Origin of the sequence: Neisseria sp. HMSC061H08 (genome assembly GCF_001836795.1) — a bacterium.
In the GTDB taxonomy this organism is placed as follows: Bacteria; Pseudomonadota; Gammaproteobacteria; order Burkholderiales; family Neisseriaceae; genus Neisseria; species Neisseria subflava_A.
Genome location: NZ_KV830575.1, coordinates 237,035 through 286,058 on the forward strand (window position 1 = coordinate 237,035; position 49,024 = coordinate 286,058).

40 protein-coding genes, 2 tRNA genes and 2 pseudogenes (1 of these 44 only partly in view) are annotated in these 49,024 nt (G+C 49.0%); 27 read left to right on the top strand and 17 right to left on the bottom strand.

The genetic code is table 11. The features are described from left to right. Positions 1-370 carry the beginning of a ferrochelatase gene (gene hemH / locus HMPREF2675_RS06220; protein WP_070814420.1) on the bottom strand. The gene continues 641 nt to the left of window position 1, outside the view, so only the first 370 of its 1,011 coding nucleotides appear in the window; its start codon is at positions 368-370; the stop codon falls past the left edge of the window. Positions 371-455: 85 nt separating this feature from the next. Next, positions 456-1,571, bottom strand: coding sequence for a tRNA guanosine(34) transglycosylase Tgt (gene tgt / locus HMPREF2675_RS06225; RefSeq protein WP_070814421.1), 1,116 nt, complete (start codon positions 1,569-1,571; stop codon positions 456-458). 238 nt (positions 1,572-1,809) lie between these two features. On the opposite strand from tgt, the gene HMPREF2675_RS06230 reads away from it, so the two are divergent. The 11 genes from HMPREF2675_RS06230 to accD all read left to right on the top strand — a co-directional run bounded on the left by HMPREF2675_RS06230 (position 1,810) and on the right by accD (position 11,610). Then, positions 1,810-1,886 (top strand) — tRNA-Val (locus tag HMPREF2675_RS06230). A 52-nt stretch (positions 1,887-1,938) separates the two neighbouring features. Continuing rightward, positions 1,939-3,852 carry a threonine--tRNA ligase gene (gene thrS / locus HMPREF2675_RS06235; protein WP_070814491.1) on the top strand — a complete coding sequence of 638 codons (1,914 nt, stop codon included), beginning with the start codon at positions 1,939-1,941 and terminating at the stop codon, positions 3,850-3,852. Positions 3,853-3,869: 17 nt separating this feature from the next. After that, positions 3,870-4,391, top strand: a complete 522-nt coding sequence (gene infC / locus HMPREF2675_RS06240) for a translation initiation factor IF-3 (RefSeq protein WP_079453755.1) — start codon at positions 3,870-3,872, stop codon at positions 4,389-4,391. Positions 4,392-4,534: 143 nt separating this feature from the next. Continuing rightward, positions 4,535-4,732, top strand: coding sequence for a 50S ribosomal protein L35 (rpmI, locus tag HMPREF2675_RS06245; RefSeq protein WP_003675505.1), 198 nt, complete (start codon positions 4,535-4,537; stop codon positions 4,730-4,732). A gap of 12 nt (positions 4,733-4,744) precedes the next feature. After that, complete coding sequence (gene rplT / locus HMPREF2675_RS06250) at positions 4,745-5,104, top strand: 50S ribosomal protein L20 (protein ID WP_070814422.1); 360 nt, start codon at positions 4,745-4,747, stop codon at positions 5,102-5,104. Between the two features lie 248 nt (positions 5,105-5,352). Beyond that, positions 5,353-6,342, top strand: coding sequence for a phenylalanine--tRNA ligase subunit alpha (pheS, locus tag HMPREF2675_RS06255; RefSeq protein ID WP_070814423.1), 990 nt, complete (start codon positions 5,353-5,355; stop codon positions 6,340-6,342). A gap of 103 nt (positions 6,343-6,445) precedes the next feature. Further along, positions 6,446-8,809 (top strand): phenylalanine--tRNA ligase subunit beta, encoded by a 2,364-nt coding sequence (gene pheT, locus HMPREF2675_RS06260; RefSeq protein ID WP_070814424.1) that lies wholly within the window; start codon positions 6,446-6,448, stop codon positions 8,807-8,809. Positions 8,810-8,924: 115 nt separating this feature from the next. After that, entirely contained in the window at positions 8,925-9,227 is a 303-nt protein-coding gene (locus HMPREF2675_RS06265) for an integration host factor subunit alpha (protein ID WP_003680933.1), read from the top strand. After that, entirely contained in the window at positions 9,211-9,558 is a 348-nt protein-coding gene (locus HMPREF2675_RS06270) for a hypothetical protein (protein WP_070814425.1), read from the top strand. Before HMPREF2675_RS06265 ends, HMPREF2675_RS06270 begins: the two co-directional genes overlap by 17 nt. Positions 9,559-9,883: 325 nt before the next feature. Next, complete coding sequence (gene trpA, locus HMPREF2675_RS06275; RefSeq protein ID WP_070814426.1) at positions 9,884-10,669, top strand: tryptophan synthase subunit alpha; 786 nt, start codon at positions 9,884-9,886, stop codon at positions 10,667-10,669. A 74-nt stretch (positions 10,670-10,743) separates the two neighbouring features. Continuing rightward, the gene (gene accD, locus HMPREF2675_RS06280) at positions 10,744-11,610 is read left to right on the top strand and encodes an acetyl-CoA carboxylase, carboxyltransferase subunit beta (protein ID WP_003745975.1); all 867 of its coding nucleotides are present in this window, start codon (positions 10,744-10,746) and stop codon (positions 11,608-11,610) included. A 135-nt stretch (positions 11,611-11,745) separates the two neighbouring features. On the opposite strand, the gene HMPREF2675_RS06285 is transcribed toward accD, so the two are convergent. Then, positions 11,746-12,132: a helix-turn-helix domain-containing protein gene (locus HMPREF2675_RS06285; RefSeq protein WP_003760765.1), complete on the bottom strand. Its 387-nt coding sequence runs from the start codon at positions 12,130-12,132 to the stop codon at positions 11,746-11,748. A gap of 149 nt (positions 12,133-12,281) precedes the next feature. Here HMPREF2675_RS06285 and HMPREF2675_RS06290 point away from each other — a divergent pair, with 149 nt between their 5' ends. Both HMPREF2675_RS06290 and HMPREF2675_RS06295 read left to right on the top strand, forming a co-directional pair. Beyond that, a complete protein-coding gene (locus HMPREF2675_RS06290) occupies positions 12,282-12,587 on the top strand; it encodes a hypothetical protein (protein ID WP_070814427.1) in 306 nt (101 codons plus the stop codon). Continuing rightward, positions 12,584-12,949 carry a hypothetical protein gene (locus HMPREF2675_RS06295; protein WP_070814428.1) on the top strand — a complete coding sequence of 122 codons (366 nt, stop codon included), beginning with the start codon at positions 12,584-12,586 and terminating at the stop codon, positions 12,947-12,949. Before HMPREF2675_RS06290 ends, HMPREF2675_RS06295 begins: the two co-directional genes overlap by 4 nt. Before the next feature lie 87 nt (positions 12,950-13,036). Here the strand turns inward: HMPREF2675_RS06295 and HMPREF2675_RS06300 are convergent, their stop codons facing one another. From HMPREF2675_RS06300 to HMPREF2675_RS06325, 6 genes are all read right to left on the bottom strand, one after another. Further along, positions 13,037-13,483 (bottom strand): GatB/YqeY domain-containing protein, encoded by a 447-nt coding sequence (locus HMPREF2675_RS06300; RefSeq protein WP_070814429.1) that lies wholly within the window; start codon positions 13,481-13,483, stop codon positions 13,037-13,039. Positions 13,484-13,585: 102 nt separating this feature from the next. After that, complete coding sequence (rpsU, locus tag HMPREF2675_RS06305; protein ID WP_003680926.1) at positions 13,586-13,798, bottom strand: 30S ribosomal protein S21; 213 nt, start codon at positions 13,796-13,798, stop codon at positions 13,586-13,588. 277 nt (positions 13,799-14,075) lie between these two features. Continuing rightward, positions 14,076-15,923, bottom strand: coding sequence for a lytic transglycosylase domain-containing protein (locus tag HMPREF2675_RS06310; RefSeq protein WP_070814430.1), 1,848 nt, complete (start codon positions 15,921-15,923; stop codon positions 14,076-14,078). A 178-nt stretch (positions 15,924-16,101) separates the two neighbouring features. Continuing rightward, positions 16,102-16,569: an FxsA family protein gene (locus tag HMPREF2675_RS06315; RefSeq protein WP_070814431.1), complete on the bottom strand. Its 468-nt coding sequence runs from the start codon at positions 16,567-16,569 to the stop codon at positions 16,102-16,104. Between the two features lie 167 nt (positions 16,570-16,736). After that, positions 16,737-18,251, bottom strand: a complete 1,515-nt coding sequence (locus tag HMPREF2675_RS06320) for a polyamine aminopropyltransferase (protein WP_070814432.1) — start codon at positions 18,249-18,251, stop codon at positions 16,737-16,739. 127 nt (positions 18,252-18,378) lie between these two features. Next, positions 18,379-19,449 (bottom strand): porin, encoded by a 1,071-nt coding sequence (locus tag HMPREF2675_RS06325; protein WP_070814433.1) that lies wholly within the window; start codon positions 19,447-19,449, stop codon positions 18,379-18,381. Positions 19,450-19,774: 325 nt separating this feature from the next. Between HMPREF2675_RS06325 and HMPREF2675_RS06330 the strand changes: the two genes are divergently transcribed. The 5 genes from HMPREF2675_RS06330 (at position 19,775) to HMPREF2675_RS06350 (ending at position 27,029) form a co-directional block, all read left to right on the top strand. Continuing rightward, positions 19,775-21,394: an ABC transporter substrate-binding protein gene (locus HMPREF2675_RS06330; RefSeq protein ID WP_070814434.1), complete on the top strand. Its 1,620-nt coding sequence runs from the start codon at positions 19,775-19,777 to the stop codon at positions 21,392-21,394. Positions 21,395-21,469: 75 nt separating this feature from the next. After that, complete coding sequence (locus HMPREF2675_RS06335; protein ID WP_070814435.1) at positions 21,470-23,266, top strand: aminopeptidase P family protein; 1,797 nt, start codon at positions 21,470-21,472, stop codon at positions 23,264-23,266. A gap of 232 nt (positions 23,267-23,498) precedes the next feature. Beyond that, complete coding sequence (gene oppB / locus HMPREF2675_RS06340) at positions 23,499-24,419, top strand: oligopeptide ABC transporter permease OppB (protein ID WP_036490316.1); 921 nt, start codon at positions 23,499-23,501, stop codon at positions 24,417-24,419. A 72-nt stretch (positions 24,420-24,491) separates the two neighbouring features. After that, positions 24,492-25,400, top strand: a complete 909-nt coding sequence (gene oppC, locus HMPREF2675_RS06345; protein WP_049335539.1) for an oligopeptide ABC transporter permease OppC — start codon at positions 24,492-24,494, stop codon at positions 25,398-25,400. Positions 25,401-25,424: 24 nt separating this feature from the next. Then, entirely contained in the window at positions 25,425-27,029 is a 1,605-nt protein-coding gene (locus HMPREF2675_RS06350) for an ABC transporter ATP-binding protein (protein ID WP_070814436.1), read from the top strand. An 84-nt stretch (positions 27,030-27,113) separates the two neighbouring features. On the opposite strand, the gene HMPREF2675_RS06355 is transcribed toward HMPREF2675_RS06350, so the two are convergent. Further along, positions 27,114-28,391, bottom strand: coding sequence for an O-acetylhomoserine aminocarboxypropyltransferase/cysteine synthase family protein (locus HMPREF2675_RS06355; protein WP_070814437.1), 1,278 nt, complete (start codon positions 28,389-28,391; stop codon positions 27,114-27,116). 196 nt (positions 28,392-28,587) lie between these two features. Here HMPREF2675_RS06355 and HMPREF2675_RS11575 point away from each other — a divergent pair. Further along, positions 28,588-28,798: pseudogene (locus tag HMPREF2675_RS11575) on the top strand (IS30 family transposase); the annotation flags it as partial. Between the two features lie 247 nt (positions 28,799-29,045). Here HMPREF2675_RS11575 and HMPREF2675_RS06365 read toward each other — a convergent pair. Together HMPREF2675_RS06365 and yaaA are read right to left on the bottom strand one after the other, a co-directional pair. Continuing rightward, positions 29,046-29,136, bottom strand: a tRNA-Ser gene (locus HMPREF2675_RS06365). Positions 29,137-29,215: 79 nt separating this feature from the next. Further along, a complete protein-coding gene (gene yaaA, locus HMPREF2675_RS06370; protein ID WP_070814492.1) occupies positions 29,216-29,995 on the bottom strand; it encodes a peroxide stress protein YaaA in 780 nt (259 codons plus the stop codon). Between the two features lie 170 nt (positions 29,996-30,165). On the opposite strand from yaaA, the gene HMPREF2675_RS06375 reads away from it, so the two are divergent. Together HMPREF2675_RS06375 and HMPREF2675_RS06380 are read left to right on the top strand one after the other, a co-directional pair. Then, complete coding sequence (locus HMPREF2675_RS06375) at positions 30,166-30,555, top strand: RidA family protein (RefSeq protein WP_003746001.1); 390 nt, start codon at positions 30,166-30,168, stop codon at positions 30,553-30,555. A gap of 69 nt (positions 30,556-30,624) precedes the next feature. Next, positions 30,625-31,455 carry a symmetrical bis(5'-nucleosyl)-tetraphosphatase gene (locus HMPREF2675_RS06380; RefSeq protein ID WP_070814439.1) on the top strand — a complete coding sequence of 277 codons (831 nt, stop codon included), beginning with the start codon at positions 30,625-30,627 and terminating at the stop codon, positions 31,453-31,455. A gap of 54 nt (positions 31,456-31,509) precedes the next feature. On the opposite strand, the gene HMPREF2675_RS06385 is transcribed toward HMPREF2675_RS06380, so the two are convergent. Further along, a complete protein-coding gene (locus HMPREF2675_RS06385; RefSeq protein WP_070814440.1) occupies positions 31,510-32,883 on the bottom strand; it encodes an FAD-binding oxidoreductase in 1,374 nt (457 codons plus the stop codon). A gap of 95 nt (positions 32,884-32,978) precedes the next feature. Beyond that, positions 32,979-33,233, bottom strand: coding sequence for a hypothetical protein (locus tag HMPREF2675_RS06390; protein ID WP_070814441.1), 255 nt, complete (start codon positions 33,231-33,233; stop codon positions 32,979-32,981). 508 nt (positions 33,234-33,741) lie between these two features. Between HMPREF2675_RS06390 and HMPREF2675_RS06395 the strand changes: the two genes are divergently transcribed. The 4 genes from HMPREF2675_RS06395 to HMPREF2675_RS06410 all read left to right on the top strand — a co-directional run bounded on the left by HMPREF2675_RS06395 (position 33,742) and on the right by HMPREF2675_RS06410 (position 43,653). Then, positions 33,742-34,224, top strand: coding sequence for an FKBP-type peptidyl-prolyl cis-trans isomerase (locus HMPREF2675_RS06395; protein WP_003683125.1), 483 nt, complete (start codon positions 33,742-33,744; stop codon positions 34,222-34,224). 217 nt (positions 34,225-34,441) lie between these two features. Beyond that, a complete protein-coding gene (gene glgB / locus HMPREF2675_RS06400) occupies positions 34,442-38,728 on the top strand; it encodes a 1,4-alpha-glucan branching protein GlgB (RefSeq protein WP_070814442.1) in 4,287 nt (1,428 codons plus the stop codon). Positions 38,729-38,873: 145 nt separating this feature from the next. Continuing rightward, entirely contained in the window at positions 38,874-40,859 is a 1,986-nt protein-coding gene (gene glgX, locus HMPREF2675_RS06405; protein WP_070814443.1) for a glycogen debranching protein GlgX, read from the top strand. Between the two features lie 313 nt (positions 40,860-41,172). Next, on the top strand, positions 41,173-43,653 hold the full coding sequence (locus HMPREF2675_RS06410) for a glycogen/starch/alpha-glucan phosphorylase (RefSeq protein ID WP_070814444.1): 2,481 nt from the start codon (positions 41,173-41,175) through the stop codon (positions 43,651-43,653). 153 nt (positions 43,654-43,806) lie between these two features. Here the strand turns inward: HMPREF2675_RS06410 and ribBA are convergent, their stop codons facing one another. Then, positions 43,807-45,150 carry a bifunctional 3,4-dihydroxy-2-butanone-4-phosphate synthase/GTP cyclohydrolase II gene (ribBA, locus tag HMPREF2675_RS06415; protein WP_210399851.1) on the bottom strand — a complete coding sequence of 448 codons (1,344 nt, stop codon included), beginning with the start codon at positions 45,148-45,150 and terminating at the stop codon, positions 43,807-43,809. 195 nt (positions 45,151-45,345) lie between these two features. Between ribBA and HMPREF2675_RS06420 the strand changes: the two genes are divergently transcribed. Then, complete coding sequence (locus tag HMPREF2675_RS06420) at positions 45,346-45,948, top strand: DUF4230 domain-containing protein (RefSeq protein ID WP_070585800.1); 603 nt, start codon at positions 45,346-45,348, stop codon at positions 45,946-45,948. Between the two features lie 65 nt (positions 45,949-46,013). On the opposite strand, the pseudogene HMPREF2675_RS06425 reads toward HMPREF2675_RS06420, so the two are convergent. Both HMPREF2675_RS06425 and tsaE read right to left on the bottom strand, forming a co-directional pair. Continuing rightward, positions 46,014-47,262: pseudogene (locus HMPREF2675_RS06425) on the bottom strand (N-acetylmuramoyl-L-alanine amidase). Continuing rightward, entirely contained in the window at positions 47,250-47,720 is a 471-nt protein-coding gene (gene tsaE / locus HMPREF2675_RS06430; protein WP_070814446.1) for a tRNA (adenosine(37)-N6)-threonylcarbamoyltransferase complex ATPase subunit type 1 TsaE, read from the bottom strand. Before tsaE ends, HMPREF2675_RS06425 begins: the two are co-directional and overlap by 13 nt. Positions 47,721-47,891: 171 nt before the next feature. Between tsaE and pheA the strand changes: the two genes are divergently transcribed. Further along, positions 47,892-48,980, top strand: coding sequence for a prephenate dehydratase (gene pheA, locus HMPREF2675_RS06435; RefSeq protein WP_070814447.1), 1,089 nt, complete (start codon positions 47,892-47,894; stop codon positions 48,978-48,980). The last annotated feature ends 44 nt before the right edge of the window (positions 48,981-49,024 follow it).

The window sequence follows — 49,024 nt, forward strand, 5'->3', positions numbered from 1 at the left end:
CCAAAACGTCGGCAACGCTTGGATTGCCGTAAGTCATGGCATGACGGACGATGACATCGGGCAAATGTTTGGCCAGGGCTTCTGCTTGGCGGCGTGTATAAACCTCAAGCGGCGAACCTTCTTTAAACCAAACTTTTTCATAGGCATGTGCGCTTTTTTTTGGACGAAAAGTCAATACCAAGCCGCGCAATATCGGTTGCCATAAGAGTTTGGGCAGTTCGACAACGCGTTGATCAGATAGAAATTCTTTTAAGTAAGGCTTGACTGCGGCAGCAGTGGGTGCGTCAGGTGTGCCGAGGTTGAGCAGCAGGACGGTGGTACGGTTTTGTGCGGTGTAGGCTAAGGGCGGTTCGGTATGGAAATGGGACATGATTGTGCTTTATTAATTAAGAATATTGAGGCCGTCTGAAAAGCAGTTTGAATCCAAACCTGATTTCAGACGGCCTTTAAAAGGATTAATCCACACCGCGGGCACGGTTTTCATGGAATTGCGCCTGCCAATCGGCAAATTTACCTTGTTCGATGGCTTCGCGCATTTCGGCCATGATGACCTGGTAGAAGTGCAGGTTGTGGATGGTGTTGAGCTGTGCGCCCAGGATTTCGCCGACACGGTGCAGATGGTGCAGGTAGGAGCGGCTGAAATTCTGACAGGCGTAGCAGGTGCAGCTTTCATCAATTGGACGCTTGTCGAGCTTGTGTTTGGCGTTTTTGATTTTCAAATCGCCAAAACGGGTAAACAGCCAGCCGTTACGCGCATTGCGGGTGGGCATAACGCAGTCGAACATGTCCACGCCGTGTGCCACGCCGTACACCAAATCTTCAGGCGTGCCGACGCCCATCAAATAATGTGGTTTGTGTTCAGGCAGGATAGGGCCGACGGCGCGCAACATACGGTACATTTCGGGCTTAGGTTCGCCAACGGACAAGCCGCCGATGGCCAAGCCGGGGAAGTCGAGTTCTTCCAAACCTTTCAGCGATTCTTCGCGCAAATCTTCATACATCGCGCCTTGTACAATGCCAAACAGCGCATTCGGGTTTTTCAGGTCTTCAAAAGCCTTTTTGCTGCGTTCCGCCCAGCGGAGGCTCATTTGCAGCGATTTTTGCGCTTGGCTGTGTGTCGCTTCTCCCGGGGTGCATTCGTCCAGCTGCATCACGATGTCGGAATTCAACACAGTTTGGATTTTCATCGACACTTCGGGCGAGAGGAATAGTTTGTCGCCGTTGATCGGGCTTTGGAATGTACAGCCTTCTTCGGTCAGCTTGCGCATGTTGGACAACGAAAATACTTGAAAACCGCCCGAGTCGGTCAAAATCGGCTTATCCCAACCGATAAATTCGTGCAGGCCGCCGAATTGTTCAATGACTTCCAAACCGGGGCGCAGCCACAGATGGTAAGTGTTGCCTAAGATGATTTGCGCTTTGATGTCATGCAGGTTTTGCGGGTTCATCGCTTTGACCGAACCATAAGTGCCGACCGGCATAAATACCGGCGTTTCGATTTTGCCGTGGTTCAGTTCCAAAGTGCCGCGTCGGGCATGACCGTCTTTTTTGTGTAAGGTAAATTTGAGCATAGTAATAATAGATTGGACGTTCGCGTGTGTGCGAATTGAAAGGGCAGATTATAAAGGATTTTTCGTTGGTTGACGGCTGGATTTTATCTTTGTCAAAACAATGCTTCAGACGGCCTGAATGACGGAGGAGATAGAATAATGAGGTATAAATCAAACAAAAATATTCAGTCCGTCTGAAAAGTATTTACAGATGCTTGCAAAAGGGAACACGCTTCGTTACAATAAGCGACTTAGATGAAGGCACATAGCTCAGTTGGTTAGAGCACCACCTTGACATGGTGGGGGTCGTTGGTTCGAGTCCAATTGTGCCTACCAAATTTCCATAACGGCTTTATGCCGTTATTTTTTAATGTTTTGGAGCTTTCTGATGTTGAACATTACCTTGCCGGACGGTTCGGTCCGCCAATATGAATCACCCGTTACCGTGGCGCAAATAGCAGCGTCTATCGGTGCAGGTTTGGCAAAGGCAACGGTAGCGGGCAAGGTTAACGGTAAATTGGTGGATGCTTGCGATCCGATTACCGAAGATGCCCATGTTCAAATCATTACGCCTAAAGACAAAGAAGGCGTGGAAATTATCCGCCACTCCTGCGCGCACTTGGTCGGTCATGCGGTCAAGCAGCTCTACCCTGATGCCAAAATGGTTATCGGCCCGGTGATTGAAGACGGGTTCTATTACGATATTGCGACTGAAAAACCATTTACGCCTGATGATGTGGCCGCTATCGAAGCGCGCATGAAAGAGTTGATTGCACAAGACTATGACGTTATTAAAGTGATGACGCCTCGTGCAGAAACCGTCAAAATTTTCCAAGATCGCGGCGAAGAGTACAAATTGCGTCTGATTGAAGACATGCCTGAAGTGGAAGCAATGGGTATGTATCATCATCAAGAATACGTCGATATGTGCCGCGGTCCTCACGTTCCCAATACCCGTTTCTTGAAAAACTTTAAGCTGACCAAGCTGGCAGGCGCATACTGGCGCGGCGACAGCAACAATGAAATGTTGCAACGTATTTACGGTACGGCTTGGGCAAGTAAAGACGAATTGAAAGCCTATATCCAACGCATCGAGGAAGCAGAAAAACGCGACCACCGTAAGCTGGGTAAACAATTGGATTTGTTCCACCTGCAAGATGAAGCGCCGGGTATGGTGTTCTGGCATCCTAAAGGCTGGGCTTTGTGGCAGGTGATTGAGCAGCATATGCGCAAAGAGTTGAATGCTGCCGGTTATAAAGAGGTGAAAACGCCTCAAATTATGGATAAAACCTTCTGGGAAAAATCTGGCCACTGGGAAAACTATAAAGACAATATGTTCGTGACCAGTTCAGAAAAACGCGAATACGCGGTTAAACCGATGAACTGTCCGGGTCATGTACAAATTTTTAATAACGGCTTGCGCTCATATCGCGATTTGCCAATGCGTTTGGCCGAGTTCGGTTCTTGCCACCGCAATGAACCAAGCGGTGCATTGCATGGTCTGATGCGTGTTCGCGGTTTTGTGCAAGATGATGCGCATATCTTCTGTACTGAAGATCAAATCGTTGATGAAGCACGCGCATTTAATGAATTGCTGGTTCGCATTTACAAACAATTCGGCTTCCATGATGTTGCCGTGAAGCTGTCACTCCGCCCTGAACAACGTGCAGGTTCTGACGAAGTTTGGGATAAAGCCGAACAAGGTCTGCGTGATGCATTGACCGCTTGCGGCGTAGAGTGGGAAGAGCTGCCTGGCGAAGGCGCATTCTACGGTCCTAAGATTGAGTATCATGTTAAAGATGCTTTGGGTCGTTCTTGGCAGTGTGGTACCCTGCAGTTGGACTTCGTATTGCCGGAGCGTTTGAATGCCGAATATGTAACTGAAAACAACGACCGTGCGCGTCCTGTAATGTTGCACCGTGCTATTTTGGGTTCATTGGAGCGCTTCATCGGTATTCTGATTGAAAACCATGCAGGCTCATTCCCATTGTGGCTTGCGCCGGTTCAAATGGTGATTATGAATATCACCGAGAACCAAACAGATTATTGTCGCGAAGTGGCTGCCAAATTGCAGGCTGCAGGCTTTCGTGTCGAATTGGATTTGCGTAACGAAAAAATCGGTTACAAAATCCGCGACAACAGCCAATACCGTTTCCCTTACCAAATCGTTGTCGGCGATAAAGAGAAACAAGAAAACAAAGTTGCGGTACGCCGCAAAGCAGAAGACTTGGGTTCTTTGAATGTAGATGATTTTATTGCACAATTGCAGCAAGAAATCACTGATGCCCTCGTCAATCATTAATTTTTATAGGAGTATTCATCATCGCTCAAGAACGCGAAGCACGAATCAATGGTGAAATTACCGCCAAAGAAGTGCGATTAATCAGTGAGTCAGGCGATCAGCTTGGTGTCGTTTCAGTTCGTGAAGCTCTGGCTATGGCCGAAGAGCAAGATGTCGATTTGGTAGAAATTTCCCCAACTGCCAAACCGCCCGTATGCAAACTGATGGATTACGGTAAATACAAATACCAACAAGCCAAGAAGCGCGACGAAGCCAAGAAAAACCAAAAGCAGGTACAAATTAAGGAAATTAAATTCCGTCCGGGTACAGATGAAGGCGACTATCAAATCAAGATGCGCAACATCAACCGCTTCCTTGCCGATGGTGACAAAGTCAAAGTAACATTGCGTTTCCGCGGTCGTGAAATGGCCCACCAACAATTGGGTGCCCAACTGCTTGAGCGCGTAAAAGAAGATTTGGCAGAAGTAGCGCAAATCGAGTCCTTCCCTAAAATGGAAGGCCGCCAAATGGTGATGATGATTGCGCCTAAGAAAAAATAAAGATATAATCCAAGGCTTATTTCGATTGCCGCTCGAAATAAGGTTTAATTAGCGGCAAAAACCGTGGTATTTTGGGTTTCAAGTGTTTGAAATTTATTTCAAAACCCCCTTATACCTTATCTAATAACGAATGGAGTTTTCCAATGCCTAAAATGAAAACCAAGTCTAGCGCGAAAAAACGCTTTAAAGTACTGGGTAACGGTGGTGTAAAACGCGGTCATGCGTTCAAAAGTCACATCCTGACCAAAAAAACCACTAAAACTAAACGTCAATTGCGCGGCACCGCTATGGTGGATTCACGCGATTTGGCTTCTGTTGCTAAAATGTTGCCCTACGCTTAAGGAGTTTAGAATATGCCACGCGTAAAACGCGGTGTTACCGCTCGTGCTCGTCACCAAAAAGTCTTCGCGTTAGCCAAAGGCTACCGCGGTCGTCGTAAAAACGTTTACCGTGTTGCCAAACAAGCGGTAATGAAAGCTGGTCAATACGCATACCGTGACCGTCGCCAACGCAAACGTCAATTCCGTCAACTGTGGATCGTTCGTATCAACGCAGGTGCCCGTGAAAATGGTCTGTCTTACAGCAAATTCATGAACGGCCTGAAACGCGCTGCTATCGAAATCGACCGCAAAGTATTGGCTGATTTGGCTGTATTCGACAAAGCTGCATTTGCACAATTGGTTGAAAAAGCTAAAGCTGCTTTGGCTGTTTAATTCGATAAGATTATTTAAAAAGGAAGCTTATGCTTCCTTTTTTCTTTTCTTAAAGAAATCCTATGTAGTTGATTTTCTTTCTTTAAACTCTATTTTTTTATACTAATTTGCGATAAAATAGGTCCCTCTTATCAAACGGATTGGCCGCAGTAAGACAAAAGGCCGTCTGAACGGGTTTGTAATCAAATCCAACAGACGGCTTTGTTGTTTCAGACGGCCTGCCATCAACAAACAGACGATAAACCACTATGGAAAATGTAAACCGTATCGTTGCAGAAGGTATTGCCGCTATTGAAGCCGCGCAAGACTTCAATGCCTTAGAACAAATTAAAGCACGCTATCTTGGTAAAACCGGCGAATTGACCGGGCTTTTGAAAACTTTGGGTCAAATGTCTCCTGAAGAGCGTAAAACCATAGGTGCGCACATCAACGAATGCAAAAATCAGTTTCAGACGGCTTTTAATACCAAACGCGATGCCCTGAATGAAGCCAAGCTGCAAGCTCAATTGGCTGCAGAAGCCTTGGATATTACTTTACCGGGCCGTGCGCAAGAACATGGCGGTTTGCATCCAGTTACTTTGACTTTGCAACGTGTGGTCGAGCTGTTTCACGGTATGGGTTTTGAAGTGGCGGACGGCCCTGAAATCGAAGACGATTTCCACAATTTCCAAGCCTTGAATATACCTGCAAATCACCCTGCGCGTGCGATGCAAGATACTTTCTACGTTGAAAACGGCGACGTTTTGCGTACACACACTTCGCCTATTCAAATCCGCTATATGCTCGACAAAAAAGAGCCGCCTATCCGCATTATTGCTCCCGGCCGCGTTTACCGCGTGGACAGTGATGCCACTCACTCGCCTATGTTCCATCAGGCCGAAGGTTTGTGGGTTGAAGAGGGCGTAACTTTTGCCGATTTGAAAGCAGTGTTCACTGATTTTATCCGTCGCTTCTTTGAACGCGATGACCTGCAAGTACGTTTCCGTCCGTCTTTCTTCCCGTTCACCGAACCTTCTGCCGAAATCGACATCATGGGCGAAAACGGCAAATGGTTGGAAGTAGGCGGTTGCGGTATGGTACATCCTAACGTGTTGAAAAATGTGAATATCGACCCTGAAAAATATACCGGTTTCGCTTTCGGCATCGGTCTCGACCGCTTTGCCATGTTGCGCTACAACGTGAACGACTTGCGCCTGTTCTTCGATAATGATTTGAACTTCTTGAAGCAGTTTAAATAAATTTCAGATGGTCTTTTGATAGGCCGTCTGAAAAGTAAATAGATATTACTGATTTCGTCTGATAAAAATTTGTTTCAGACGGCCTGATAGTAGAGAAAATAATATGCAATTTCCTTATTCATGGCTGAAAACCCAAGCCAATCCTGATCTTTCTGCCGATAAACTGGAACATCTTTTGACCATGGCCGGTTTGGAAGTGGAAGAAATCGATACTGCTGCCCCTGCTTTCAGTGGCGTGGTTGTTGCCGAAGTAAAATCCGTTGAAAAACATCCTGATGCAGACCGTTTGAACGTTACCCAAGTTGATGCTGGTACGGGCGAGTTGGTTCAGATTGTTTGTGGTGCACCGAATGTCAAGCCGGGTATTAAAGTGCCGTGTTCCTTGCCGGGTGCCGTTTTGCCGGGCAATTTCAAAATTAAGCCGACTAAAATGCGCGGCGTACCATCAAACGGTATGTTGTGTTCGACCAATGAACTGGGTTTGCCAGATGATGGTGTAGACGGTCTGCACATTCTGCCTGAAGATGCGCCTGTCGGTACCAACATCCGCGAATACTTGGATTTGGACGATACGCTGTTTACGTTGAAAATTACGCCTAACCGCGCTGATTGCTTGAGCGTTAAGGGTATTGCGCGTGAGGTTTCTGCGTTGACTCAATGTGCGTTTAGGCCTGTTGAAATTCAGACGGCCTCTATCGGCAGTGAGAAAAAACAGGCTGTCCGTATTGACGCACCGGCCGACTGCGGCCGTTTTATCAGTCGCGTTATTGAAAATGTCAATGCGAAAGCGGCTACTCCCGATTGGATGAAACAACGTTTGGAACGCAGCGGTATCCGCAGCATTTCCGCATTAGTGGACATTGGTAACTATGTCATGCTGGAAATCGGTCAGCCGATGCATGTTTTCGATGCCGACAAGCTGTCGGGCAGTTTGATTGTCCGCCGTGCTCAAAATGGCGAGACGTTGGCGTGCCTGAACGAGAAGACCGTTACTTTGGCTGACAATACACTGGTGGTCGCTGATGAAAAAGGTGTGTTGAGTTTGGCCGGTCTGATGGGCGGAGAGGCAAGTGCGGTTTCTGATGAGACGCAAAATATTGTATTGGAAGCGGCTTGGTTTGCCCCGGAGATTATTGCCGGCAAATCCCGTCAATACGGTTTTGGTTCGGATTCTTCTTTCCGCTTTGAGCGTGGCGTGGATTACCGCTTGCAAGCTGATGCTATTGAGCGCGCTACCGAATTGGTGTTGCAGATTTGCGGTGGCGCGGCCGGTGAAATGGTTGAGGCACAAGGCAAATTGCCTGAGGCTAAACAGGTTGAATTGCGTTTAGGCCGTCTGAAAACGGTATTGGGCGTTGAAATCCCTGCCGAGCAAGTCGAAATTATCTTGCAACACTTGGGTTTGCAGCCTGAGAAAACTGTAGAAGGCTTCCGTGTCACTTCTCCTAGCTTCCGTTTCGATATTGAAATTGAAGCCGATTTGATTGAAGAAATCGGTCGTGTTTACGGTTATGAAAATATTCCTGACGACTATACTTCAGGCCGTCTGAAAATGTTGGCTTTGCCTGAAACCAAACGCCCGCGTTTTGCGGTTTATAACGAAATGGCGGCACGCGGTTACCGTGAAGTGGTCAGCTATGCGTTTGTGGATGAGCAATGGGAGCAAGACTTTGCTGCCAATACCCATCCTATCCGCCTGCAAAATCCGTTGGCGGCGCAGTATGCCGTCATGCGTTCTACGCTTATCGGCGGTTTGGTGGAAGTTTTGCAAAACAATTTGAACCGTAAGCAAAACCGTGTGCGCGTATTTGAAATTGCCCGTGTGTTCAACAAAGATTCGGCTGATCAATTTGTTCAAAACGAACGTATCGGCGGTTTGTGGTATGGCTCCGTGCTGCCTGAGCAATGGGGCGAGAAAACACGCAACGTAGATTTCTACGATATGAAAGCCGATGTTGAAAGCCTTTTGAAAAACAAGGAAGTATCCTTTGTTAAGACCGAACATCCGGCATTGCATCCTGGACGTGCCGCCAATATTGTTTCAGACGGCCGAGTAATTGGTTTTGTTGGCGAGTTGCATCCGAAATGGCTGCAAAAATATGACTTGCCACAAGCACCGCTGGTATTTGAAATCGATATGGATGCGGTATTGGGCCGTGAGAAAACCCGTTATCAGTCCGTATCTAAATTCCAACCTGCACGCCGAGATTTGGCATTTGTAATGCCTGAGGCTGTAACGCATGATGATTTGTTAAATGCCCTGAAAGCGGCGGCGAACAAGCTGGTTCAAGAAATCAGCGTATTTGACGTTTACCGCGGTACAGGCGTGCCTGAAGGCATGAAGAGCGTTGCCGTCAAAATCATTTTGCAGGATATGGAAAGTACGCTGACAGATGAAGTCATCGAGCCTTTGGTTGCGAAAATGATTAAAGCCGCAGCCGAAAAAGACGCGCAACTTCGCGCTTAAAATGAAGATAAAAGTTGTCGCCAAAAATTGCCAATCATATTTGATTTTTTGGTGAGGACTTGATTTTTAAAAGAATTTTGGTAATAATTGCACCAGTTTGAATGAAGGTAAACACATGACACTAACTAAAGCAGAATTGGCCGATATTTTGGTCGACAAAGTCAGCAACGTCACCAAAAATGATGCCAAAGAAATCGTCGAGCTCTTTTTTGAAGAAATCCGCAGCACTTTGGCGCGTGGCGAAGAAATTAAAATTTCCGGTTTCGGCAATTTCCAATTGCGCGACAAACCTCAACGCCCGGGCCGTAACCCTAAAACCGGCGAAGAAGTGCCGATTACCGCACGCCGTGTGGTAACTTTCCATGCCAGCCAAAAACTCAAAGGCATGGTGGAGCATTACTATGACAAACAACAATAACCCGGTTATTCCTGCCAAGCGTTATTTTACGTTGGATGAGATGTGCCAATTGGTGCAAATCAGTCCGGCTCAGTTTGCCCAATGGCAACATGAAAATAATGTTGTGATTGGATACGGTGGCGATCGATATACTCGCTCAGATGTGGTTAAGTTGTTGAAACTTAAAGATACGTTTGAACCTTATATTGATACGTTCAGCCGTGGCGCTTTGGATGTAAACGGCAATCCTGCCGCCAATGCAGAAGAAGTCCGTCATGGTCTGATGCAGGTTTTGTCTGATTTGGAGCGTCATCTTGGTTCTGAGCAACAAAACCACCATGTCGAGCTGTAATCGATGGGAAATTCTGATCAAAAGTGCGAAGGCATACAAAGATTTGCATAATTGATTCTAATAAAGGCTGTTTGAATGATTTTCAGACGGCCTTTATTGTTTTATATTGCTTTCAAAATATCAGAATCTTGACTGCAAATGATTCTATGAAATAGCCGTAAATGTTATACTTAGCCTCTTGTTTGCCGATTGGGAAGAAACAGTCATTAGATAATGCGGATGGATGCCGCCTTTTCATGGCAGACTGAGGTTTTTAAAATAAATGTGTCGGCAGAATAAACAGACTGCCGGACAACATTCAAATCAATGAAATGGATAGCAGAAAATGAGCAGAATCCAACAAACTTTCTCAGCGCTCAATGGCGCAAAAGCACTGATTCCTTATATTACGGTGGGTGATCCCAACCTTGAGACGACCCTGGCATTGATGCACAGCCTGGTGGCTAACGGTGCCGATATTTTGGAACTGGGTGTGCCGTTTTCTGACCCGATGGCGGATGGTCCGACCATTCAGCGTGCGGCCGAAAGGGCGTTGGCAAATCATGTTTCTTTGCACGACGTATTGGAAACAGTACGTTTGTTCCGCCAAACCAATGATAAAACGCCGATTGTGTTAATGGGCTATTTGAACCCAGTACATAAAATGGGTTATCAAGCGTTTGCACAAGAGGCTGCCGACGCGGGCGTAGATGGTGTGTTGACTGTGGATTCCCCGGTAGAAACCATTACCCCGCTGCATGACTCGTTGAAAGCACAAGGTATTGATTGTATTTTCCTTATTGCGCCGACAACAACTGAAGAGCGTATTCAAACGATTGCCAAAGTAGCCGGTGGTTTTGTGTATTATGTATCGCTCAAAGGTGTAACCGGTGCGGCAAGTTTGGATACTGAAGAAGTTTCGCGTAAAATAGAGCTTTTGCGCAAATATATTGATATTCCGATCGGTGTCGGCTTCGGCATTAATAATGCGGAGAGTGCGCGTAAAATTGGCGCGGTAGCGGATGCCGTTATTGTCGGCAGCCGTATCGTCAAAGAGATTGAAAGCCACGCAGGTAGCGAGGCTGAAGCGGTAGGCGTGTTGGTTAAAGAGTTGAAAGACTCGATTCGCTAAATTTTTTATTCCATTGTTTCAGACGGCCTTGCATTCAACAGGCCGTCTGAATTCTGAATTCCAAGGAGTCATTCATGAGCTGGCTAGATAAAATTCTTCCTCCGAAAATTAAAAACCGAAGCAGTTCGTCCAGCGTCCCTGAAGGCCTGTGGCACAAATGTCCGTCTTGTTCGGCAACGGTTTATTCAACCGAGTTGAAGCAAAACAGCGAAGTCTGCCCGAAATGTAATCATCACAATCCGCTTTCTGCGCGCGAACGTTTGAATCTGCTGTTGGATGAAGAAGGCCGTGAAGAGATTGCAGCCAATATTAAACCGACCGACCCGCTGAAATTCAAAGACAGTAAAAAATATCCCGACCGCCTCGCGGCTGCACGTAAAGCAACCGGCGAAGACGATGCATTGGTCGTTATGAAAGGCACCATGAACGGCCTGCCTGTCGTGGTGGCTGCGTTTGAATTCCGTTTTATCGGCGGCTCTATGGGCTCGGTTGTGGGCGAGCGTTTCGTTCAGGGTGTACGCCGTGCCGTTGCAGATAATTGTTCGTTTATTTGCGTGGCGGCTTCCGGTGGTGCGCGTATGCAGGAAGGGGTCAACTCTTTGATGCAGATGACGAAGACCAGCGCGGCTTTGCATTTGCTGACTGAAAAACGTCTGCCGTTTATTTCCGTATTGACTGACCCGACCATGGGCGGCGTGTCTGCCAGCTTTGCCTTCTTGGGTGATGTGGTTTTGGCAGAACCGAATGCGCTGATCGGTTTTGCCGGTCCGCGCGTTATCGAGCAGACTGTACGTGAAACCTTGCCGGAAGGTTTCCAACGTGCAGAATTTTTGTTGGAGAAGGGCGCAATTGACCAAATCGTCGATCGCCGTTCCATGAAAAAACGTATCAGCGATTTAATTACCTTGTTGCGTCATGAGGACAAAGTAACCGCTGCTTGATTAGTACAATAAGAAAGGCCGTCTGAAAATCATATTTCAGACGGCCTAAGACCTTTGCAAAATTTCCCAAAATCCCCTAAATGTCTTGGTGGGAATTTAGGGGATTTTGGGAAATTTTGCAAAGGTCTCAGAGTGTTAATTTTTTTTGAGTAGAGAAATGATTTCTTTTAAAGCTAAAATCTCGTTTTCTTGTCGTTGAATAATTTCATTATTATGAGATATTGTCAGTTTCAGTTTTTCATTTTCAGCTATTAACGCTTCATTGTTGCCATAGTAATTTGATCCGTAATTATGGCTATTATCTCCGACCAAAAGAAATAATGGTTTTTCTTTTGTAATCAATTCAACTACATCAATTTTAAAAATCTGTGCAATCTGATTCAATTTATCAAAAGTCAGTTTAGTTTGCCCACGCTCTATCTTTGCATACCCATTGGCAGACATTGCCAATTTTTCTGCCATTTCTTCTTGAGACCATTGGTTCATTTCTCTCATTACTCGAATTTTTTCATGAAGTTCCATGCTTACTCACTTTTAGGCGGAATTTAGATACTAAAAAATAGATATTCAATATGATTAGTGGGTGGTTTAAATCTAACTTTCAGTATAGCATCTTTGTATCTAAGTAGGTATTAAATAAATGCAGAAACAGTCGTTTCAGGGTGCTATGTATGAGTTTTATAGCAATAATTTTTTTGATATGTGCATATATTTTTAATTTTGACTCGAAAGATGAGTTTGTTTGGGTTATGGTGTTTTGTGGATTTATGGAGGTAATTTTTTCAGGTAGATTATTGTTAATATTACCTTTGATGATTGGTAATTATTTTGCTTCAGGTTATATTTATGAGCAATTTTTGCCTAGCGGATTTTGGTCTTTTATATTGTGTGGAGTTGTTTCCGGTATCAGTGGATTATTAATTGGGGGGATAATTTATATGATTTTAATATTAATTTTTAGGGTTGGTAAGGAATGAAAGTATTATTAATATTTCTTTTTGTTTTAGTCCCATTTATTTGGAGCTATATAAAAAATTTCTCTCAAAAGAATACTGCCAAGATGAAAGTTTATTTACACATAGATAGGCTTTACAATTATATTATTTCTGGACAGGATAGAGAGGCATTTGAAGAGTTAATCAGCTTTACGAGAGAAGCGGATCAAAACCCCGATTTATATTATTATTTCAGTGAACTTCCTTTCGATCGAAAAAAGCTGGCTTGTTTGGCTTATGTAAATGAACTATTTAAGATATATAATCAAGAGAAGAATATAACAAATGATAATTCAAATGCTGAATTTTTGATGAAAATGCATACAGGATATAACACAAAATAATGGTTATCTGGAAAAGGTCGTCTGAAACCCAAAATCTCGGTTTCAGACGACCTTTTTTTGAATCCGCCCAAAGCGGTCTGTATTCAATTATGAAGTCAGCGCAGCTTTGAGGATTTTGTTGACTTCACCCATGTCGGCTTTGCCGGCCAGACGGGTTTTTAATACGCCCATGACTTTGCCCATATCGGCCATGCCTGATGCACCGGTTTCTGCAACGGCTGCTTCCACGGCAGTTTTGATTTCTTCTGCGGACATCATTTGCGGCAGGTAGCGGTTGAGGATTTCGATTTCTGCGTTTTCTTTGTCAGCCAAATCTTGACGGCCGGCTTCGGTATAAATTTTGGCGCTGTCTTTGCGCTGTTTTACCATTTTGGTCAGGATAGAGATGACTTTTGCGTCATCGGCTTCGGTGCGCTCATCTACTTCAAATTGTTTGATGGCGGCATTAATCAGGCGGATGGTGCTTAAAGAGACTTGGTCTTTGGCACGCATGGCGGTTTTCATGTCTTCGGTTAATTGTATTTTTAGGCTCATAATGTTCTCACTTTATATCAATAAAAAGATGCCGTCTGAAAAACAAAACACACCGCAAAGCTGCCCTTGCGGTGTGTCGTTTATCACAGGGCAGGCCTGTAATTAGTACATTTTAGGAGGCAGTTGTTGGCTGCGCAGGCGTTTTTGCAGACGTTTGGCTGCAGCAGCTTTTTTGCGTTTGCGTTCGGTAGTTGGTTTTTCGTACGCTTCACGGGCGCGCAGTTCGGTCAACAGACCGGTTTTTTCTACGGCACGTTTGAAACGACGCATGGCAACTTCAAATGGTTCATTCTCTTTAACACGAATAGCAGGCATTTTATTTCCTTTAAATTTTGTTCAATCAAACCGTTTTAAGAAATAGAGGACGGTTTGTCATAATGGGGGAGTTGTTGTATCGCTGGTTTGCCGAGGGCAGGGCGGGATACGCGCCGTGATGTAAACATCACCTCCTAACAAGTCGGCTTTTGCCGTGCAAGTGACCTTTTCGGTCAGAAACAATCGGGCGATTATCTTATAAACCCGATAGTCTGTCAAGGTTGTAGGCCGTCTGAATGTTGGATTCTGTCTCACTTTTCAGACGGCCTATCGGGTATTAATAGCGGCCGGGAACAGTACCCATACGTTGTTTCAACGAAGTTTGCGGTTCGTTGAACAATGACGCGTAATAAGTCGCGTTGGTCATGACTTTTTTCACGTAATCACGGGTTTCGGTGAATGGGATGGTCTCGGCGTAAATAGCACCTTCCAAAGACGAAGAAGCCTGCCAGTTGCGGGCGCGGCCTGGGCCTGCATTGTAGCCTGCGGTAGCCATCACTTCGTTATTTTGCAGGCGGCGTTTGGCATCTGCCATGTACCAAGTACCCATGCGGATGTTGCCGTCCATGGTGTAGAGTTCGCTGCTGCTCATGCCGATTTTACCGGCGATTTCGCGGGCGGTTGCAGGCATGACCTGCATCAGGCCTTGTGCGCCGACGCTGGATTGAGCGCCCATGACAAAGCGACTCTCTTGGCGAATCAAACCGTAAACCCATGCAGGGTCAACGCCTGCCTGTGCGGCATAGCGGATGGTCAGGTCTTTAAACGGAGAGAGGTAGCGCAGTTTGTAGTTGAGTTTGTGGTCGGTACGATCGGCGCTGTTGATTGCCATGTCGTAGAACTGGTTGTCAAAAGCGACTTGCGCGGCAGTCAGCAGGTTGTCTTCGTTGAAGTCGCGGGTGGCAAAACGCCATTCTGCCTGCGCCTGACGGCGCATTTTGGAATCGCCGTTGCTTTGGCTGTTTTTAAACAGAACCAATGCGCGTTTGATGGCACCGTCTTCGCTCATGCGGCGGACGTCTCTGGCATCGGCATCGGAAACGTTGTTGCGAGTATTGATGCGGTGGCCCAGTTCTTCACCTGCCATTACGGCGTAGAAATTGCGGCCGGAAGCGGCGGCTTTTTCGTACATTTCTTTGGCGTGGCTGCTTTTGCCTTGTGCGGCAAAGCTGCGGCCCAGCCAATATTGCCATGTCGGGTCTTTTTGCAGTTTTTCAGGCATATGCTGAATCACGCTTGCCAATTCGTCCCAACGTTGCAGGCGTAAAGCGGCACGCGCGTACCATTCTAATTGTTCGTCGGTCAGTTGTTTGCGGTCGGAAACGCGGCCGTAGTAGCTCAAAGCGGTTGGCATATTTTGGCTTTGTGCATGGTAGTGGCCCAATACGCCCCATGCGAAGCTGCGTTGTTCACGGCTGAGGCCGGATTCCATGCCGGACAGGGTGGCGGCGGCAGAAACGGATTTACGTGCATCTTTGCCGATTACGCTCAACAGGCTGTATTCGGTCGAACCTTGCGCGCCACCTTCAAACGGGCTGCCCAATGCGGCGGCGAGGTTGCGTGCATCTGTGGTTTGACTGTTGCTTAACAAGCCGCGTACGCGACGCCATGCGTCGTTGGTGTTCAGACGGCCTGAAGCTGCCGCGCTTTCGACCAAGCGGGTACAGCCGGCAGGCAGTTTGCCGGTGACGCGAACTAGCTCGGCGGCTTTGCTGTCATTGCCGCTGCTCAAATCGGCATAACATTGCACTTCTTGTGCGACGCCGGCGGCGTTCAATTTGCTGAATTCTTGACGGAACAAATCCCATTGGCCGCGCGCGCCCAAGGTTTTCAGCCATTCGTTGCGGACGTTTTCAGCCATTGCGCTGTCGCTGGCTTGGGATAAAAATTGTTGTACCCAAGCATCGTCGCCGCGTTTGGCGGCATCGATGGCGCTTTGGTATTGGCTGTAATCGGACAGGACTTTGGATTCGCTGTCGGCGCGGCGTGAAGGAATAGAAGTGGATTTAGGCTGAACGACGCTTTCGGTTTTCGAAGCAGTCGGTGTGTTTTGGGTGGCACACGCCGATAAAACAGCGGCAGTAATCAAGCTGAGGGAGAGAGGGAAAAGACGTTGAACGTTCATTGGGTACCGTGTCGTTTTTAGAATCAAAATAGCTGATTATTTTAAATGATTTATGCGGAATAACCGAATTACAAACTGATATTTACATTTTCAAAGCCCGGAAATGACTAAGGCCGTCTGAAATATGAAACACTTTTGAGGTATTCCTATTTCAGACGGCCTGTTATGAAGGAAGTCGTCAATCGGGTTTGTGTTCGATATAGTCTTGCGGTTTGTCGGCTTTGCTGGTGCGCGTAACCGTATATTCGCCTTCGATAATATCTTCATCATCTTTGGCGGAGCTGTAAGTCTGGCGGCTTTGGAAAGACTGCGTAGAAGAAACGGCCGCGTTGCCTTTAAACGGAATCAGCAAGAGCAGGGCAACGGCGGTTGAAATAAAGCCGGGGCTGAGCAGGAAAACCGCGGCGGCAGTATAGCGAATCGGCCACAGCATCTGATAGAGGGAAATGTTTTGTCCGCTGCGGACGGCTGCGCCTGCGAGCAATAAGCCGGAGATGCCGGTATGGCGCAGCATGAAGATACCGCTGATAAAGCTGAGAGCCATCAAAAACAGCGTCCAACCGCCGCCAAGCCAGTCGGCAACCCAGACGATGGACATGATTTCCAAAAAGATTAAAACCAAAAAACCGATTCCAAAATACTGCATAAGTGTTTGTTCCTTCATTCAACGGATAGTGTCGATTGTGTTTTATCTAGATAAAGATAAACCTTATTTTTTCAAGCAAATGCTGTGTGAAAAAGGGTAAACGGGTAATGAGGCCGTCTGAACGGAGATAAAAAGAAGACAGATGTTTCAGACGGCCTTTAGATATTCTATCGCATCACATTGTTCCAATCGCTTTCAAAATAGCTGACGAGGATTTGGTTGTTCAAATAATTTGCTTCAACCTTGCGCCTTGCCATATCGGGCGGAAAGCGGAACATTTCGGCGGCGGTTTGGGCGTTCAGATAACGTGTGGGTACGTCGAATTTTTGCGGAATAGGGAAGTTTTGGTCAAACCCTGCCAACACAAATCCCCATTCGCCAAAGGAGGGGACGTAAACATGATAGGGCGCGGTATTCAGCTTGGCCGCTTCGAGGGTGGCAACGACCGACCAGTAGGCATTGGGGGCGAAGTAGGGCGAAGTCGATTGCACAACAATTTTGCCCTGCGGCTCAAGATGGCGGGCAACGAGGCGGTACATGGGGACGGAGTAAAGTTTACCAAGCGAGAAATTGGACGGGTCGGGTAGGTCGATGATGATAACGTCGAATTTTTCAGACGACCCTTCCAGCCATTTGGCGGCATCGTCGTTGACGACGTGCATTTTGGGATGGGACAGCGAGCCTTGGTTTAGGGCACTCAAGGTGGCAGAGGTTCTAAAAGTGGCGGTCATGTCGGGGTCGAGATCGACCAAAGTAACATTTTTGACCTGCGGATATTTTAAGACTTCGCGTGCCGCCAATCCGTCGCCGCCGCCGAGAATCAGGACGCGTTCGGCGTTGGGAACCATCTGCATGGCAGGCAGAACGAGTGCTTCATGGTAACGGGCTTCGTCGCGTGAGGAGAATTGCAGGTTGCCGTTGATATAGAGGCGGGTGTCGTCTTTCCAGCGGGTAACGACCAGCCGCTGGTAGGGTGAGTGGCTTTGATAGACGACGGGGTCGCCAAAATAGCTTTGTTCAGCTTTGAAGGAAATACGGTCGGCGTAGACGAAGATGATGGCGAGGATGGACAAGACAATCAGCGCACGCAGGCGGATGGCGCGGTAACGGGGCAGTTCGGCTTTGAAGACGCGCGCGGTCAGATAGGCGACGGCGGCGTTGAAGATGCCAAACAACAAGGCGGAACGCGCCATGCCGAGTTTGGGGGCGAGCAGGAGCGGAAATAATAAGGAGACGGCAAGTGCGCCCAAGTAGTCGAAGGTCAATACTTTGGAAACGAGTTCTTTAAATTCCGCACCTTTTTGGTTTAACACGCGCATAACCAAAGGGATTTCCATGCCGACAACCATGCCGACAATCAGTACAAAAGCGTAGAGCAGGGTGCGGAACGGGGCGGCGGATAAACCGAAGGCCACAAATAATGCCAGTGCGGAAATACCGCCGATGATGCCGACCAGAAGTTCGATTTCGATAAAGCGGTGCAACACGTCTTTATCTTTGATGTATTGGGTCAGGTGGGCACCGATACCCATTGAAAACAGATAAAGCCCGATGACGGAGGAAAACTGCAAAATACTGTCGCCCAAAAGATAGCTTGCGAGCGCGGCGATGATGAGCTCATAAGCGAGGCCGCAGCTGGCGACGATAAAAACGGAGATGATGAGGGTGCGGTGGGCGTTCATGATGACGTTTTTGTTGCTTGAGTGTGGGCAATGTAATAATTTTTAAGGTGGGCTGCAAGTTTAATTATAGGATGTAGAAAAGGCCGTCTGAACAAATTGTTTCAGACGGCCTTTAATCTGTCAGGCATTAATAGCGGTGTTTGAATACCATGCCCACTGCGTAAGAAGATTTTTTCGGCAAATCTTCGTCGTATTTCGGATTGACGTTTTCTTTCAACCAGCCGGCGCCGAGTGTGGCAGTTGTCCGTTTGGAGAAGCTGTAATCGGTGCTGACGGCGACGTGTTTGTAGTCTTCGCCGACAGAGCTTTTACCGTAGGCAAAGCCGATTTGAGGTTTGAAATTTCCTACTTTGTATGAGCCGGACACCATAAATTCTTTGGTGTTGTTGATTTCTTTGTCGTAAGAACCGGCTACGTTGCCTGCCGCATCTTTCCATACGCCCCAGCAGCTGAAGCCGTCGCAAGTATTTTTGGCGTATTGGAATGCGGCATCGACGGAGATTTTGTCTTTGCTGTATCCGGCCATGAATGCATGGGCTTGGAAGTCTTTGGTTTCGGTTGGAGAGTCGTTGGGTGCGTATTCGGCAGCGTAGTGCGCGTTAAAGCCGTTGTTGGGGTGGTAGTAGTCCACGCCCCAGCCGAAGACCCAGTCGCCGTCACGTTTTTTGTCCGGATTCCAGTCATTGTTGTTGCGCGCGGCATTGGAACCGGGGGAAACGTTGAATTTGAATTGGAAACCGTTTTTCCAAGGCGACTCATAAGCCATGGAAACACGGCGTTGGCCGAAGCGAGAAATTTTGCCGAACTCCAAAATCGGGCTGTTGGTGTCGAACGGGTTCAGATAAATGCTGTTCATGGGCGTACTGATGTAACCCATTTTGACGGTGCCAAGGTTTTTGTAGCTGTTGAGAGCGACGTATGAGTCGGCAGTACCCCAGCCGCCCCAGCGGTCGGAATCGAAGTAAATAAAGGAGCCAAGTTGCCATTTCAGCCATAAGTCGTTGTTGAGTCGTACTTCATCGGAGAGATAAAGACTGGAACTTTTATCGGAAATGGTTGTATTGGTGACGCCGGTTTTATTGTTGTGTTCGACCTCGGTCATGATGTAGATGGTGCCGCTCATTTTAGGTTCGGCGTGGGCGAAGCTTATGGAAGAGCCGATGAGGGTAGTGGCAACAAAACAAGATAACTTGTTCATTTTGTTCTCCTTTTATGTCTTTTTCTTAATTGGGGACGGGAAATTCGGATAATCTTATTTGACAAATTATAAAAAATCAATACATTTGTAACTTATCGTAGGATAAATTGAAAAATAGTTTTCAGTTACGTATTTTTGTGTTAATTTGCCGACAATCTTAGACGGCTGCTTTTATTTCGATGGTATAGGTAGTTTTAAACACTATTTTTATATTTAGAAATAGAGGATTTAACTGGGTTTAAAAACCTCAAATATTTGTAGTTAAGTGTAGTTTGAATAATCAGGCCGTCTGAAAAAGAAGAATACCCAAAAGAAGGAATGAAATATGGCCGGAAAAACCTATCCGCTGTTGGCTGCATCATTGGCCGCCGTATTTGCGTTGTCGGCGTGCAGCCGCGATGTCAAACCCGCCCCTGAGTTTAAGCGTACCGATTATGAGCGCGTGGTGGTCAGCAACGGCGTCGAGCCGGGCACGCTGGACCCACAGATGAGCGGCGATATGGCGGCGGGTGCGATTATCCGCCAGCTGATGGATGGTTTGGTCGGTACGGATGCCGAAGGCAAAACCATTCCTGCTTTGGCGGAAAGATGGGAAAGCAAGGGCGAGCGTGTCTGGACTTTCCATCTGCGTGATGCCAAATGGAGCAATGGCGATCCGATTACCGCCGAGGATTTTGTGTACAGCTTCCGCCGTCTTGCCGATCCGGCCACGGGCGCACCTTTCGGCAGCTATTTGGTCGATGCCCAAGTGGAAAATGCGGAAGATATATTAAACGGCAAAGCCAAGCCTGAGACATTGGGCGTTAAGGCGTTGGACGCAAAAACCCTGCAATTTACGCTGATTGCGCCCGTACCTTATTTCCCCGATATGCTGATTCAGCAATTCACTTTTCCGGTGCACCGCGCCACTGTCGAAAAATACGGCAACAAGTGGACGCAGCCCGGTCATTATGTTTCCAGTGGCGCTTATCTGTTAAAGGATTGGAAAGTCAACAGCCACATCAATATGGAACGCAATCCTAATTATTACGATAAAGACAAAGTGGCCATTCCGAAGGCGGTTTTCTTGTCAGGCAGCGGTGAGTACAACCGTTATCGCGCCAATGAAATTGATGTGACTTATGGCATTCCTAGTGATCAGGTCAAAGTGGCGGATATTGAGTTTCCGGGACAAGTGAAACGTACAACTTCTTTGTGTAGCTGGTATTTGGAGCCGAACCACGAAGCGGCGCCGTTTAATGATCCGCGCGTCCGCAAGGCGCTCAATATGCTGACGCGCCGCGACATTGTCGTCAAAGTGGGCGGCCGCGGCGATACGCCTGCCTTCCAATTGACGCCGCCGCAAATGCAGGGCGTGATTCCTGTTTATCCGGAGTGGAAAGAATGGACGCCTGAAAAACGCATCGAAACCGCGCGTAAACTGTTGAACGAAGCAGGCTACAACGATGAGCATCCGCTTGAGTTCGATATTTTGTACAGCACCAGCGAAGCGTCTAAAAAACAAATCACTGCCGTGCAGTCGGTGTGGAAGGCCGCCATTCCGTTTATCCGTCCGACTTTGTCCAACGAGGAATGGAAAACTTATTTGGATACGCGCGCGCAAGGCAATTTTAAGGTTTCGTTCAGCGGCTGGTGTTCCGATTTCAACGATCCGGCAGGTATGCTCAATATCTTGAAATCCAACAATTCAAACAATGCATTCCGCTACAAAAGTGCGGCGTTTGACGCATTTATGAACAATACGCTGAAAGATGGTGTCAGCAAGGAAGCGCGCAGCCAGCTCTATGCCGATGCGGAGAAGCAGCTTCAAGAAGACGCTGCGCTGATTCCGCTGTATCATCAGGTTGAAGTGCGTATGGTCAAACCTGATATTATCGGCTATTCCGACAAAGACCCTTTGCGGAACTATACAGTCAAGAGCTGGTCGTTCGCACCGAAAAAATAGATTGATGATAGACAGCACAAATTTTCAGACGGCCTTGATGACAGGGGCCGTCTGAAACAATAGGAGACATAACACATGAAATCTGTACAACAACGTTTGTCCGCTTTACGCGAAGCCATGAAAAAACATGGCGTGGACGCGTTTGTCATTCCTTCCGCCGATCCGCACCTTTCCGAATACCTGCCCGAGCATTGGCAGGCGCGCCGCGATTTTTCCGGCTTTACCGGTTCGGCCGGCACTTTGGTGGTAACCGCCGATAAAGCTGGCGTGTGGACGGACAGCCGCTATTGGGAACAGGCAGGTCAACAGCTTGCGCCAAACGGCATCGAGCTGCAAAAAATGGGCGTTGATGCGCCTTATACCGAGTGGTTGGCACAAAATCTGCCCGAGGGCGCAGTGGTCGGCGCGCCTGCCGATATGTTCGCACTCAGCGGCGAGCGCGGTTTGAAACAGGCACTTGCCGCCAAAAACATCCGCCTCGAATATCCTGAAACCTTGTTGGACGAAGTGTGGGACGACCGTCCTGCATTGCCTACTCCGGAAATCTACGTTCACCATCCCGACTACGTTTCCGAAACTGCAGCCGAAAAACTGGCCCGTATCCGTACGGCCATGAAAGAGCAGGGTGCAGATGCGCATTTGGTTTCCTCTTTGGACGACATCGCTTGGATTACCAATCTGCGCGGCGATGATGTGCCGTTCAACCCCGTGTTCTTGTCCCATTTGTTTATAAGCCAAGACAAAGCCGTATTGTTTACCGATGCAGGCCGTCTGAAAGCCGAATCCGCCGAAGCCTTGAAAGCGGCAGGTTTTGAAGTGTTGCCTTATGCGCAGGCGGCAGACTATTTGGCAGACGTTAAGGGTGCATTGCTGATTGATCCGAATAAAACCGCCGTCGGTACTTTGCGCCGCCTGCCTGAAGACGTTCGTTTGATTGAAGCCATCCACCCCAGCACATTCTTCAAATCAGTCAAATCCGATGCCGACATCGCCCATATCCGCAATACCATGGCGGAAGACGGCGCGGCATTGTGCGGCTTCTTTGCCGAGTTTGAACAAATCTTGGCAGACGGCGGCGAATTGAGCGAGTTGGACATCGACGGCATGCTCTACAAACACCGCAGCCAACGTCCCGGCTTTATTTCGCCAAGTTTCGACACCATCGCCGGCTACAATGCCAATGCCGCCTTACCTCATTACAGCGCGACACCGGAAAACAACAGCAAAATCAAAGGCGACGGTATGCTGCTGATTGACTCCGGCGGCCAATACTGGGGTGGTACGACCGACATCACGCGCGTGGTGCCTGTCGGCAATCCGAGTGCGGCCATGAAACGCGACTACACTTTGGTGTTGAAAGCGCATATTTCTCTGGCGGAAACCATTTTCCCTGAAAACATCAAAGGTCCGATGATTGATGCCATCTGCCGCAAATCGCTCTGGCAGGCGCAATGCGACTACGGTCACGGTACAGGTCATGGCGTGGGCTATTTCCTCAATGTGCACGAAGGCCCGCAAAGCATTGCCGTTGCCGCCGTACCGCAACCGCATCACGCAATGAAGTCAGGCATGCTGACGTCCAACGAGCCGGGTCTTTACCGTCCGGGCAAATGGGGTATCCGTATTGAAAGCTTGGTCATCAACCGTCCGGTTGAAAATCCTGAGGAAACCGAGTTCGGTAAATTCCTGTATTTCGAGACCGTTACCCTCTGTCCGATCGATACGCGCCTCATCGATACCAAGCTGATGACCGGAAGCGAAATCGAATGGCTGAACCAATATCACGCCGAAGTGCGCCGCCGTCTCGAGCCTTTGACAGAAGGCGCGGCCAAAGCATGGCTGATCGAACGCACCGAACCTTTGGCGCGTTAACGTGAAAGGCCGTCTGAAACGGCGGATACAAAGTTTCAGACGGCCTGATAACAACAATTATCTACAAACTACAAAACCTTACCCGACTCCGAATAAAAACAATAACCCGGTCGGAATAGAGAGAGAAACCGGCGCGGCGACGTTACAGATGCCTGCTGCCATTCATCCGATTTCCGCTTCAGGTCAGCTTTGTTTTCACGAGTCCGGTATGTTCAGACAGGACAGCCTGATTATGTTGAAATTCATCATCAAACGGATATGTGCTTCCATCCCGACCATGCTGGTGTTGATTACCGTATCGTTTTTCCTGATGCGGCTCGCACCGGGCAGCCCGTTCACAGGCGAACGCAATTTACCGCCTGCGGTCATGGCCAATATTGAAGCCAAATATCATCTCAATGATCCGATGTACCTCCAATATTTCCACTACCTCAAGCAGTTGGCGCAGGGGGATTTGGGGCCGTCGTTCAAATATAAAGATTTCAGCGTTAATGAGTTGCTTGCCCAATCCCTGCCGGTATCGGCGGAACTCGGCTTCTACGCCTTTTTGATTGCCGCCATCTTCGGCATGTTTATCGGCATCATCGCCGCCTTAAAACAAAACAGTTGGCTGGATTATGCGCTGATGAGCGGTGCGATGACCGGTATCGTCGTTCCCAGCTTTGTGATGGCGCCGGTATTGGTGCTGGTGTTTGCCGTCAGACTGCAATGGCTGCCTGCCGGCGGCTGGAACGATGGCGCACTGATGAACTTGATTCTGCCCGTCGTTACTTTGTCCATCGGTTATGTATCCAGTATCGCGCGGATTACGCGCGGCGCGATGATTGAAGTATTGAACAGCCCCTTTATCCGCACGGCACGCGCCAAAGGCCTGCCCATGAGCCGCATCATCCTGCGCCATGCGCTGCGTCCGGCCATGCTGCCGATTGTTTCTTTCTTAGGCCCGGCATTCGTCGGCATCATCACCGGCTCCATTGTGATTGAAAACGTGTTCGGTATTCCCGGCGTCGGACAATTGTTTGTCAACGGCGCGCTCAACCGCGACTACGGCATGATTTTGGGTTTGACGATTTTGGTGGGCATCATGACCATTTTGTTCAACGCCATCCTCGATATTCTGTATGCCATTATTGACCCGAAAATCCGTTATTAATCCCATTTGCGCAAAGGCCGTCTGAAACGTTCAGACGGCCTGAAGAAAGAAGAAAAAGCGAGAGAGAACATTATGTTATTCAAAAAGAAGCAGACTCAGGCCCTTGCAGAGGCAGCAGAATACGCCCAAGTACACGGCAAAAGCCTGTGGAGCGACGCATGGCGGCGTTTTAAACAAAACAAAGCAGCGGTGTACAGCATTATTATCCTGTTGCTGATCAGCATTTTTGTGATTGTGGCACCATGGATTGTCCGCTACACCTACGACTTCACCGACTGGGACAATATGCAGATTCCGCCGTCCCTTTCTACTCATCACTATCTGGGTACGGACTTGCTCGGCCGCGATTTGCTGTCGCGCGCGGCAACCGGCGGACGTATTTCCTTGCTGGTTGGTGTGGCCGGCGCATTGGTGGCTGTTGTCATCGGTACGCTTTATGGCGCGATTGCCGGCTTTATCGGCGGTAAGCTCGATTCGCTGATGATGCGCTTTTTGGAAATTTTGAATGCGTTTCCGTTTATGTTTTTCGTGATTCTGCTGACTACGTTCTTCGGCCGTAACTTGCTTTTGATTTTTGCCGCCGTGGGTTTGGTGTCTTGGTTGGACGTGGCGCGTATCGTGCGCGGTCAAACTTTGAGCTTGAAGCATAAAGAGTTTGTCGAAGCGGCGCGTGTGAGCGGCGTGGCAAAACGTAAAATCGTAACGCGCCACATTATTCCGAATGTTTTGGGCGTGGTGATGGTGTATGCCTCATTGTTGGTACCGGGCATGATTATGTTTGAATCCTTCTTGAGCTTCTTGGGCTTGGGCGTGCAAGAGCCGATGACCAGTTGGGGTTCGATGCTGCAAGAAGGCGCGATTTCGATGGAAGCCGCACCATGGCAGCTGCTCGTGCCAAGTTTCTTCTTGGTAACCACTTTGTTCTGTTTCAACTTTATCGGCGACGGCCTGCGCGATGCGCTCGACCCGAAAGACCGCTAAACCACAACCAAAAGGATAATCAAAATGACAAAACAGTTACTGGTTGTAGAAAATCTGGACATCAATTTCGAACTGCATGAGAAAACCGTGCACGCCGTGCGTAATGTCAGCTTTAAAGTGGCAGAGGGCGAAACATTGGCTTTGGTCGGCGAATCCGGTTCGGGCAAGTCGGTAACGTCCATGTCCATCATGCGTCTGCTGCCTGAAAAATTTGCTCGATACAGCAAAGATTCGCGCATTACGTTTGACGGCATTTCCATTTTGGACGCCGATGAGAAAACCCTGCGCGATTTGCGCGGCAACCGCATCAGCGTGATTTTCCAAGAGCCGATGACTTCGCTCAATCCGTTTATGCGTATCGGTACGCAGCTGATTGAAGCGGCGCGGGTACACAATAAAAAGCTCGGCAAAAAAGAGGCAGGACAAAAAGCATTGGCATTGTTGCAGCGGGTTGGCATCAAAGAAGCCGAACGCCGCATGAAGCAATATCCGCACGAGTTTTCCGGCGGTCAGTTGCAACGGATTATGATTGCCATGGCGCTCATCAATGAACCCGACCTGCTGATTGCCGATGAGCCAACCACCGCTTTGGATGTAACCATTCAAGCCGAGATTCTCGATTTGCTCCACGATTTGCAACAGCAAATGGGCATGGCGATTATCTTCATTACCCACGATTTGGGTTTGGCGGAACACTATTCCAAAACCGTCTGCGTCATGCGCAACGGCGAAATTGTCGAACGTGGCAAAATCAAAGAAGTATTTGCCCATCCGAAACACGAATATACTGCCGAACTCATCAATGCCATTCCCAAAGGCATGAAAGAGCCGGAAGAAAACAACGCCGGTGTGTTAATCGAAGCCGATAATGTCCATGTTTCTTTCGTATTGAAGCAAAACTTTTTCGGCAAGCCGCTCAAAACTTTTGACGCCGTCAAAGGCATCAGCCTCAAAATTAAAGAAGGTGAAACATTGGGCGTCGTCGGCGAGTCCGGTTCCGGCAAATCCACGCTGGGCAAAGCCGTCATGCAGATGCTGCCTTATACCGGCCATATCTCCTTTGAAGGCAAAGACCTGAAAAACTATACCGCCGAAGAAGCACGCCGTCTGAAATCGCAACGGCAAATTGTGTTCCAAGACCCCTTCGGTTCGCTTTCCCCACGCCTGACTGTTGGCGAAATTATCGGCGAAGGTTTGACGGTTCATCATCCTGAAATGACCAAAAAAGAACGTATCCAGCGCGTTTTAGAAGTCATGAAGGAAGTGTCCCTGCCGCTTGACGCGCTCAACCGTTATCCGCACGAATTTTCCGGCGGCCAGCGTCAGCGTATCGCCATTGCACGCGCCGTTATCCTACGCCCGAAATTCATCCTTTTGGACGAGCCGACCTCTGCACTTGACCGCTCCGTACAATCCAAAGTGGTCGAACTTTTGCGCGATTTGCAAAAGAAATACGGCCTGACTTATATGTTCATCAGTCATGACCTGTCTGTCGTGCGCGCCGTCAGCGACAACGTGATTGTGATGAAGCAGGGCGAAATGGTTGAGTACGGCAGCGCGGATCAGATTTTCCACCATCCGCAAAACGACTACACCAAACGTTTGATTAACGCCGCATTTGATTTGTAGAAAAGGAAAAGGCCGTCTGAAAAGAAGTTTTCAGACGGCCTTTTTAAGCGGAGGCTTTTTTCATTTAATTAGCGCTACTATTGCCTATGCCTGTGCGGCATCCAATGCCTGCGCCAAGTCAACAAGCAAATCGTCGATATGCTCGATACCCACGCTCAGGCGTACCATGTCGGGGCTGACGCCTGCTGCGGCGAGTTCTGCATCGTTAAGCTGACGGTGGGTCGTTGTAGCGGGATGGGTAGCCAGCGATTTGGCATCGCCGATATTCACCAAACGCAGGAAGAGTTGCAGTGCGTCAATGAACTTCGCGCCGGCTTCACGGCCGCCTTTAATACCAAAACTCAGCAAACCTGAGGCTTTTCCGCCGTAGTCGCGGTCAATCAAGGTTTTATACGGACTGTCGGGCAGTGCAGGATAGTTCACCCATTCGACCTGCGGATGTTTCTTTAAGAATTCGGCTACTTTCAAGGCGTTTTCGCAATGACGTTCCATACGCAGGGCAAGGGTTTCCAAACCTTGAAGCAGTAAAAATGCGCTGTGCGGAGACAGGGCGGCACCGGTGTTACGCAATGGAACGACACGGGCACGGGCGATATAGGCTGCCGCACCAAAATGTTCGCAGTAGTTTATGCCGTGGTAAGACGGATCAGGCTGATTGAAGGTTTTTGCAAAACGCGGATTGCCTGCCCATTGGAATTTACCGCCGTCGATAATGGCACCGCCAATCGTTGTGCCATGGCCGCCGATGTATTTGGTCAGGGATTGGATAACGATGTCGGCGCCGTGCTCGATTGGGCGGAACAACGTGGGCGTAGCGACGGTGTTGTCCACCATCAGTGGCAGCCCTTTAGCGTGTGCGGCTTGGGCGAATGCTGGAATATCGACGACATTGATGGCGGGATTGCCGATAGATTCGCAATACACCAGTTTGGTGCGGCTGTCGGTATTGGCAGCAATTTCTTCGGGTTTGGCCGGATCGATAAAGCGTACTTCTATGCCTTGGCGCGGCAGGCTGTGGGCAAAGAAATTGTATGTGCCGCCGTAGAGGGTTTTGGTTGCAATGATGTTGTCGCCTGCTTCAACCAAGGTTTGAACGGCATAGGTAATTGCAGCCATACCGCTGGCGACAGCCAATGCGGCGATACCGCCTTCCAAACGGGCAACGCGTTCTTCCAAAACGGCAGTGGTCGGATTCATGATACGGGTGTAGATATTGCCCGCTACATCAAGGTTGAACAAGTCTGCGCCGTGTTGCGTGTTGTCGAAAGTGTAGGAAGTGGTTTGGTAAATAGGGACGGCAGCGGATTTGGTAGTCGGTTCGGATTGATAGCCTGCATGCAGGGCAATGGTTTCCCGTTTCATTTAAATATCCTTGTAGCGATTAAATAATGATAAATGGAGGCCAGTAGTAACGGATTTGAAGGGCAAACTTTACATAACGGAAAAAGTCCAGGATGCAGCAGCATACGGCCTTTCCTACAAGAAAGCTTACCATGAGCGACATGCAACTGACCCAAGAAGAACGATACCACATTCAAGACCTGTCCTGCCACCACACCATCATCGAATGACACCCCATCACAATACCGTTTACCGCGACCTTCTCTAAGATAAAAGCAACGGCGGTACTCTGTGGCAATATCTCGAAATATGCAGCAAACCCTACCGCAAACGATACGGCGGCACACAGACCTGAAGCAAAATGCACAATTGCGTCGGCATAGGAAAAGCCCAGCATGGTTGAGAGAAAATTCCGCATTGGTGATGGGTAGGCTGATGCCATTGACGGCAAAGATTAGAAAAGCGGAGACCTTCGCAAAGGTCCCCCAAGTCTCTAAACGTCTGGGTAGGACTTTAGGGATTTGGGGGAATTTTCAAAGGTATTAGGCCGTCTGAAACTACGCCATAGAAAGTTTCAGACGGCCTTTACGGGATTCTTTGGATTTGAAAATAAAAAAAGACTTGAATCATCAAGTCTCTCATTTCATTTTTCATTAGATAAAAAAATATCAAGAATGGCGGAAGCGGTGAGATTCGAACTCACGGAGGGCTATCAACCCTCGACGGTTTTCAAGACCGTTGCATTAAACCGCTCTGCCACGCTTCCGTTCTTGAAGCCGTAATATTAATGGAACTTACGGCCTTTGCCAAGTGATATTTTAGGGAAAATATCTAGTATTTTGTTTTTATTTAGATTGTTCTTCACGCATGAATACCCATTCGGCTTCGTTTGAAGCTGCTTCATTGAATGAATATCCCTCGTAGTCGAAATTTTTGAGCATTTCAGGCTCGGTAATGCCGTGTTCTGCCGCGTAGCGTACCATCAAACCGCGCGCACGTTTGGCGTAGAAGCTGATGATTTTGTATTTGCCGTTTTTCTCGTCTTTAAAAATCGGCGTAATCAGGCGTGCGTTGAGTTTTTTGGTGTTGACGGATTTGAAATATTCTTGTGAGGCGAGGTTGATTAAAACGTCGCTGCCGGCCTGCTTCAGTGTTTGGTTGAGCAGGTCGGTAATTTTATCGCCCCAAAATTCGTAGAGGTTTTTACCGCGCGAGTTGGCAAAGGCCGTGCCCATTTCCAAGCGATAGGGCTGCATCAAGTCGAGCGGGCGCAGTACGCCGTATAGGCCGGAGAGCAGGCGGACGTGTTGTTGCAGGTAGTCGATTTGCTCCGGCTTGAGCGTATCGGCTGCGATGCCTTCATAGACGTCGCCGTTGAACATAAATACGGCCTGCTTGGCGTTTTCAGGTGTAAACGGCGTGTGCCATACGGCATTGCGTTCGGCGTTGAGCAGAGCGATTTTGTCGGAAACGTGCATCAGCTCGGCGATTTGTTGGGGGGCAAGCTGGCGCAATTCCTGCATCAGGATTTCCGCTTCGGGCAGAAGGTCGGGCTGGGTAAAGCTGTTGACGGGGGAGGGGTCTTTTTCGTTGAGGTTTTTGGCTGGGGATAAGACAAAAAACATAATAATTTCGGCTTTGAAATGAATAATGTGTGGGATTGTAGGTTTAAAATCGAGGAAGAACAAGACGGGCTAAACGCATTAATTGAATGCTTTTATTGAAACGTATTTCTGTTGAAAGTAAAATTCGAAGCTTCCACCTGTTTCTGACATTTCTATTTGAGGAGAATATCATGTCTAAAACCATTATCCATACCGACAAAGCCCCTGCCGCAATTGGCGCATACAGCCAAGCAGTCCGCGCAGGCGATACGGTTTATATGAGCGGTCAGATTCCTTTGGATCCGGCCACGATGACTGTGGTTGGTAATGGCGACTTCCGTGCCGAAGCAGTGCAAGTATTTAAAAACCTGCAAGCCGTAGCCGAAGCGGCCGGCGGTTCTTTAAACGATATCGTCAAACTCAATGCTTATTTGACCGATTTGGCCAACTTTGCCGTGTTTAATGAAGTGATGGCTGAATTTATCGAGCAACCTTTCCCTGCGCGCGCGGCAGTTGGCGTGGCCAGCCTGCCTAAAGGCGTTCAGGTTGAAGCGGAAGCGGTATTGGTTTTAAACGCATAATTGATGTTTCAGACGGCCTGGGCTGGGCTTGAGGCCGTCTGAAAAGAATAACAACGGAAAACAATAATAATGGCACATTACGCAATCGGAGACATTCAAGGCTGTTTTGACGAGCTGACTTTGCTGCTTGCCAAAATCGGCTTTAATCATGGTACGGACACCCTTTGGCTGGTCGGCGATATTGTCAATCGCGGTCCGAAGTCATTGGAAACCCTGAAATTTGCCAAAGAGCACGACAGCAGTGTGCAAATGGTTTTGGGCAATCATGATTTACATCTTTTAGCCGTCGGTTGCGGTGAAGGAACGCTCAAGCGCAGCGATACGGTTGAGCCGATTTTGACCCATCCCGAGAGTCAATCCCTATTGGACTGGCTGCGTCATCAACCGCTTTTGGTGCGCGGCAACAGGCATGTGATGGTGCATGCCGGTATTTTGCCGCAATGGTCGGTTGATAAGGCCGAAAGCCTTGCCCGTGAAGCCGAGGCTGAATTGCAAGGTAAAAAATACAGAAAATTTTTTGGCAAAATGTACGGCAACAAGCCGACTGCATGGACGGATGATTTGACCGGCTATGAGCGCCTACGCATGATTATTAATGTCTTTACCCGTATGCGTGCGCTGACGTACAAAGGCGAATTGGATTACGAATATAAATCCACTTTGAAGAAAATGCCGCTTTACCTGCGCCCTTGGTTTAAAGCGCCTGATAGGCAGAATTTGGATTATATTACCGTGTTCGGGCATTGGTCGTCGTTGGGCTACGTTAATACAGACCAAGTAATTGCTTTGGACACCGGCGCGTTGTGGGGCGGAGAGCTGACAGCGGTCAATTTGGATACCAACGAAGTGATACAGGTACCGTCTTTGGGCGGATTGGACTGGAAAATGGCATTAAAATAGTTTGGATAAGATGAAAGGCCGTCTGAAATGTTTCAGACGGCCTTTTTGTATTGGTTAATCCAAAGAAGGCAGGAGTTTGTCTGGATTCATGATGCCGTAAGGGTCAAGCTGATTTTTGATGGCATGCATCAGAGCAAGTTCGGCTTGTGTGCGCACTCGGGGCAGCCAATGTTTTTTGATGATGCCTACGCCGTGTTCGGCGGCAATCGTGCCGTGGCAGGTAAGGATGTTTTCATAAACAATGGTATTGACGTCATCTTCGTATTGGTAGGCTTCGTTGCTCAATATGTTGGGCAGGAATGTATTGTAATGCAGGCTGCCGTCGCCTAAATGTCCGAAGCAGACAATTTGTATGCCGGGAAAGCGGGTTTCCAGGGCAGGGGCGCATTGGCGGACAAAGGCGGCTACTTGGGCGATAGGGACGGCGATGTCGTGTTTGATGCTGGTGCCGAGTTTTCGTTGGGAAGCGGAAATATTTTCACGCAAGGTCCATAAGTCGGAGCGCTCTTGCTCGGATTGCGCCAAGATGCTGTTTTCCCATCCGTTTTGATAGAGAAATTCGGCAAGCTTTTCATCCAGTCCGGCATCGGGAACGGAATCTGCAAGTTCAATCAAAATATGCCATTCCGCATCGGCAGGCTTTTTGAGTTGGCTGAATTCCGAAGATAAATCGAGGGCAAAGCGGCTGATCAGCTCGAAGCTGGTCAAGCGCTCGGCAAAATGGCCTTGTACCGCAGTCAAAAGCGAGACGGCGGATTCAATATCGTCTAAACCTACCCATGCGGTTGCTTTGGTTTTGGGCTGGGCAAAGAGTTTGAGTGTGGCGGCGGTAATGATGCCCAATGTTCCTTCGCTGCCGATAAAAAGATGGCGCAAGTCGTAGCCGGTTGTGTTTTTGTGCAGGGGCTGAAGGTGGGAAACCAGTTCGCCGTTTGGTAAAACGACTTCCAAACCCAATACCAAATCACGCATGCTGCCGTAACGCAAGACATTTAAACCGCCGGCATTACAGGCGATATTGCCGCCGATTTGGCAAGAGCCTTCGCTGGCAAGGCTGAGTGGAAACAGTCGTCCGGCTTCGTCTGCTGCCTTTTGAGCGTTCTGTAAAATCACACCGGCCTCAACCGTCATGCTGTTGTCGGCAAGGTTGATATCGCGGATGCGGTTGAGCTTGGAGAGATTGAGCAATACGCCCTCGGTGGTTACCGTTGCGCCGCATAATCCGGTATTGCCACCCTGCGGGGTGACGCGGATGCGGTTTTCAAAACAGAAACGCATGATTTTCTGCACGCTTTCGACAGAATTCGGCTGTAAGACAATATCCGGCGAAGAAACAAAGCGGCGGCGTTGGTCGTTTAACAAGGCCGGAGTGGCTTCGATGATTTCAGAGGCGGAAAGAAACTCAGCAAAACGGTCGTGAAGGTGCATGGCAGTCAGGCGGACAAGTTGGAAAGGGGAGTATGAAGAATGTAAAAAAGCAGGATACGCAATGGTATCCTGCTTTTCTTATATTCAAAAGAATATTATTTAGCAGCTTCAGAAGCGGCAGAAGCAGCGGCTTCAGCAGCAGATGCAGCAGCTTCAGTAGCAGAAGCAGCGGCTTCAGTAGCAGATGCAGCGGCTTCAGTAGCAGCAGCTTCGGTAGCTTCAGCAGCAGAAGCAGCGGCTTCAGAAGCAGCAGATGCGGCAGAAGCAGCAGTTTCAGCAGCTTTATCAGCACCGCCACAAGCGGCCAAAGCTAAAGACAACAAAGCAGCAGCGAACAGAGATTTTTTCATTTTTGAGGACCTTTTTTTAAATCGATTTAAACTAAAAATAGCCGTCAAACGGCCTATACAGTAGAAATTCATTGCTGAATTTTCGTTATTATGCCCCACGGGGTTGGTCAATGCAACGTTGCTTAACCGTTTGCATACTAAAATCAATACAAAATTAGCGAAAATAATGTAAATCAGGAGGGCAGGTAAAAAATCATCTAAAAATATTCATAATTAATGAAAATTTTAAAAATCATTTGTATTCAATGGCTTGATTATTTTTAACTGTTGTCGGTTTTAAGGGTTTGGAATGATTTTGCGTTTGGGGAATTTTTTGTAATTTAGCAACTTTGTGTTGTGAAAAAGCAACTTTTATGGATTGGAATCATTCAATTTTATTTTTTATATGGACTTTTTCGGTTTTGTTGTGTTCGCCAAAAGTATTTGTTTAAGGTAAACCGATTGTTTAGTTACAGCTGTGATAGAATAGCCTGAACCTGACTTTTAAATATTGATTAAGGACTACATGATGTCTATTGTTAAAAATTCCGTAGTTTCCCTGCATTATGAAATGTACGATGCAAACAACCAGTTGTTGGACAAAACCGAAGAGCCGATTGCTTACCTGCATGGCGGTTATGACGGTATTTTCCCTTTGGTGGAAGAAGCGTTGCACGGCAAAAATGTAGGTGATACCGTTGAAGTGGCTTTGTCGCCTGATGATGCTTTCGGCGAGCAAGATCCTGAGCTGGTACGCATTGAAGATGTCAGCGTGTTCCCTGTTGAAGTCGAAGTCGGCATGATGTTTGAAGCCGATGATCCGGAAACAGGCGATGTATTGATTTATCGTGTAACCGATGTTGCCGACGGCAAAGCCGTGGTGGACGGTAACCATCCTTTGGCCGGTATGAAAGTATTGTTCAAAGCGACTGTTGAGGGTGTGCGCGATGCGACCGAGGAAGAAATTGCCCACGGTCACGTACACGGTCCGCACGGTCATCACCATCACTAATCAGGCTTAACGCATGATAAAGGCCGTCTGAAAAGGAATGAAATCCTCCTTTTCAGACGGCCTTTAAGTTTTTACAAGACAGATAAATAGGAAATTTTGGCTCAGGTCAAATCAAGCGGGGAAATATGGGGTTTGTTTGAGACTACAATGAATTACATATCACGGTGCGGCAGAATCTGTATTAAGATTCAGATATTGGTAAAACAGGCAGAATACAATGAGTGAAACATTGGAGCAGCAGGCGGTACAGGCCGGTATTGATTTAGGTTACCACGACATCAACGGCACTTATCATGTGACCAAAACGGAAGTTTTGGAATCGATTGTCGCTGTTTTGGATAAAAGCAAACCGGATTCAGACGGCCTTTATTTGAATACGATGGTTGCGCATGAAAACGGCGAAGAATCTTTACAGATGCCGCCTGAATTCCATGGCGCGGAAGCGGTCGTATTGATTGATGAAGCAGATAAATGTCAGACCTTGACTTTATATCCGGGCGACAACGATACGCTTTGGATTAAGCTGCCCCAACTGGCTTGCGGTTATTACACTTTGTCGGCCGAGACCGGCGGCAAATGTTGCCTTGTACGCCTGATTGTTGCGCCTGAATCGGTTTATCAGCCTAAACTGCTTGCCAATGGCGGACGGATGAATGGTTTGACCATGCATTTGTACAGCCTGCGTTCTGAGCGCAACTGGGGCATAGGCGACTTTACCGATTTGCTGAACCTGATGAAATACGCGGCGGAGAAAAAGCTGGATTTTGTCGGTATCAACCCTTTGCACGCTTTGTTTACCAGTAAGCCCGCCTTTGCCAGCCCGTATAGTCCTTCTTCGCGCGAATGGCTCAATCCGATTTACTTGGATATCGAAAAAGTCGGTGCGTTTACTTATAACGAGCAACTGAAAAATTGGCTGGCACAACCGAAAATCCGTCAGCGCATTGCCGCTTTGCGTGTTACGGAAACAGTGACTTATACAGCGGTTTGGGCATGCAAGCGTGATGCGCTGCATATGGCGTTTAACGCGTTTGAACAGGATACTTGCGAGGCTGCGGTAAATGAACGCGCTGCATTTGAAGCGTTTGTATTAGAAAAAGGCAAAGCTTTGCAGGGCTTCGGTTTGTTTGAGGCTTTGGACCAGTATTACAGCCGTCCCGGACAAGTGGGTTGGCAGTCATGGCCGTCTGAATTTCATCAGCCTGATGGCGAAGCGGTAGAAAAATTCGCACGCAGCCATGAACGTGAAATCCGTTTTTATATGTGGCTACAATGGCTTTGTGCGGAGCAGTTGCGCGAAGTCAACCAAGCCGCTGCCGAATACGGTGTCAAACTCGGCATTTACGGCGATTTGGCAGTCGGCGTGGCGCGCGGCAGCGCGGATACTTGGTTAAACCGCCAAGATTATTGTATGGATTTGTCAGTCGGCGCGCCGCCCGATCCTTTGGGGCCAACAGGGCAGAATTGGGATTTGCCGCCGCTTAATCCGTTGATGTTGAAGCATACGGGCTATGAAAAATTTGCCCATCTGTTGCGCGAAAACATGCGTCTGTATGGCGTATTGCGGATCGACCATGTAATGGCATTGTGTCGTTTGTGGTGGGTGTTAAACGGTAAAATGGCGGATTTCGGCGCGTATGTGCATTACGATGCCGAAGTGATGTTTGCTATTTTGGCGTTGGAAAGCCGGCGCAACCGTTGCGTCATTATCGGCGAAGATTTGGGGACAGTACCTGACGAAGCCCGCCATCTGCTCAACCGCTATCAGGTGTTCTCGTACAAAGTCATGTATTTCAGCAAGGGTTGGAACGGTTTCCAATTGCCGGAAGAATACCCTGAGCAGGCGATTACGGTCATCAGTACCCACGATGTTGCGCCCTTGGCAGGCTATTGGACAGGCAAAGATTTGGATACGATGTTCAAACTCGGTACTTTGCCTGATGCAGCCGCTTTTCAGACGGCCTTGGACGAGCGCGAACACGATAAAGCCGATTTGCTGGATAAATTGAAAGAAACCGGTTGTCTGGGTGCAGACGTACAAATGCCGGCAAAAGCCGATGAAACCTTGCTGGCGGCTTTGCATAAATACGGCGCATTGAGCCGCAGCAAACTTTACGCCGTACAGCTGGAAAACCTGCTGGGCGTCATTGACAATCTGAATGTCCCGGGTGTAACCGAAGGCTATCCGAACTGGGCGCAAAAAATGCCGGTTTCTTTGGAAGATTTCCTACAACACCGCCTCATGGGCGGCCAACTTGCCATTATTGACGAGGTACGCATGAAAACAAACAGCCAAATCAAGACTTATCATGAACTTGACCAAATCGAGCGCGATACGGTCGAAAGCCTGTTTCTTGCCACCCATAGCGATGTGTTCGCTTATCTGGGACGACACCGCCTTGCAGAGGGCGATGAAGTAGTACGCGTTTTGATTCCCGGCGCAGTAAGCGTGGATATCGTGAACCGCCGCAGCGGCGAAGTCATCGTGCCGTCTGAAAAAATTGATGAACGCGGTTTCTTTGTGGCTGTCTTGCCCGATGATGCGCCCGATTACGCTTTGCGTATCCGTTACACCGAAGACACCGAGCCTGTGATTGAAGAAGACCCTTATCATTTCAGCTCTGCGTTGCAAGACATGGATTCCTGGCTGTTGGCCGAAGGCAAACACCTGCGTCCTTATGAGACTTTAGGCGCGCATTTTGCCGAGTTGGACGGCGTGAAGGGCGTACGTTTTGCCGTCTGGGCGCCCAATGCGCAACGCGTTTCCGTTATCGGCGAGTTCAACAACTGGGACGGCCGCCGCCATGTGATGCGTTTCCACCGCGACAACGGCATTTGGGACATCTTCATTCCTGCCGTCAAACTCAACGCCCTCTACAAATTTGAAATCCGCGATGCCAACGGTAATGTACGTGAAAAAGCCGACCCATATGCTTTCGGTGCGGAACTGCGTCCAACCACGGCATCTATCGTGCGCGGTTTGCCTGACGAAGTGGAAGAACCGGCCTTCCGCGCCCGTGCCAACGCTATTGATGCGCCGATCAGCATTTATGAAGTACATTTGGGTTCGTGGAAGCGCAATCCGGAAAACAATTTCTGGCTGACTTACGAAGAGCTCGCCAAAGAGCTGGTGGCATACATCAAAGACATGGGTTTTACCCATATCGAGTTCCTGCCTGTTTCCGAATATCCGTTTGACGGCTCATGGGGCTATCAAGCAACCGGCTTGTATGCGCCGACCAGCCGTTTCGGTTCGCCGGAAGAATTGCGCGCATTGATTAAAGCCGCGCACGACGAGGGCATCAGCGTTATCCTCGACTGGGTGGTCGGACACTTTCCGACCGATGATCACGGCCTGGCCAAGTTTGATGGCACCGCGCTGTATGAACATGCCGATCCGCGCGAAGGCTACCATCAAGACTGGAATACCCTGATTTACAACTTCGGCAGAAATGAAGTGAAAAACTTCCTGCAAGGCAACGCCCTGTATTGGATAGAACGTTTCGGCTTCGACGGTATCCGCGTTGACGCGGTTGCTTCGATGATTTACCGCAACTACTCACGCAAAGACGGCGAGTGGATTCCGAACCAATACGGCGGCCATGAAAACCTTGAAGCCATCGCTTTCCTGCGCGATACCAACACCATGTTGAAAGAGGAAGTTCCGGCTGCGACCGAAATTGCCGAAGAATCCACATCATTTGCCAATGTGACCCGCCAAGAAGGTTTGAACTTCAGCTTCAAATGGAATATGGGCTGGATGAACGATACCTTGCGTTACATGATGGAAGATCCCATCAACCGCAAATATCACCACAACAAAATGACCTTCGGCATGATGTACCAGTACAGCGAAAACTTTGTTCTGCCGCTTTCACACGATGAAGTCGTACACGGCAAACGCTCGCTGCTCGGACGGATGCCCGGCGACTGCTGGCAGCAATTTGCCAACCTGCGCGCCTACTACGGCTTTATGTACGGCTTCCCCGGCAAAAAACTTTTGTTCATGGGCAGCGAGTTTGCACAAGGCCGAGAGTGGAACTACAACGAAGGATTGGATTGGTTCTTGCTGGAGCAAGAGGGCGGTTGGCACAAAGGCGTACAAGACTTCGTGCGCGAGTTGAACCATATCTATAAAGACACCGCGCCACTTTACCAGCTTGACCAATGGCCGAAAGGCTTTGAGTGGCTGGTCGCTGACGACGGCAACAATTCTGTTTTCGTCTTCGAACGCCGCGACCGCGAAGGCAACCGCGTTATCGTCATCAGCAACTTCACGCCAGTGGTGCGTGAAGGTTACCGCTTCGGTGTGAATTCTGCCGGTGAATACCGCGAAATCCTCAATTCAGACGACCTGCATTACAAAGGCAGCGGCGTTTCTGCCGGCGCAACGGTGGAGACAGAAGAAGTTTGGTCGCATGGTAAACCAAATTCCTTGTCTGTTACCGTGCCGCCGTTGGCAACCGTTTACCTGTATCAGGCGGCAGTCAAAGACGAAGCGTAAATCAACTTTGAGGGTGGGCATCATGCCTGCCTAATCAGCTGAAAATTAAAAGATAGTGATATCAATATGACTCAAGGCCGTCTGAAAGATTTTCAGACGGCCTTATATTGGACACGAAAACAAATAAACACCAAGGAATCATTCTATGACTGCCAAATCATGGCATATCGAGGAAGGCAAGCCTTATCCCATGGGCGCGACCCTGACAAGCAAGGGCGCGAATTTCACCTTGTTTTCCATCAATGCCGAAAAGGTCGAATTGTGTCTGTTTGATAAGGATAAAGAAACCCGTTTGGAGATGCCTTCGCGGCGCGGTTCGGTATTTTACGGATTTGTGCCGGACGTTAAGGCAGGGCAGCGATACGGTTTTCGTGTGTATGGACGTGAAAACGCAGAGTACGGCTCATGTTTTAATCCCAACAAATTACTGATTGACCCGTATTCCAAAAAAATTGACGGCAAACCAAGCTACCGTACCGCCGAAGAAATGGCATGGTTTAGGCCGGAAGATGAACGCGACAATGCCGCTGTTGCACCGAAAAGCGTCGTGATCGGACGCAGCCGATTTAATTGGGCCAAAGATTGCCGTCCGGAAATACCGTGGGGCAAAACCGTTATTTATGAAGCCCATGTCAAAGGGTTTACCAAGCAGTTTCCCGATTTGAAGTACGCAGGCACTTATAAGGCCTTGAGTGATAAACGGGTTTTGGCTTATTTGCAAGAGTTGGGAGTGACGACGGTCGAGCTGCTGCCAATTCATTATCATTTGGACGAATACCATCTTCAGCAGATGGGTTTGAGCAATTATTGGGGCTACAACACTTACTCCCATTTTGCCGTTGAGCCGTCTTATGCCGATAATCCCGAGCGTGCGGCGGCGGAGTTTAAACAGGCGGTCAAAGCCCTGCATCAGGCGGGTTTGGAAGTGATTTTGGATGTCGTGTACAACCACACGGCAGAGCAGGACGACAAAGGCCCGATGCTGTGTCAGCGCGGTATCGACAACACTTTATGGTATTGGCACACCTCTTACGGCAGCTATGAAAACTGGTCAGGTTGCGGCAATACGCTCAATATTGTCCGGCGCGATGTTACCCGTTGGGCGGCAGACAGCCTGCGCTATTGGGCCGAAGAGTTTCATGTCGACGGTTTCCGTTTCGACTTGGGAACCGTATTGGGACGCGAACCCGATTTCCAATCGTATGGCCGTTTTTTCCAAGTTTTGTATCAAGACCCGGTTTTGGCCGGTTTGAAGCTGATTGTCGAAGCATGGGACATCGGCGAGGGCGGTTATCACTTGGGCAATTTCCCGCAACCTTTTGCCGAATGGAACGGCCGTTTCCGCGATGATATGCGCGCGTTTTGGTCTTGGGAAAGCGGCAATTTGGGTGCATTTGCCGAACGCTTGGCCGGGTCGTCCGATATTTTCAACCACAGTGGCCGCCATCCTTCCGCCAGCATCAATTTCATCACCGCGCATGACGGCTTCACTTTGCGCGATTTGGTCAGCTATAACGAAAAACACAACGAAGCCAACGGCGAAAACAACCGCGACGGGCATAATGAAAACATCAGCTACAACCACGGCGTAGAAGGCGAAACCGATGATGAAGAGGTGTTGCTCAACCGCGAATACACCTCCAAAGCGCTGCTTGCCTCCTTGTTTTTATCCAACGGTACACCCATGCTTTTGGCCGGCGATGAGTTCGGCAACAGTCAGCAAGGCAACAACAACAGCTACTGCCAAGATAATCCGATTACATGGTTGGATTGGCAAAATGAGCCTTATGAGTTGCAAAATTACACTCAAGCGCTGATACGCGTACGCAGCCGAATCAAGCTGCTGACAGATGATTGCTGGTGGGAAAAAGAGCGTGTGCAATGGCTCAATGCTGACGGCAGCCCGATGACCGAATATTGTTGGCACAACAGGGGCAGCAAGGCGATTCAGGTTGTTTTGGACGATGAATGGCTGCTGTTGGTCAATGCCAAACGTAGTCGTCAGTTATTTAACCTGCCTCAAGGCAACTGGGAAATTTCTTGCGTACCATCTGAGAAATTTAATTACGAAGAGGCTGGAAAATGTGTTGTCGAACACATGGGGATTTTGGTTTTACATAAAACGAATTAAATGAAAACCAAGCCGTTATATTGTTAACTCTTTGATATTTCGTCTGTATCCGTTGGGCCGAAGCTTGCATGGCATAAATGGAAATGCCGATGAGATGATGAGTGGTTTAATTTGTAATTAAATGTTTTATAAAGAAAAAATAATACGGAGTGGAATATTTCAGTTATAATCCGTATCAAACCTGAAACAAACCTACCTATAAATTTTTCAGACGGCATTTATACTTCTTCAGGCCGTCTGAAAACTGAATAACGTTGTTTCTATAAACCATCAGGCGCGTTGTCCAAGTGCCTTAAATGAAAGAAAGGCTTCCATGGCTAAGCAAAAACTCCCCATCTCCGGCTACGATTACGTTATGCCCAAACCGGATGCAGAAACCATCCGCAAGTCCATTGTTTACAAGTTGATTTTCATCTTGGGCGTCGATCCTAAAGAAGCAACTTCACACCAATGGCTCAACGCCGCCATGCTTGCCGCGCGTGATCTGATTGCGGAAGATTTCCTCAAAACACGCCGCGCCCACATCGACAACAGCAAACGCATGGTTTATTACCTGTCTATGGAATTCCTGCTCGGCCGTTCGTTTGTCAACGCGCTGATTAACGAAGGCGTTTACGCCGAATTTGAAGAAGCCTTCAAGCAACTGGGTAAAGAATTTGCCGATGTCTGCGAACAAGAAGAAGATCCAGGTTTGGGTAACGGCGGTTTAGGCCGTCTGGCCGCCTGCTTCCTCGACTCTTTGGCAACTCTGCGCATTCCGGCCATGGGCTACGGTATCCGTTACCAATACGGTATGTTCAAACAAGAAATCGTGGATGGCCAACAAGTTGAAAAACCCGATTTGTGGCTCGACCAAGATTTGGCATGGCAGTTTGCCCGTCCGAACAAACAATATTCCGTCCGTTTCGGCGGTCACGTGTTGAACTTGGGCGACAAAAAAGAATGGCAGCCGAGCGAAGAAATTTCCGCCTGGGCATACGATGAAATCATTCCTGGCTATGGCGGCGAATGTGCCAACCCATTGCGCTTGTGGACTGCGCACGCAGGCAACCTGTTTGACCTTGCCGACTTCAACCGAGGCGACTATGCCTCTGCCGTTCGCGCACAAAACAGCGACGAAAACATCTCACGCGTTCTGTATCCGAACGACTCTACCGAATCCGGCCGCGAATTGCGCTTGAAACAAGAATACTTCTTGGTTTCCGCTTCCGTTCAAGACATCGTTGCCCGTCACAAATGCCGTTTCCCAAGTATCCGCACTTTGGCCGACGAAGTCGCCATCCACTTAAACGACACCCATCCGGTGCTCGCTATTCCAGAATTGATGCGCATCCTGATTGATGAAGAGGGCATTGCATGGACTGAAGCATGGAATATGTGCTGTAAGATTTTCTCTTACACCAACCACACATTGATGAGCGAAGCCTTGGAAACTTGGCAGGTTGACCTGATGGGCCGTCTGCTGCCGCGCCACTTGGACATCATCTTTGAAATCAACGCCTACTTCCTCAATGCCTTACGCGCTATCGGCAACTTCGACGACGACTTTGTCCGCCGCGTATCCATCATTGACGAAACCCACGGTCGTCGCGTCCGCATGGCATGGCTTGCCGTAATCGGTTCGCACAAAGTCAACGGCGTGGCAAAAATCCACTCTGATTTGATGACCACATCCATCTTTGCCGACTTTGCCAAAATATTCCCGGAACGCTTTACCAACGTAACCAACGGCGTAACCCCACGCCGCTGGATCAACATCGCCAACCCGGGTTTGACCAAATTCTTGGACAAACATCTGGGCGACGAAGACTGGCGTCTGCATTTGGACAACCTGACCAAGCTCAACGACAAAGTGGACGATGCCTCCGTACAGGCAGAATTCGGCGAAGTGAAAAAAGCCGCCAAAGAGCGCCTTGCCAAATACATCGAAAACGAGCTGGGCATCAAGGTTAATACCGATGCATTTTTCGACATCCAAATCAAACGTATCCACGAGTACAAACGTCAAGCATTGAACGTGATGCACATTGTCGACCGCTACAACAAAATCTTGGAAAACCCGGATTTCGACTGGCAGCCGCGCGTGTTCATCTTTGCCGGTAAAGCTGCTTCCGCTTATTACATGGCGAAGAAAATCATCCGACTGATTAACGACGTTGCCAAAGTCATCAACAACGACCCCCGTATCCGCGACCTGATTAAAGTTGTTTACATCCCGAACTACAGCGTCAGCCTTGCCCAAATCATCATTCCTGCCGCTGATTTGCACGAACAAATCTCACTGGCAGGTACAGAAGCATCCGGTACCAGCAACATGAAATTCGCCCTCAACGGCGCAATCTGTATGGGCACACTGGACGGCGCGAACGTTGAGATTTTGGAAAAAGTCGGCGCGGACAACTGCTATATCTTTGGTAACACCGTAGAACAAGTCGAAGAAATCCGCCGCAACGGTTATGACCCGTTGAGCTATATCGAGCGAGACAGCGACCTGCGCCGCGTCGTCAACCAAATCAGCCAAGGCACTTTCTCTCCGGAAGAGCCAAACCGCTACAACGACGTGTTGCAACCATACGGCGACTTCTATCAACTGATGGCCGATTTCCGCAGCTACATCGACACGCAATACAAAGCGGACGAACACTACCGCAACGTATCCGCATGGCGCAAATCAGCCTTGATCAACATCGCCAACATGGGCTTCTTCTCATCCGACCGCTCCATCGCCGACTACTGCCGCGATATTTGGTACATCAAACCATTGAGCGAAAAAGAACTGCCTGGCAAAAATTAAGCGTTGGGCAGATAGCGAAAGCCGATACATCGGAAAGGTGTATCGGCTTTTTTACATTCGCTGTTTTTGAATTGGATAACAAACTTAAAAGGCCGTCTGAAAACTTTCAGACGGCCTTTTGTTTCATTTGCTTTGAGAATCAATCAAGCAAGATTATTTTTCAGCTTCTTCAAAGCCGACGACTTCGAGGCCGAAGCCGGTAAGGCCGGTGAAGGATGAAGGCTGGCCGAGGACGCGCAGTTTTTTGACGTTGAGGCCGGCGAGGATTTGTGCGCCTATGCCGTAGCTTTTACTGTCCCATTTGTAGGCTTGGTTGGCACCTTTGGGCAGGGTGCGGTCGAGCAGGGTGGCGCCGTCTTCGGTACGGTGCAGGAGGATGACTACGCCGCTTTCGGCTTGTTGGATGCGCTCAAGGGCTTTGGGCAATGACCAGGAATGGCGCGGGTTGGCTTGGATGAAGTCCATGACGCTGAAGGGTTCGTGGACGCGGACAAGGGTTTCTTCGTCGGCGGTTGGTGTGCCTTTGACGAGGGCGAGGTGGGTTTCGCCGGAGAGTTTGTCGACGTAAACGTGTTGTTGGAACTCGCCCCACGGGGTTTGTACGGGTGCGTTGCCCATGTCTTCAAGCAGGCTTTCGGTACGGCTGCGGTATTCGATGAGGTCGGTAATGGTGCCGATTTTGAGATTGTGTTCTTCGGCGAACTTCATCAGTTCGGGCATACGCGCCATGGTGCCGTCGTCGTTGATGATTTCGCAGATGACGGCGGCGGGAATCAGGCCGTTCATTTGTGCCAGGTCAACGCCGGCTTCTGTGTGTCCGGCGCGGACGAGTACGCCGCCTTTTTGGGCGCGCAGTGGGAAGATGTGGCCGGGTTGGACGATGTCTTCGGGTTTGGCGGATGGGGAAACGGCAGTTTGAATGGTCAGGGCGCGGTCGGCGGCGGAAATGCCGGTGGTAATGCCGTGTGCGGCTTCGATGGAGACGGTAAAGTTGGTGCCGTATTGTGCGCCATTTTTCTGGGTCATCATGGGCAGGCTGAGTTTTTCGACCATTTCGCCGTCCATCGGCAGGCAGACCAGGCCGCGTGCGTTTTTGATCATGAAGTTGATGGCTTCGGGGGTAACGAATTGGGCGGCCATCAGCAAGTCGCCTTCGTTTTCGCGGTCTTCGGCATCGGTGATGATGACCATTTTGCCGGCTTTGATGTCTGCTAGGATTTCGGGGATGGTGGAGATGTGGGACATGGTATTTCTTTCTTGGCTGATGGTGGGGGCGTGGCGGTCTTGGTGGTCTTGATCCAGCCACATGTCGGGCATATTGGCTGCCTGCTCGATTTTTCGGGCTTTTTTCTCGCCGAAAGATTTGTTTTTCAGCAGGGCGGACAGCTCGCCTTGGTTGATGGCGATGGCTTGGGCAAACTTGGTCTGCTGGCCGTTGTGGTGTTGTGTTATCCATTGCCGCAGGTTGTGGCGGCGCAGGGCGGGGGTATTCATGATGAGATGAAATTGAATTGTGTGTAATGGATTGTAGTCTTGTCTTTACCAAAAGGCAAACTTTGTTTGTTGAGATTTTTTATTACTTTTTGGTAATGAAATTTATTGTTTCAGACGGCCTGGGTATGGCTTGAAATTGACGGTTTTGGGAGAATATGGGGAATGTTTTGATGATTATTTTAACGGGGGATGTTTGAAATGAAAATGTTTGGGCGCGGATTGGTCGTGCTGGTGTTGTGTGCGCTGACGGCTGCGGGCGGCTGGTTTTATGCCCTGCATGGTCAGAACGAAGAACATCAGGTTTTGTCCCGTGAGGGGGTTTTGATGCAGATTAAGCAGATGAACCGCTTGGAAAGTACGGCATTTTATATCGATACGATTATCCGTACGGAGAAAAAAGGGGATTGGCGCAGGCTGTGGCAGGATTCGCAAAGCGGTATTTTTATTGTGCGCGGCAAGGTATTGGCTGGTTTGGATTTGGACAAGTTAGGCGCGGACAATGTCAATATTGTCGATGACAAGGTATTGATCAGTCTGCCGGCGGTGGAAATCTTGAGCGTGGATTTGGAAAATATCGAAGTGTACGATATTCAGACCGGCTCGTTTAATTTGCTGCCTATGGATAAGTCGGTATTTAAGACGGTGCAGGAAGAGGCGAAACGGCAGGTATTGCAAAGCGCGTGTAAGGCTGAGATTTTGGAACATGCCAACCGTCAGGCGCAAATGCAGTTGGAAAACCTGTTTGCATTGACTCAGACGAAGGTGTCCGTCTATCCGGCTGCGGTAGGGAAATGCGGTTAAATAGATTGCTTGAAAAGATAAGGCCGTCTGAAAAATTCTCAGACGGCCTTTGTTTCTTATAGCCATTAACCGCGGCGTAAAACGGCGGTATTGATGTATTTTTGAATACCGGTGGCAATGGCTTGGGCGCATTGTTGGCGGAAGGATTCGCTGCCGAGCAGCCGCTCTTCGGTAGGGTTGGAGAGGAAAGCGGTTTCCACCAAAATGGACGGAACATCCGGCGCGCGGAGTACAGAGAAGTTGGCCTCGTCAACGCGGCCTTTGTGTAATTGGTTGAGTTTGCCCAATTCGGTCAAGACGGAATGGCCGAGCTTGCGGCTGTCGCGCAGGGTCGCGGTTTGGGTCATGTCCAAAATGGCGTTGTCGACATTGGAGTTGCCGCTGGTTTGTACGCCGCCGATGGCGTCGGCGTTGTTTTGGGTTTGGGCAAGGAATTTTGCCGCCGAGCTGGTTGCGCCTTTGGTATTGAGCATATATACGCCGGTACCGCGAGCGGACGGGCTGGTAAAGGCATCGGCGTGGATGGATACGAATACGTCGGCATTGCGCGCACGGCCTTTGGCAACGCGTACGCCCAATGGGATAAAGATGTCTTCGTTGCGCGTCATGAATACGTTGTAACCCAAGGCTTCGAGGCGTTTTTTGGTTTCGCGTGCGATGGAGAGTACGACGTTTTTCTCTTTGAGGCCGCTCGGGCCGATTGCGCCGGGGTCTTCGCCGCCATGACCGGGATCGATCATAATCACGGGACGACGGTTGCCGCCGCTGCTGCGATTACTTTTAGGGGCAGGGGTGTCGTATGCGATATTGGTATTTTGACGTTGTTTGGGGACATTGCCGTTGAGTAAGGCCATCATCGGGTCGTTGGCATCTGCGCCGTGCGGATAGAGGTCGATAACCCAAGCGGTTTCTGAAGTTACCGACGGGTGCGAGCGCAAAGACTTGCGGATGGGTGCTTTGTTTGAGGTCGATAACGATACGCACGGTGCTGGGTGTATTTTGACCGGCACGAATGCTGCGGATAAAAGGGTCGTTAGACAGCACTTTGCTGGAAATGCCTTGCAGGACGCTGTTGATTTCCGCACCTTGAATATCCACGACCAACCGGTTGGGGTTATCCAACATAAAATGTTGGTATTTCATCGAGTGGTTGCTCTCAAGGGTAACGCGTGTGTAGGCGTTCGCCGGCCAAATGCGGACGGCAAGGAATTGCGCAGGAGAGGCCGGTTTGGCCAATGCGGCACCAACGGGCGTGAGGGTGAGAAATAGTCCTGTGCCTTGACGGAGAATGTGTCTTCTAGTTAATTTGACCATGATTCTAAACTTTTTCGGCCTTGGTTTGTGTGGGCGGAAAAGGTGCAGGTTCTGCCCTTATCGGTGTACGTCAATGTAATAGTAATGTCTGCCGGAGGCGTGAATTCCCCACCTTGTTGCGGCCATTCGATGAGGCAGATGCTGTCGGGCGCAAACAATTCGTCCAAACCGGCATCTTCCCATTCCTCGGGCATGGTAAAGCGGTAGAGGTCGAAATGGTGGAGGGTGAATGTATCCAGCGGATAAGATTCGACAATGGTGTAAGTCGGGCTTTTGACTGCTCCCGTATGCCTCAGTCCGCGCAAAATCCCGCGTGTCAGCGTGGTTTTGCCTGCACCCAGCCCGCCTTCAAGATAGATGGTCAGCGGAGCGGAAAGCTGTTTGCCCCATTCTTCACCCAGTTTCAGGGTTGCTTCTTCATCGGGCAGAAAACGGGTGTACAGTCCGTTTGAGTGCATGGAATAGGCCTTGTCGTTCAAAAGGCTTAATTATGATGGAATTGGCGGCGTTTGCAAACCTGATAGACGATAAAGTTAGATAAAGATAGTGTTGAGGCCGTCTGAAAACGGAATTCAGACGGCCTTTAATGTTAAAATCAAAATATCCCCCATAAAATTGCGAGACAGCTTATGCCTTTATCCATAGACGAACAATTATTGCCACACCGCAATGCCATCGACAGCATCGATGCGGAAATCCTCCGTTTGCTCAACGAGCGCGCCGGTCATGCGCATGCTATCGGCGAATTGAAAGGGACAGGCGCGGTGTACCGTCCTGAACGGGAAGTGGCCGTTTTGCGCCGGATTCAGGATTTAAACCGTGGCCCTTTGCCGGACGAATCGGTCACCCGGCTGTTTCGCGAGATTATGAGCGAATGTTTGGCGGTAGAGCGTCCGTTGACGATTGCCTATTTGGGCCCGAAGGGGACATTTACCCAGCAAGCTGCCATCAAACATTTCGGACACGCCGCACACACCATGGCGTGTACCACCATCGACAACTGCTTCAAACAAGTTGAAACGCGCCAAGCCGATTATTTGGTGGCGCCTGTGGAAAACTCGACAGAAGGTTCGGTGGGTCGTACTTTGGACTTGCTGGCTGTAACTGCTTTAAAAGCCTGCGGCGAAGTGGTTGTCCGCATTCATCACAACCTGCTGCGTAAAGACAGCCACGAAATCGGTGGCATTACCAAAGTTTTCGCCCATGCTCAAGCCTTGGCGCAGTGCAACGACTGGCTCGGCCGCAACCTACCCAATGCAGAACGTATCGCCGTAGCCAGCAATGCAGAAGCAGCGCGTTTGGTTGCAGAATCAGACAGCCCGAATGTGGCCGCCATTGCCGGACGTATTGCCGCGGAAATTTATCAGTTGAGCTTTGCCGCCGAGTGTGTCGAAGACGAACCGAACAACACCACGCGCTTCTTGGTGATGGGTCATCAAGAAACCGGCCGCAGCGGCAATGACAAAACCTCTTTGGTCGTCTCCGCACCCAACCGTGCCGGTGCCGTTACTTCGTTGTTGCAACCTTTCACCGAGTTGGGCATTTCCATGACCAAATTTGAAAGCCGCCCAAGCAAATCGGTTTTGTGGGAATACCTGTTCTTCATCGATATCGAAGGACATCAAAGCGATGAAAATGTCCAAAAAGCCTTGCAGCTTTTGGGCGAACGCGCTTCCTTCGTGAAAGTTGTCGGCTCTTATCCGACCGTTGTTTTGTAAGGATTATTGGGTATCGAAGGCCGTCTGAAAAGTTTTCAGACGGC

Coding starts and splice junctions, on each gene's coding strand:
- tgt (WP_070814421.1), bottom strand. CDS start 1,571: ATGCTCAAATTTACCTTACACAAAAAAGACGGTCATGCCCGACGCGGC.
- thrS (WP_070814491.1), top strand. CDS start 1,939: ATGTTGAACATTACCTTGCCGGACGGTTCGGTCCGCCAATATGAATCA.
- rpmI (WP_003675505.1), top strand. CDS start 4,535: ATGCCTAAAATGAAAACCAAGTCTAGCGCGAAAAAACGCTTTAAAGTA.
- rplT (WP_070814422.1), top strand. CDS start 4,745: ATGCCACGCGTAAAACGCGGTGTTACCGCTCGTGCTCGTCACCAAAAA.
- pheS (WP_070814423.1), top strand. CDS start 5,353: ATGGAAAATGTAAACCGTATCGTTGCAGAAGGTATTGCCGCTATTGAA.
- pheT (WP_070814424.1), top strand. CDS start 6,446: ATGCAATTTCCTTATTCATGGCTGAAAACCCAAGCCAATCCTGATCTT.
- HMPREF2675_RS06265 (WP_003680933.1), top strand. CDS start 8,925: ATGACACTAACTAAAGCAGAATTGGCCGATATTTTGGTCGACAAAGTC.
- HMPREF2675_RS06270 (WP_070814425.1), top strand. CDS start 9,211: ATGACAAACAACAATAACCCGGTTATTCCTGCCAAGCGTTATTTTACG.
- trpA (WP_070814426.1), top strand. CDS start 9,884: ATGAGCAGAATCCAACAAACTTTCTCAGCGCTCAATGGCGCAAAAGCA.
- accD (WP_003745975.1), top strand. CDS start 10,744: ATGAGCTGGCTAGATAAAATTCTTCCTCCGAAAATTAAAAACCGAAGC.
- HMPREF2675_RS06285 (WP_003760765.1), bottom strand. CDS start 12,132: ATGGAACTTCATGAAAAAATTCGAGTAATGAGAGAAATGAACCAATGG.
- HMPREF2675_RS06290 (WP_070814427.1), top strand. CDS start 12,282: ATGAGTTTTATAGCAATAATTTTTTTGATATGTGCATATATTTTTAAT.
- HMPREF2675_RS06295 (WP_070814428.1), top strand. CDS start 12,584: ATGAAAGTATTATTAATATTTCTTTTTGTTTTAGTCCCATTTATTTGG.
- HMPREF2675_RS06300 (WP_070814429.1), bottom strand. CDS start 13,483: ATGAGCCTAAAAATACAATTAACCGAAGACATGAAAACCGCCATGCGT.
- rpsU (WP_003680926.1), bottom strand. CDS start 13,798: ATGCCTGCTATTCGTGTTAAAGAGAATGAACCATTTGAAGTTGCCATG.
- HMPREF2675_RS06310 (WP_070814430.1), bottom strand. CDS start 15,923: ATGAACGTTCAACGTCTTTTCCCTCTCTCCCTCAGCTTGATTACTGCC.
- HMPREF2675_RS06315 (WP_070814431.1), bottom strand. CDS start 16,569: ATGCAGTATTTTGGAATCGGTTTTTTGGTTTTAATCTTTTTGGAAATC.
- HMPREF2675_RS06320 (WP_070814432.1), bottom strand. CDS start 18,251: ATGAACGCCCACCGCACCCTCATCATCTCCGTTTTTATCGTCGCCAGC.
- HMPREF2675_RS06325 (WP_070814433.1), bottom strand. CDS start 19,449: ATGAACAAGTTATCTTGTTTTGTTGCCACTACCCTCATCGGCTCTTCC.
- HMPREF2675_RS06330 (WP_070814434.1), top strand. CDS start 19,775: ATGGCCGGAAAAACCTATCCGCTGTTGGCTGCATCATTGGCCGCCGTA.
- HMPREF2675_RS06335 (WP_070814435.1), top strand. CDS start 21,470: ATGAAATCTGTACAACAACGTTTGTCCGCTTTACGCGAAGCCATGAAA.
- oppB (WP_036490316.1), top strand. CDS start 23,499: ATGTTGAAATTCATCATCAAACGGATATGTGCTTCCATCCCGACCATG.
- oppC (WP_049335539.1), top strand. CDS start 24,492: ATGTTATTCAAAAAGAAGCAGACTCAGGCCCTTGCAGAGGCAGCAGAA.
- HMPREF2675_RS06350 (WP_070814436.1), top strand. CDS start 25,425: ATGACAAAACAGTTACTGGTTGTAGAAAATCTGGACATCAATTTCGAA.
- HMPREF2675_RS06355 (WP_070814437.1), bottom strand. CDS start 28,391: ATGAAACGGGAAACCATTGCCCTGCATGCAGGCTATCAATCCGAACCG.
- yaaA (WP_070814492.1), bottom strand. CDS start 29,995: ATGTTTTTTGTCTTATCCCCAGCCAAAAACCTCAACGAAAAAGACCCC.
- HMPREF2675_RS06375 (WP_003746001.1), top strand. CDS start 30,166: ATGTCTAAAACCATTATCCATACCGACAAAGCCCCTGCCGCAATTGGC.
- HMPREF2675_RS06380 (WP_070814439.1), top strand. CDS start 30,625: ATGGCACATTACGCAATCGGAGACATTCAAGGCTGTTTTGACGAGCTG.
- HMPREF2675_RS06385 (WP_070814440.1), bottom strand. CDS start 32,883: ATGCACCTTCACGACCGTTTTGCTGAGTTTCTTTCCGCCTCTGAAATC.
- HMPREF2675_RS06390 (WP_070814441.1), bottom strand. CDS start 33,233: ATGAAAAAATCTCTGTTCGCTGCTGCTTTGTTGTCTTTAGCTTTGGCC.
- HMPREF2675_RS06395 (WP_003683125.1), top strand. CDS start 33,742: ATGTCTATTGTTAAAAATTCCGTAGTTTCCCTGCATTATGAAATGTAC.
- glgB (WP_070814442.1), top strand. CDS start 34,442: ATGAGTGAAACATTGGAGCAGCAGGCGGTACAGGCCGGTATTGATTTA.
- glgX (WP_070814443.1), top strand. CDS start 38,874: ATGACTGCCAAATCATGGCATATCGAGGAAGGCAAGCCTTATCCCATG.
- HMPREF2675_RS06410 (WP_070814444.1), top strand. CDS start 41,173: ATGGCTAAGCAAAAACTCCCCATCTCCGGCTACGATTACGTTATGCCC.
- HMPREF2675_RS06420 (WP_070585800.1), top strand. CDS start 45,346: ATGAAAATGTTTGGGCGCGGATTGGTCGTGCTGGTGTTGTGTGCGCTG.
- tsaE (WP_070814446.1), bottom strand. CDS start 47,720: ATGCACTCAAACGGACTGTACACCCGTTTTCTGCCCGATGAAGAAGCA.
- pheA (WP_070814447.1), top strand. CDS start 47,892: ATGCCTTTATCCATAGACGAACAATTATTGCCACACCGCAATGCCATC.